Annotated in this window: 36 protein-coding genes, 1 tRNA gene and 1 pseudogene (1 of these 38 only partly in view); 15 read left to right on the plus strand and 23 right to left on the minus strand. The window is 59.4% G+C overall.

Annotated elements, in window-relative coordinates; genetic code table 11:
- Together AC1DBN_RS16930 and AC1DBN_RS16935 are read left to right on the plus strand one after the other, a co-directional pair.
- Positions 1-787: the 3' portion of a Gfo/Idh/MocA family protein gene (locus AC1DBN_RS16930; protein ID WP_231454817.1), read on the plus strand. Its footprint begins 335 nt before the window's first position; the window shows 787 of its 1,122 coding nt (coding positions 336-1,122); its start codon lies off the left edge, out of view; the stop codon is at positions 785-787.
- Positions 787-1,569, plus strand: coding sequence for a ThuA domain-containing protein (locus AC1DBN_RS16935; protein ID WP_231454818.1), 783 nt, complete (start codon positions 787-789; stop codon positions 1,567-1,569). Before AC1DBN_RS16930 ends, AC1DBN_RS16935 begins: the two co-directional genes overlap by 1 nt.
- Here AC1DBN_RS16935 and AC1DBN_RS16940 read toward each other — a convergent pair.
- Positions 1,545-1,868, minus strand: coding sequence for a lyase family protein (locus AC1DBN_RS16940; RefSeq protein WP_231454819.1), 324 nt, complete (start codon positions 1,866-1,868; stop codon positions 1,545-1,547). The genes AC1DBN_RS16935 and AC1DBN_RS16940 overlap by 25 nt on opposite strands.
- 1,351 nt (positions 1,869-3,219) lie before the next feature.
- Here AC1DBN_RS16940 and mobF point away from each other — a divergent pair.
- The gene (gene mobF / locus AC1DBN_RS16945) at positions 3,220-6,777 is read left to right on the plus strand and encodes a MobF family relaxase (RefSeq protein ID WP_477723728.1); all 3,558 of its coding nucleotides are present in this window, start codon (positions 3,220-3,222) and stop codon (positions 6,775-6,777) included.
- A gap of 650 nt (positions 6,778-7,427) precedes the next feature.
- Positions 7,428-7,712: a hypothetical protein gene (locus AC1DBN_RS16950; protein WP_156368475.1), complete on the plus strand. Its 285-nt coding sequence runs from the start codon at positions 7,428-7,430 to the stop codon at positions 7,710-7,712.
- 154 nt (positions 7,713-7,866) lie between these two features.
- Here AC1DBN_RS16950 and AC1DBN_RS16955 read toward each other — a convergent pair whose 3' ends face one another.
- The 8 genes from AC1DBN_RS16955 to AC1DBN_RS16990 all read right to left on the minus strand — a co-directional run bounded on the left by AC1DBN_RS16955 (position 7,867) and on the right by AC1DBN_RS16990 (position 16,549).
- Positions 7,867-8,361: a single-stranded DNA-binding protein gene (locus tag AC1DBN_RS16955; protein ID WP_477723729.1), complete on the minus strand. Its 495-nt coding sequence runs from the start codon at positions 8,359-8,361 to the stop codon at positions 7,867-7,869.
- A 56-nt stretch (positions 8,362-8,417) separates the two neighbouring features.
- On the minus strand, positions 8,418-9,563 hold the full coding sequence (locus tag AC1DBN_RS16960) for an ArdC-like ssDNA-binding domain-containing protein (RefSeq protein ID WP_477723730.1): 1,146 nt from the start codon (positions 9,561-9,563) through the stop codon (positions 8,418-8,420).
- An 83-nt stretch (positions 9,564-9,646) separates the two neighbouring features.
- Positions 9,647-10,159, minus strand: a complete 513-nt coding sequence (locus AC1DBN_RS16965; protein WP_477723731.1) for a hypothetical protein — start codon at positions 10,157-10,159, stop codon at positions 9,647-9,649.
- Entirely contained in the window at positions 10,146-11,693 is a 1,548-nt protein-coding gene (locus AC1DBN_RS16970; protein ID WP_477723732.1) for a type IV secretory system conjugative DNA transfer family protein, read from the minus strand. The genes AC1DBN_RS16965 and AC1DBN_RS16970 overlap by 14 nt, the downstream gene beginning before the upstream one ends.
- Positions 11,694-11,965: 272 nt before the next feature.
- Positions 11,966-13,180, minus strand: coding sequence for an ATP-binding protein (locus AC1DBN_RS16975; protein WP_477723733.1), 1,215 nt, complete (start codon positions 13,178-13,180; stop codon positions 11,966-11,968).
- 218 nt (positions 13,181-13,398) lie between these two features.
- Positions 13,399-14,892 (minus strand): SCO6880 family protein, encoded by a 1,494-nt coding sequence (locus AC1DBN_RS16980; protein ID WP_477723758.1) that lies wholly within the window; start codon positions 14,890-14,892, stop codon positions 13,399-13,401.
- The gene (locus AC1DBN_RS16985) at positions 14,885-16,258 is read right to left on the minus strand and encodes a type IV secretion system protein (protein ID WP_477723734.1); all 1,374 of its coding nucleotides are present in this window, start codon (positions 16,256-16,258) and stop codon (positions 14,885-14,887) included. Before AC1DBN_RS16985 ends, AC1DBN_RS16980 begins: the two co-directional genes overlap by 8 nt.
- 3 nt (positions 16,259-16,261) lie before the next feature.
- Positions 16,262-16,549: a hypothetical protein gene (locus AC1DBN_RS16990; RefSeq protein ID WP_056393728.1), complete on the minus strand. Its 288-nt coding sequence runs from the start codon at positions 16,547-16,549 to the stop codon at positions 16,262-16,264.
- 756 nt (positions 16,550-17,305) lie between these two features.
- Here AC1DBN_RS16990 and AC1DBN_RS16995 point away from each other — a divergent pair.
- A complete protein-coding gene (locus AC1DBN_RS16995) occupies positions 17,306-17,488 on the plus strand; it encodes a hypothetical protein (RefSeq protein ID WP_477723735.1) in 183 nt (60 codons plus the stop codon).
- A 124-nt stretch (positions 17,489-17,612) separates the two neighbouring features.
- On the opposite strand, the gene AC1DBN_RS17000 is transcribed toward AC1DBN_RS16995, so the two are convergent.
- Both AC1DBN_RS17000 and AC1DBN_RS17005 read right to left on the minus strand, forming a co-directional pair.
- Positions 17,613-17,804, minus strand: a complete 192-nt coding sequence (locus AC1DBN_RS17000; RefSeq protein ID WP_477723736.1) for a hypothetical protein — start codon at positions 17,802-17,804, stop codon at positions 17,613-17,615.
- A gap of 37 nt (positions 17,805-17,841) precedes the next feature.
- The gene (locus AC1DBN_RS17005) at positions 17,842-18,597 is read right to left on the minus strand and encodes a GAF domain-containing protein (protein ID WP_477723737.1); all 756 of its coding nucleotides are present in this window, start codon (positions 18,595-18,597) and stop codon (positions 17,842-17,844) included.
- 192 nt (positions 18,598-18,789) lie between these two features.
- On the opposite strand from AC1DBN_RS17005, the gene AC1DBN_RS17010 reads away from it, so the two are divergent.
- Positions 18,790-18,999: a hypothetical protein gene (locus tag AC1DBN_RS17010; RefSeq protein WP_477723738.1), complete on the plus strand. Its 210-nt coding sequence runs from the start codon at positions 18,790-18,792 to the stop codon at positions 18,997-18,999.
- 958 nt (positions 19,000-19,957) lie between these two features.
- Here AC1DBN_RS17010 and AC1DBN_RS17015 read toward each other — a convergent pair.
- The 3 genes from AC1DBN_RS17015 to AC1DBN_RS17025 form a co-directional block, all read right to left on the minus strand.
- Positions 19,958-21,079 (minus strand): C40 family peptidase, encoded by a 1,122-nt coding sequence (locus tag AC1DBN_RS17015; protein ID WP_477723739.1) that lies wholly within the window; start codon positions 21,077-21,079, stop codon positions 19,958-19,960.
- Positions 21,079-21,552, minus strand: a complete 474-nt coding sequence (locus tag AC1DBN_RS17020; protein WP_477723740.1) for a hypothetical protein — start codon at positions 21,550-21,552, stop codon at positions 21,079-21,081. Before AC1DBN_RS17020 ends, AC1DBN_RS17015 begins: the two co-directional genes overlap by 1 nt.
- A 266-nt stretch (positions 21,553-21,818) precedes the next feature.
- Positions 21,819-22,712, minus strand: coding sequence for a hypothetical protein (locus AC1DBN_RS17025; RefSeq protein WP_477723741.1), 894 nt, complete (start codon positions 22,710-22,712; stop codon positions 21,819-21,821).
- A 186-nt stretch (positions 22,713-22,898) separates the two neighbouring features.
- On the opposite strand from AC1DBN_RS17025, the gene AC1DBN_RS17030 reads away from it, so the two are divergent.
- A complete protein-coding gene (locus AC1DBN_RS17030; protein ID WP_477723742.1) occupies positions 22,899-23,222 on the plus strand; it encodes an ArsR/SmtB family transcription factor in 324 nt (107 codons plus the stop codon).
- Positions 23,223-23,254: 32 nt separating this feature from the next.
- On the opposite strand, the gene AC1DBN_RS17035 is transcribed toward AC1DBN_RS17030, so the two are convergent.
- Positions 23,255-23,740, minus strand: a complete 486-nt coding sequence (locus tag AC1DBN_RS17035; RefSeq protein ID WP_477723743.1) for a hypothetical protein — start codon at positions 23,738-23,740, stop codon at positions 23,255-23,257.
- 207 nt (positions 23,741-23,947) lie between these two features.
- Between AC1DBN_RS17035 and AC1DBN_RS17040 the strand changes: the two genes are divergently transcribed.
- The gene (locus tag AC1DBN_RS17040) at positions 23,948-24,241 is read left to right on the plus strand and encodes an ArsR/SmtB family transcription factor (RefSeq protein ID WP_477723759.1); all 294 of its coding nucleotides are present in this window, start codon (positions 23,948-23,950) and stop codon (positions 24,239-24,241) included.
- Here AC1DBN_RS17040 and AC1DBN_RS17045 read toward each other — a convergent pair.
- The 4 genes from AC1DBN_RS17045 to AC1DBN_RS17060 are packed head-to-tail and all read right to left on the minus strand — an operon-like array spanning position 24,160 to position 27,277.
- Entirely contained in the window at positions 24,160-25,275 is a 1,116-nt protein-coding gene (locus AC1DBN_RS17045) for an alpha/beta hydrolase family protein (protein WP_477723744.1), read from the minus strand. The genes AC1DBN_RS17040 and AC1DBN_RS17045 overlap by 82 nt on opposite strands.
- Before the next feature lie 46 nt (positions 25,276-25,321).
- Positions 25,322-25,765, minus strand: coding sequence for a hypothetical protein (locus AC1DBN_RS17050; protein WP_477723745.1), 444 nt, complete (start codon positions 25,763-25,765; stop codon positions 25,322-25,324).
- On the minus strand, positions 25,755-26,792 hold the full coding sequence (locus tag AC1DBN_RS17055) for a hypothetical protein (RefSeq protein WP_477723746.1): 1,038 nt from the start codon (positions 26,790-26,792) through the stop codon (positions 25,755-25,757). Before AC1DBN_RS17055 ends, AC1DBN_RS17050 begins: the two co-directional genes overlap by 11 nt.
- Positions 26,789-27,277, minus strand: a complete 489-nt coding sequence (locus tag AC1DBN_RS17060) for a hypothetical protein (RefSeq protein ID WP_477723747.1) — start codon at positions 27,275-27,277, stop codon at positions 26,789-26,791. The genes AC1DBN_RS17055 and AC1DBN_RS17060 overlap by 4 nt, the downstream gene beginning before the upstream one ends.
- A gap of 195 nt (positions 27,278-27,472) precedes the next feature.
- On the opposite strand from AC1DBN_RS17060, the gene AC1DBN_RS17065 reads away from it, so the two are divergent.
- The 4 genes from AC1DBN_RS17065 (at position 27,473) to AC1DBN_RS17080 (ending at position 34,782) form a co-directional block, all read left to right on the plus strand.
- A tRNA-Thr gene (locus tag AC1DBN_RS17065) sits at positions 27,473-27,549 on the plus strand.
- A 405-nt stretch (positions 27,550-27,954) separates the two neighbouring features.
- On the plus strand, positions 27,955-28,662 hold the full coding sequence (locus AC1DBN_RS17070; protein WP_477723748.1) for a hypothetical protein: 708 nt from the start codon (positions 27,955-27,957) through the stop codon (positions 28,660-28,662).
- Positions 28,663-28,730: 68 nt separating this feature from the next.
- A complete protein-coding gene (locus AC1DBN_RS17075) occupies positions 28,731-31,757 on the plus strand; it encodes an N-6 DNA methylase (RefSeq protein ID WP_477723749.1) in 3,027 nt (1,008 codons plus the stop codon).
- A 436-nt stretch (positions 31,758-32,193) separates the two neighbouring features.
- Complete coding sequence (locus tag AC1DBN_RS17080) at positions 32,194-34,782, plus strand: DEAD/DEAH box helicase (protein WP_477723750.1); 2,589 nt, start codon at positions 32,194-32,196, stop codon at positions 34,780-34,782.
- A gap of 11 nt (positions 34,783-34,793) precedes the next feature.
- Here the strand turns inward: AC1DBN_RS17080 and AC1DBN_RS17085 are convergent, their stop codons facing one another.
- Positions 34,794-35,717 (minus strand): tyrosine-type recombinase/integrase, encoded by a 924-nt coding sequence (locus AC1DBN_RS17085; protein WP_477723751.1) that lies wholly within the window; start codon positions 35,715-35,717, stop codon positions 34,794-34,796.
- A 513-nt stretch (positions 35,718-36,230) separates the two neighbouring features.
- On the opposite strand from AC1DBN_RS17085, the gene AC1DBN_RS17090 reads away from it, so the two are divergent.
- Positions 36,231-37,118, plus strand: coding sequence for a pentapeptide repeat-containing protein (locus AC1DBN_RS17090; RefSeq protein ID WP_477723752.1), 888 nt, complete (start codon positions 36,231-36,233; stop codon positions 37,116-37,118).
- Between the two features lie 44 nt (positions 37,119-37,162).
- Here AC1DBN_RS17090 and AC1DBN_RS17095 read toward each other — a convergent pair whose 3' ends face one another.
- Both AC1DBN_RS17095 and AC1DBN_RS17100 read right to left on the minus strand, forming a co-directional pair.
- Positions 37,163-37,639 carry a hypothetical protein gene (locus AC1DBN_RS17095; protein WP_477723753.1) on the minus strand — a complete coding sequence of 159 codons (477 nt, stop codon included), beginning with the start codon at positions 37,637-37,639 and terminating at the stop codon, positions 37,163-37,165.
- A gap of 473 nt (positions 37,640-38,112) precedes the next feature.
- Entirely contained in the window at positions 38,113-38,439 is a 327-nt protein-coding gene (locus AC1DBN_RS17100; protein WP_477723754.1) for a helix-turn-helix domain-containing protein, read from the minus strand.
- A 235-nt stretch (positions 38,440-38,674) separates the two neighbouring features.
- Here AC1DBN_RS17100 and AC1DBN_RS17105 point away from each other — a divergent pair, with 235 nt between their 5' ends.
- Positions 38,675-39,397 carry an AAA family ATPase gene (locus tag AC1DBN_RS17105; RefSeq protein ID WP_477723755.1) on the plus strand — a complete coding sequence of 241 codons (723 nt, stop codon included), beginning with the start codon at positions 38,675-38,677 and terminating at the stop codon, positions 39,395-39,397.
- A gap of 495 nt (positions 39,398-39,892) precedes the next feature.
- Positions 39,893-40,345 (plus strand): hypothetical protein, encoded by a 453-nt coding sequence (locus AC1DBN_RS17110; RefSeq protein ID WP_477723756.1) that lies wholly within the window; start codon positions 39,893-39,895, stop codon positions 40,343-40,345.
- Positions 40,346-40,392: 47 nt separating this feature from the next.
- Here AC1DBN_RS17110 and AC1DBN_RS17115 read toward each other — a convergent pair.
- Positions 40,393-40,520: pseudogene (locus AC1DBN_RS17115) on the minus strand (IS30 family transposase); the annotation flags it as partial.

A 40,520-nucleotide genomic window follows, 5' to 3' on the forward strand; every position in this document is an offset into this window, starting at 1 on the left:
CGAGAAGCCCATCGCGGCCACACTCAGCGACGCAGAGCAGATGGTGGAGACGGCTGCAGCCTCCGACCGGCTACTGATGGTCAGCCAGAATTACCGCTTCTACCCCGCGGCGCAGACAGTTTCCCGGCTCGTCCGGGAAAAGGCACTTGGTGACATCGGCTCAGTGACCGTGAAGTTCCGGAAGTACGCCAACAGCGCTCCGATCGGCACTAACCGCCACTACGGACTGGCCGACCCACTCCTCATGGACATGTCCATTCACCACTTTGACCTCATGCGGTACATCACCAGCCAGGAGCCTGTGCACATCGACTGCCACGCCTGGAATCCCTCGTGGAGCAAGTTCATGGACCCCGCTGCTGCCATGGCCACCCTAGTCTTCGACGGCGGAGCCGTCGTCAACTATCAGGGAAGCTGGGTGAGTACCGAACAGGAGACTCTCTGGGCCGGGGAGTGGCTGATCGAATGTTCCGGAGGCACGATCGAATGGACAGGCCGGGCGGACACCGGTACGGCCTCGGATGCAGTCATCGTGCGCCCCTTGAACGGGCCTGTCGAGGTCCTCACCCTTCCGAGGATGGACACGTTCGACCGCGTCGGATCGCTTTCGGAGTTTCGATCGGCCATCCGCGAAGGGCGTCCTCCCATGACGAGTGGGCAGGCAAACCTCCCCACTCTCGCAATGACTCTCGGCGCAATCGAATCATCCAAAACAAACATGCCACAGGACATCCGTTCGCTCCTTCGTGCCACGGACTCTACAGCAGCAACCAAAGGAAAAATCTGATGCCAAAAGTCACAGTCTGGAACGAATTTCGCCACGAGAAAGACAACCCCGAAGTAGCCGCGATTTATCCGGACGGCATTCACACCACGATTGCAGCCGCGCTGCGTGGGCAGGGAATCGATGCTGCGACCGCAACCCTCGACGAACCGGAGCACGGACTTAGCCCCGAAGTTCTGAAGTTCACCGATGTACTCGTCTGGTGGGGTCACGGTGCACACGATGAGGTCGACGACATTGTGGTGGATCGTATCCAGCAGCGCGTCCTCGACGGCATGGGACTGATTGTGCTGCACTCCGGGCACGGATCGAAAATTTTTCGACGCCTGATGGGCACCAGCTGCAATCTCAAATGGAGGGAAAGCACGGACAGCGAGGTCCTCTGGAACGTCGCACCCGGACACCCGATCACTGAAGGCGTGGAAGAGAGCCTCATCCTGGACAAGGAAGAAATGTACGGCGAATTCTTCGACATACCCACCCCGGACGCCTTGGTCTTCGTCAGCTGGTTTACAGGCGGGGAGGTATTCCGCAGCGGGGCCTGCTACCAGCGCGGCGCCGGAAAGATCTTCTACTTCCGCCCGGGCCATGAAACGTACCCCACCTATCACCACAAGGGCATCCAGCGCGTCATTGCCAATGCCGCGCGCTGGGCTACCCGCAACCACGAGGTGGCACATCAATTCGGGAACCCCGCGCCGCTGATGCTTCCAACGTCTGAACAACAACACGCCACCCCGAGGCAACGACAGAACAACGACTACGAGACCGCCGACATCAGGTGATCCGCAGCGCCTGTTAGGTGCGCGGTGACTGTCGGGTTCGCACCTACTAGGACTTCTCCGAACTGCCGATGTGTCCTGATCGCTTCTTGAGCAGATTCGTAGACGACGTCATGCGCGTGCTGCCGGCCAATGGCGTGACCGAGTGAAAGCATGACGGCTTCGGAGGAAACGAGCCCGTGGGTGATTTCCAGGTTGGTCCGCATGCGATCCTCGTCAATCTCCAGATCGTTGAGGATTAGCGTCAGCCGTGCCAGCAGGTCCCCTGTGAGAATGATGGCCCGGCTCAGGGCGTCGTCCATCATCGCGGTGTGCGTCAGCGGGCTGGATCTCGGTCAACGCCTCATTGAAGCCGGCCCGCTCCCCGATGGCATCATTTGCCACAGCGACAGCATCGCCTGACAACATCGGCGGAGCAGCCCTCTGGGAGCCACCCCACTAACCAGCGTCGACACCAAAGGCGAAGCCTTGGGACGCCGCGCGGCACGTATGCTGCTCGAGCGGATCCATGAACCCGGCTCACCCGCTTCGATCGACAAAACAAATACCGGAACTGGCCATCAGACAATCCTGCGGCTGCCAGTAAAACAGCCTGCTGCTGCTTGGCGCTCCGGCCCCGGCTGCCGCGCCATTCAGCGTCGCAAAATCGGCCCCGCTTAGCGTCGATGTACACGTGCACCGTCCGATTGAGTTACACCCCAACCTGACGTCAGGCAGCTCCTCCAATCACGTGAAAATAGGGTGTGAAAGCCAGTTTCTGCACATGTCCAGCGGCGAGTCTTAGATTCAAACCTGACTGCCGTCCTTGTTGTTGAGCTTGTTCCGGCGGGTGCCTGGCAATTGTGCAACAGCTTGTTGCGCAATTGTCCAGAGGCCGTCTGGACAATTAGGAATCCGCGCTGCACGAGTTCCGCCTGTCTGAGCCTTGCGTGTCCTCGAGTCTGCGAATAGGGCCACAAGCTGTGGCACTATTCGTCGTTCTGCCCATCCCCACACGCCCCGTCGATTACCGATGCCACAGTTGTCGTTGGCTTCCCCACCCGACCATCACGATCAACTCCTCACACCTCTGGCATCCAAGGGCTGAGCGTGTCGGCGCGGTCACGGCGAGTCATGTAGCCAAGTGGCGCACCGGGGATGAACGGACGTGATCAACAAGCGATGTGAAGACTGCCTTGGTGCATTCCAACCGTCCCGCACAAGCCAGCGGTTCTGCTCGGCAAAGTGCGCCAACAGGCAACGGAGCCGGCGACGCCGTGGTATCAGGCGCTCAACCAGCACACCTGGTGTGAACTTGAGTGCACCGCATCTAAAGGCCCAGCTGGAAGCGACAAAGCGTCAGCTGGAGTCAGAAAAGAACACTTGCGAGCGCCAGCGCCAGATAATTCAGTCCAAGCTCCGGTCACAGGCCGCGCAAATTGACCGGCTTGAGGGCGAGAACTCGGAGCAGCGCCAGAGCATTAATCTTCTGCAGTCAGAAGTCGCGCGGTTAAAACGAGCTCAACAAATCAATGTCCAGGACCTCGCGCACGCTGCGGCATGGCTCGTCTCGATGTCCCGAGCTAAGGGGATCGCTCTAGACGTGCGCACCCTGGAAATCCTGAGACGGCGGGGATGGGATCCGACGCTGCGCCAGGCCGGAGCACCACGGTCATGACCATGTCCATCGCGCGGCTCTCGGCACCGTCCGGTCTCCGCTACCTGTTCAAGACAACGATGATGGATGACCTCTCCACCACTCCCCGCGACGCCACCACGTACTACATGAGGGCAGGTACCCCCGAAGGCCGGTGGATCGGCAGCGGACTCAATGGCATCAACAAAGAAGCTGGGGACGTCGTCACAGAAACCGATGCACGGGCCGTCTTCGATTTGGCGACTCACCCCAATAACGGCACTCCCCTGGGCCGCCCACACAACCGACCCATCGCCGTCGAGAACAAGAACGGTCCGCCCGCCACGCGTCACGCCGTAGTCGGCTTCGACCTAACCTTCAGCGTGCCAAAGTCCGTGTCCGTCCTCTGGGCGCTTAGCCCCCGCAGCACGCAAGAGCGGATCCTGCGCACCCACCATGACGCCGTGGAAGCAACCCTTGCCTGGCTCGAGGAGAACGTCCTCCACACACGTGCCGGACGCAATGGTGTCGCCCACCTCGGCACGCGGGGCGCCGTCGCTGCCTCCTTCGATCACTGGGAATCACGCACCGGCGACCCACAGCTCCACACCCATCTGGTGATCGCCAACCGCGTTCAGCGCATCACCGACGGCGCCTGGGCCACCTTGGACTCCCGCACCCTGTACAAAGCCGCCGTTTCCGCCAGTGAACACTACAACGGACTCCTCTTCGACGCCCTCCATCAGGAACTTGGAACCGACACCGACATCCGCATTCCCATCACGACCACTCACAACCCCAGCCAACAGCTGACCGGTGTCGACGACGAACTCATCCGAGAATTCTCCAACCGCTCGCGACTCATCAACGTGGAGACAGACCGACTCGTGGCCGAATGGATCGAGCAACACCGCCATCCCCCGACAGCCACAACAGTCATCAAGCTCCGCCAGCAGGCCACATTGGCTACCCGCGCACCAAAGACCGAACTCCCCACACCGTTACACCGACTCTCCGAACAGTGGCGGACACGCGCCGTCGAGAAGGGATTCCGGCCGTCCGAGGTCCTCGCCGCCACCATCAACCGCTCCCAGCTTTCGCCGTTCACTTCCACTGATTTCGCTGCCGATTGGATCAACGCCGTCGCTACCCTCACCAGGGAAAGGGTCGCCGCGAAGCGCTCAACCTGGAATCGCTGGAATCTCCTGGCCGAAGCCGAACGGGTCTGCGCCCAGATTCGCTGCCGCACCTCTTCTGACCGGGCGGCCCTGATGGATGCCGTTGCTACCGCCGCTGAACGACAGTCCGTCGCCCTCAACGAATACCGCTACACCGTCCGTCCAGACGCAGCACTGGACCTAAGACTTGGGCAGCAAAGCTGCTTCGACTTCCAGGGATCGCGCCTGTACACCGATGCCACTACGCTCGCCTCTGAGGACGTCATTATGGCGGCAAGGAACGACGACGGCGGCCCAGCGGTCCGCGCGGACGTCACCATGGATGCGCTGGACAACGCTCATCGCTCCGAGAAATCGGCGCTGCACACCGACCAGCGTGCCGCCGTCGCCGACGTCGTCCTGAGCGGTAACCGCCTCGACGCCATCGTCGGCCCTGCAGGGACGGGAAAGACAACGACGCTCGGCGTGGTCAAAACAGTATGGGAAGCCGAGTACGGTGCCGGAAGTGTCATTGGGTTGGCGCCGGCAGCAGCGAGTGCCGACGTGTTGGGCCGCGAACTGGGGATGGCAACAGAGAACGTGTCGAAGTGGCTTCATGAGTCGGTGGGTCCAGGTGCAGGCATGAGAGCTGAACGTTTCCTCGGCGTCCAAGCTCGCCTGGCCGATACCCCTATCGGCGAGCGCCGGAGCATCGCATACGCGCAGGAAGCCACCCGCCTCGCTGCCACCCAGCACCGGTGGTCATTCCAATACAACCAACTCGTTGTCGTCGACGAGGCTTCCATGGTCTCCACCTTTCAGCTCGCTGCCCTCGTACGGCAGGCCCAGGATGCCGGGGCGAAGATTTTGCTGGTGGGTGACCCCGGCCAACTGGATGCGATCGACGCCGGCGGTGTCCTCGGCTGGCTGGACCGGCAAGGAAGGGCTTCTCGCCTCAGCACCATCTGGAGGTTCCACGAAGAGTGGGAACGGACATCCTCCCTCAAGCTGCGGACGGGAGACTACTCGGCGATCGCTGACTACGAGCAGCATCAGCGGACCCGGCACGGCACCTACCTGAACATGCTCGACAAGGCCTACCTTGCGTGGCAGGCCGACAGCCGGGCAGGCAAATCATCCATCCTCATCGCCGCGGACAATGAGACCGTCAGCATGCTCAACGAACGCGCCCAAGCTGACTTGGTGGCCCAAGGAACGGTGGACGCCGAGCTGACAGTTCAGCTTGCCGATGGCTTACGAGCCGGTTCAGGCGACACGATTATCGCCCGCGGAAACAACCGCCGGCTCATCGACAGCGACGAGGACTTTGTCCGGAACGGAACGCTCTACGACGTCGAAGGCGTCCACCGTGACGGCTCTGTTCTCGCTGTGCGGCGGGAGACAGGCGCACGGGTCGAGCTTCCGCGCACGTATCTCGAGTCGCACGTCGAGTTGGGGTATGCGACCACCGCTCACCGTTCCCAGGGTGTCACGGTCGACACCGGGCACACGGTAGTGACTCAAGGCCGGCTTACCCGCGAATTGCTGTACGTCAGCATGACGCGGGGACGGTCCGGCAACTTCGCATACGTGAGTGAAGGCGACGACGTTGACCATCCTGTCGTAGATCCCTCACTTCAGTTGTCGTGGCGGAGCATTCTGGCGGAGGTCCTAGCAGCCGAAGGTGCTGAGCGGACCGCGCATGAAGTGCGGGAGGCCGAGCGAGTGAAGTCCGACAGCCTTGAGCGGCTCTACTCCGAGTACGACTACTTGGCGCAGCTCGCTGCCAGTCACGATCTTCGGCAATGCCTAGAGAAGCAACCGATTGACGTGTTTCCCGACTATGATCAGTCGCCCTCGTGGGGCGCTGCTGTGGCGGCTTGGCGAAAAGCCACAGCGGTCAGCCGTCAGAGTGCCGAAGCCGTGTTAGTCCGAACTCTTCGTACCATCGCCACAGCGAATGATCCCGTTGCTGTCCTCAGCATGCGGTTGCGTCAGTTTTCAGGAGGAATGCCGACCTCGGTAAAGGAACCTTTGGAAGAGGTGCTTGAAATCTCCCGCCCGGATTTGGCGGCGTTGGTCGAACAGGTCCGCCACCGGATCCGGCAGCGGACGGAAAATGTGATGATGGCCGCCTTAACGGAAGAACCCGCATGGAAGCACTGCCTGGACTCGCTGGTCGGCAGCGGTGCGGTGTCGGGCGAGCTGAGTGGTGAGATTGCCGTCTATCGGGATCGATGGGGAGTACTGCAGCCCGACCTTCCCTTGGGACCGAAACCAGCCGACTACGATTGGGAACAGCAGACTCATTGGGCAAGGCTCCAGCTAGCGATTGAGGGAACCCGAGGACTTATAGGTACAGCGAAGCCAGCTTCAACCGTCGTGGATGTTCCACTCGGCGGCCGCGCCCTACTTACTACCGCCGGCTGGCAGCTCTAAGCTGATCTAAGAGGCAATGTCATGGCTGGGAACCCCGCAGTGAAACCCGTAGTTGCGACAGCCGGGCTGGTAGCGACCAGTTCGGCTGCCCTCATCTTTCTTGTCCTGGCAATCGTTTACATTCCCGCAGCAGAACTACCTCTTGCGCCAAAGATGGTAGCCGCTGCACTCCCCTTGGCCGCGACTCTATTCGCGGGCTTCCTGTGGTGGAGCCGAGCCAAACGACGCCGCACGTGGGAGGCCACCGCAGCGGAACAGTGGCGGTCCTTCAATAATGCGAAGCGGGCCGGAGGTACCACCACCGAAGTAACCCTGCTTAGTGTCGACGCTGTCCAACCCACTGGTTCCTGGGTCACCGTAGCGTGGAATCGCTTCAATCACGTTCAGCCCGCCTGGCTGGAATCGCTTCAGGAACCAATCTGGCCTGGATCTGTCCTGCTCATCTCCCCCGACCCGGCGCAAGTAATGCCTGGTGCGCCCTGGCCCGACGCTTATCTTATTCGCGCTGTTGATTGTCTGGCTTGGGCGCCTGCTGAAGGGCGCCCCTCAGTACAGCAGCCGTCGTCAACTTTCAGGGTGCGCCATCCGTAGGTTCCCTCGAAACAACGCCCCTAGGCAGCTATTCGAACATATGTTCTATACTTGTTTTCGTGATTAAGTCCGGCTCTCCCGAAGATTTGGAGCGAATGATGGCTCGGATGGATGCCGAGGCCACTCGCCCCATAGATGACCCGGCTCCGATCCGCGACTTTCCCAAATACGGCCGGCCTTTGATCTATGTCGGAGGGATTTACGGCAAAGCTGTGGGCTGGACCCACAAATACGGACTCATCGAATGGCTGGATTCCTCCGGCAAGTACCATATGGGCTGGGCGCACTCCTCAAGCATCAAGCGTGTGCAGCCGGAAGAGTGGAAGGGCAGCAGTCGGCTGTAGCGTCCAGCGACCAAGCCGCAGAGCAAACAGTCCGTCGAGCTGACACATAAAGCACTGGCCTGGTCCTCCACTGGGAGGACCCGGCCAGCTTCCGTTCGGTAGATGATGTTCGGTGATGACGGCTATCCGTAGGTTCGACGCCGGATTCGACGGTTCAGAGGCTGATGTCAGTCCGCGCCGCCCTGCCGGAAGTGGCCAAGGCCACCGGCCATTTGGCCGTGACTGTGTAGGGGGTTGCCTCAGTAACGGCCTGCAAACCGGCGGAAGCAGTCGCCTCAGGTTCGCCGGCTCGCGGCGAACGCTGGTAAGTGGCTGTCCCGAAACGGAGGTCAGGGCCAATCGTCTCAGCGACGATGCGCCGGGCTTCCCTCCGCTCTCCATCCTTGTCGAAAGAACGGAACTCGAGTTCACCGGACACCGTCACGGGGTCCCCCTTCTTCAGGGAGTTTGAGGCATTTTCGGCGAGCGCGCGGAACGCTGAGACGTTGTGGAAGACAGGCTCGCCGTCCTGCCACGATCCGTCTGCTCCTTGCATACGTTGGTTCACAGCTACCCGCAGTTTGGCGTGCGCCACACCGGACTCACCGTAGGTGAGCTCCGGGTCCGCGACGAGGTTGCCAACGATGTTGACCGGAATCTTGGTACTCATCTTTTCTGTCCTTTCATTCGCAGACGGGGCTTTCCCGTCCAACGCTTCTGAGTGCCTTACGGGCCCGCGATCTCCAGGCCGCGCGACGGCCGGGGTTGGTTCATGCCCGCGTAGGAATCCTGGCCTTTGACCAGCGGAGCGGCTTCAACCCCTGGAGCCTTCCCACCGGGCCCCGGAGGATCAGTTACTTCGAGAATCTCCTTGCTCGCTGCAGTGACACGGCCAAGCACAGACTTCGCAATGTCCACACGCGAGGAAGCCGGCTTCCCGGAGGAGGCGCCAGATGCAGAGTGCTCCGCCTCAATCACGGCGTCAGCCCAGCCGGACAAGTAGCTGGCCGACTGGGGACCGCGGTCAATTCCATGAGCCTTCAGCACGGTGTAGGCAACTGACTCGGCCTCGACTTCGGCCAGTCCACGGTGGTCCACGCTGCTCCCATAGAGCTTGCCCACTTTGTCATCCGGCCCATGAAGCAGCACGTGCCCGAGCTCATGTGCCAGCACAGCGCTGCGCTCTACGGCATTCAGCCAGCCGCCTACCTGAACCCTGCGTTGGGCAAAGTCGGTAAAGCCACTGGTAAGCCCGTACTGCGCATCGGTCACGTCCACCGAGAAGCCGTGCACCCGAGCAACTCCAGCCAATGAATTCCACAGTTGTGGAGCCACAGTGGAGGAAACCCCTGTCGGCCTCGGGACCAGCAGAGGCGCACCCTCCGTCTGGGAAACATCGAAGACTGCCTGGCCGCGCCAACCGGTAATGAAGGTCTTCTTTCCTTCATCGATGGCACCATAGGGACACTTGTCACCCACAGGGACGCGCTGTCGCGTACCGTTGGGCAACAGCAGCTGTTGAACCCGGGCCGTCCTGGGCGCAATAACCCACAGAGCATGCTCGCCGCGGAGGACCGTGCGGCCGTGCCGCTCCCACTCCTTGTACCCGGCCACCAGCGTGGGCTCGTCAGTACCGCGCTGTGCCATCTGCATCATCAGCAGGGCGACGTTTCCCCCTGAGTAGCGCCACAGGGTGGCGGAGGCATCGAGGAGAACCTGCCAGCGCGAGGGAGACTCTACTGCCTCTTCAAGAATCGAATGCAGGCCGTCCATCAACAGAGCGACGCGCTCCTCCGGAGGCATGTGTCGCGCTTCCAGCGCGGAAGTCAGGACAGGCGAGGTACTTGCGGGGACCTCAGGTGAAGCGGCCACGACAGCCACCCTTCTTCTTCTTGGACCGCAGCGTTACTGCGCAGGCATCTGTACATGGCCCCAGCTACCGTGAGCGACATGATTCAGAAGTCGGGAACCAGCTGATGTGCGGCTTTGCACCATTCGAGGAAGGCAGGGTCGTCGTTTGCGAGGACACGTGGGGCAGGTTCCTTGTGCGTCTGCAGCCCGACGCATCCTGCCGTTCTGGTATGAATTCTCAGGCGTTCGACGGCGTGAGGGAGCCTTTCGTGAAAGGCCAGCGGTCCGAAGCCCGGGTCATCGGGCGTGTAAGAGGCGAGCTCCGCGCGCTGCAGTGCGTATAACTCAGCCACAATCTCAGGGTGCCGCCACCAACAATCCGGCACGATCGACGTCGTGAACTGATAGGTGGCCACGAGCCATTGAACCCAGGCAAAGAGTGATTGCCACACATCCTGGGCCTGCTCCGCAGTCATGTCCCGCCAGCGCCGGGTCATACTTTTCGGGGTGGCGGGGGATGTGAACGCGGACCGAAACAGCTGTGCGGTGATCTCGTCGTCACCGAAGTGTCCCGCAGACGGAACATCGAACTCGTCAGTGTTGTCATGGCTGCGCATCAGGCATCTCCTCAGTCTTCTGCTGGCGTAGCCTGTGGCCCTCCGCCAACAGGGCCTCCATCTCGGCTTTCAGGCGACGCAGCTCCCCCGCGTCCTTGCGCTTGTGCCACTCCAGCAGATCGAGCAAGATAGGCCGGGTTCGTCGGCCAAGCATCAGAGCGGTGCCAGCGGGGAGACGTCGGATCTCGTCGAGCGCGATCACTGGGGTTTCACGTATCTGCTCTCCGTCCTGGCGGCCCTGGGACGACCAGGATCGTGTGGTGAGCGTGAGGCTGCGCTCACCGAGCAATCCGGCGAGTGAACGGAGATCCCGTTCGTCCGATCCGCCGCCGAAGATCACCTTGATAATGGCCGAGTCCCAGATCGTCGCCGCCTCATCGATTGACCATCCGGAACGCGCCTGGGACAGTGACTGCAAGACCACGAGGGTTGAGATGCCGATACCTCCGCCGTCGGACAGTGCCACCGGAAGTCCCGGCCATGGGGCCAAGTTGGCAATTTCATCGAGGATCAGGGAAAGTGGGGGCTCCAACCGTCCACCGGCAGAAACGAAGGCCATCTCACGTGCTGCGTTGTCGATGTCGTCGATCAGGGCAGACAGGTACGGTCCCGCAGCGGCCGCTCCTGCTCGGGTACCGATCAGGTAGAGGGTGCCGCGCTCGCGGATGAACATCTTGGGATCGAACTCTTCAGACTCGTCCTGCGGGTTCAAAGCAGCGAGAACTTTCGGCGATGACAGAGGTGCGACGGCGGCCGAGACACCGATCCATGAGTTGGACGTATTGCGCGGGTCGTCTTCGAGGATGCCCATCAGGTCCGCCTGCCACCCCATCGCCGCCCCTGGCCGGCCGAGAACGTCGAGCGCCTCCCGAGCCAACACCGGGCTGGAAGACCACCGCCGGAATGCATCCACTCCCTCGCCGCCCAGAGCAGCAGCGTGGAGCAGGCACTGGAGAACCATCAGCGAGCGCTTCTGCCAGGCGGCGTTCTCGCCTTTCATCTCCGTATCCGCAGTGATGACCAGCGCTCGCCGGGTGGCAACGTCCGGGTCCTGGCACCCGCGGACGGGCGACCAGCGCAGTGACGACGGAATGCCCGACATTCCTTGCGGGTCAAAGACCGTCACAGGACGGCCGCCGGATGCTCGCGCTTTCATCGTCACCACCAGGTTGTCTGCGCGCGTTGACGTAGTAACCACTGCCCCGGGCGCGTCAAGGATGGCGTTAATGACCACGTAGAGGCCCTTGCCGGATCTCGGCGCGCCCTGGATCACCATCGATTCTTCGGTTGAGACATGAACGGTGATCCCCCGGGAACGGCCCAACGTCCAAGAGACATCCTGCACAGACGGGTTCACCAGCCCCGGGCGCGTGAACTTGCCCCGCTTCCGCACAGCCCTTGCCCCGAAGTCGTGGAGGATCTCGGCCCGCCGCGCGACGCCGTCGCGGTTCAGGATGTCCTGCCGCAGCCAACCGCCAGACTGCCTCCAACTACGCCAAGCGACCAGCGCGCCGACGGCGAGCGCGCTGGCCACAACTACGGTAGGCGCCAGAACCCACCAAACACTCTCAGTACCAACTGCACAACCCGGCCGGCGGGCAACGATCAAGTCCATCCTGTCGACCAGGAGTCCGACGGCGGCCGCAGGGTTGAACGGCGACGGCGGCGTATTGCCACATCGCCACGAGACCACCAGGTGTGCTGCCGCCTGAATCACTGCACAGAGAACTACGTAGGCTGCGGCCCCGACGAGGGCCGCCGTCACCAGAGGATTTTCGGCTACAGCCCGCGAGCTGCCCGGCCTTCTCACAGCATCCTGTCGTCAGTGCCGAAGACCGCTAGTTCGTCAGTGGTCACCCTGTTGGCCACGATGAAGGAACGGTTGCCTACTTTCCAGAGCCCGACACCTTTCGGCAGGTTCTCTACATGCTCACACTCGGCCTCGGTCAGTCCCAGAGCTTCCTTCGTCAGCCGCATGGCGTCGTGCTTTTGCCGGTAGATGATCCTGGTGTCAGCCTCCGTCAGCAGGCCAAGGGCTTTCTGCCGGTGCCCGCTGGTGCTGTCCCCGATCTCGTTGAGGTCGGCGACCTTGTGCATGATCAGCAGGTTGGCGATTCCATAGGTTCTGGCCAGCCGCCACTGCTCGCTCATCTTCGCCAACATGTACGGATCGGCGAGCATCCGCCACCCCTCGTCGTACACGACGAGGCGCTTCCCGCCCTCGGGATTTGTAATGGCGGCTTCCAGCCACGTGGCGCCGCAGGCTGCGGCCAGAGAAAGCGCCTGCTCTGATGAACCAATCAGGGCAGAAGTGTCCATCACCATCATCGGCGCGTCCGCGTCGAATGCGACAGTGGATGGCGCGTCGAACATGCCTTCGAGGTCCCCTGAAACGGTTCGTCGCAGTGAATGGCTAACGGCGGTTCCGCCCTCCGTGCCCACTAGAGCCACCATCTCCTTGGATGGCTTGAGCAGGTGATCGAGCACCATGGGCAGTGTTGGGTTAGAGTTCTCCGCCATGGATTCCATGAGCGCTATGTCTAAGGCCGTGTGCTCCACAGGGCGGAGGGGCATGCCTTGCCGCATGAGTGAAACGAGGGCGACCAGAAGATAGCGACGGCGTTGTCGCACCACAGCTTGCCATTGCGCCTCGGTCAGGGCGCTGGAGCGGGGTCCCGCATCGAGCGGATTGACCCTTGCAGGACGGCCGGGACCGACCGAGATTACCTTTCCGCCAACAGCTTTGGCGACGGAGACCCACTCGCCTTTTGGATCGGATGCGACGGCGGCCTTTCGTCCCAGGGTTATCGAGCGCGTCACCAGCGACTTGCCGCACATCGATTTACCGGTGCCAACTGTTCCGATTACGACGATAGAGGGACCGCTGATAATCCCCTTGTCGTAAAGGATCCAGGGATCGTAGGAAAAGGCCCCGGAGCCGAAGACGTCGGTGCCGATGTAGGTGCCTTCGTGCCCGAGGCCTGACTCAGTGAGGAAAGGGTAGGCGGCAGCGAAGGTCATCGTTGAAGCCCTGTGCGGGGCAGGGCGCATACGGTGCGGACCACGCAGGGAGTTCGGATCATTACTCCCCCAGTCACCTGCCAAAGGGACCCCCGAAAGTCCTGATGGGCCTTCCCCGGCCAGCGCCTTAGCCCACGGTCCTGCGAATGGCGCGGGCCGCCGTCGTGCTTTCCGCTTCTTGCCCGAAGGAATGTACTCGACACTCTCCACAGTTTGCTTCACCGCAATCCCCTTCCCAGCGGAAGGCCGCCGGCCACGAACCCTGCCCATTGCTGCCCGTAGAGGAGCCGAAGTTCAACGAAGGCACCAGCGGCAGCGGACTCAAGTTCCTGGCGGTGCCGCGCCAGGTCTTCCAGCGACGTGGCCGTGATGGTTATGTACGCAGCAGGCCGCACATCGCCGTGCCCGGCGACAATCTCTTCTTCGCGCTGGCTCACTTCTTCCTCCTCGGCCTTTTGTTCACGGGTGAGTGGCCGGTCGAAACGCGCGTTGATCCGGCGGCGGGTTTCGTGGGCCTCTTGGGCCGAGCGGATGTCCCGCAAAGCTTCAGCCGTAGGCACTGCCCGCAGCACTTCGGTGAAGGTGTGGCGGAACTCGCCGACGTAGATCAGGGGGTGCAGGAAGCCAGGAAAGACCTTCTGCCGCGGCCACTCGGCAACCCAGAAGGTCTGGTGGAATCCGGAGTCGGTGTGCAGGTAGGTCCAGTGTTCCTCGACGGCCATCGGCCCCGGACCTTGAAGGTATTCCTGATCCCGGTTTGCGGCCCGGTCCAAGGGTGCGGCCTGCGCCTTGGGCTTGGCAGCCGGCGGAGCAGCGGGATCGAAGGCGCCGCGAATGATCCCAATCAGTTCAGGTTCTCCGATCCACTCCTCCACCTTGACGTTGTGGGTGCCCAGCGAGGTCTTTAGGGCTTCGACTTCAAGCCGGAGGACGTTCTCCAGACCAACCAGTCCCCCGCCTGACTCTTTGATGCGTCGACGAGTTCTACTGGTGTCCAGGACGAATGACACCAGGAGTTCGTGGCTCATGGTGGAGCCTGCCGCACCCAGCAAGTCCTCATAGGCGCGTTGTCCCCAAGTGGCTGTGCTGTCCGGTTCCGCCCCTATGGCGTTGTGCCGGTAATAGTCCCAGAGCGTCGACGATGGGTAGGGAACGGTGTAATCCTGGATGGCAATCCGCGACACTCCCGCGCGCTGAGCCAGTCCTGCTTGAACCCGTGACCATGCCTGCACAGCCCAGGCTTTATCGTCCGCGTCCAGGAGCGCAAAGGACCGAGTACTGCACCGCAGAACTGCGGTCGCTTCCTTTGCGTGGCTGTCGATGAGGAAGCAGGCACCGCGCGCTGTTGATCGAAGCTCCAGATTGCCTAAGCCGCCTGGCAGAGCAAGCCGACCAGTGAGTCGTGGCGATTCCGGCTTAGCGAGGAACTTTGTTTGCCCCACGACCACCCGGTAGAAGAACAAAGTGATCTGCTTCGCCCAGACCGGGAAAGGGATGCGTGAATACTGAAGGAGCCCGAGCAGGATCAAACTAAGCCACATAGGGCCGGAAGCGAAGAGACCGGCCGGGCCGCGGCTCGCTGAAGCCACAATGGCGACGGCAACTCCACCCGCCACGATCAGGAGTTGATACCACTTGAGCCCGAGGAAGAAGCCGCGGCGTTCGTATCTCGGAAACTTGACGGGTTCTAGGACGCGCGAATTTTCAGACATTAGGCGTGCCTCCCTTTGGAGGATCAATCCTTGGTGGACGTGGTTTCGACTGCTGGACCCGCGCCGTCCCACCTGCGCCCGTGGGCGGCTGCGCTCGCTGTTCGGTCGCTGCCTGCGTGGGTTGCTGCGAAGCTGCCCGTGTTGCTTTCGTTGGTTCAGACGGGCCCGAATGAAAGAACCCTTGGGGTGCCGCATTTTGGGTCTCCTCGGTGGAGCCAACGGAGGTTCTCATGCCAAGGGCTCGTCGATCCCCGTCGGGGCCCGTGGACGATGTCTTCTGTGCGACAGAAGGAGCTAGGGCCGCCTGCGTGGGGAAAACGCTTCTGCTTGAGCTGACAGGGCGGATCATGTTGGAGCGGCTAACCAGGTTCGCGAGCACCAGACGGCCGCCGACCTGACGACTGATCTGGCGCGCGGCCACGCTGCTGCTTCTAGACAGCATGTGACCGCCGCCCGCAGTTTGGGCCCCAGCGGCGAGCTCGCCGCCTGCGAAGCTCACCAGACGCATTGCCATGAGGGGTGCGCCACAGGCCAGAGCCATTCCTACGGTTCCCGCGGCGAGGCCCGCAAAGGACTTCGATTCGGCGAAGAGTTTAACCGCGACGGCCAGAACCGTTGCGGCCAACGGCTTCGCAATAACCAGGGCGATGACTACCTCGCACCAATGGCGAGCCCAGGACTTTGTCTTGTCCCAGGGCAACAACATGAGGGCAACCGGAGCGACGGCGGCCAGCACCACGAGCGCAAAGGAGCGGAAGATCATCGAGCACATCAGGATGAAGGCAAGTATCCAGACGATAATGACCGCCATTACCGTCACGACCACCGCACCCACTGGGCCCCCAGTCGTCCCAGGCGCCAGCGAGACCAAATTCCATTCCCGGCCACTTCCTTTCGGTGCGCGTTCGAAACCGAACAGCCTCATGAAAACTAGGTAAGGGTCGGAGCCGATCGAGCCAAGCAGGGCGGCCGCCGCTAGATCGGTTGCTCGTGTCAGCTGCCGGACAAGAAAGACTGCCGCCCCAACCATCGGTATCGCGGCAGCTCCACCGAGCATTGCTCGCCCGATCCTTCGCGGTTGCTGGCTGATTAGCCCGGAAAGCACCTGGAGAATCATCACGACGACGAGTGGCGTCAACATGACTACCACCCACCAACTCGTAAGTCCTTCTATGGATAGCCACTGGGAGTCGTCGACATCCGACACGGTGAAGGCTCCGGTGATAAAGGCCCAGAGCCAGGACGCCATGTTTTGGAGGATGTCGGCGAAGATCGAGGAGACCGCGCCTATGGCGTTGTCGTTCGCTTGGGAGACCACACCGCAGCCCGGTGGCCACCAACCATTGAGATCGCACTCAACGGGCATGATCTAGAACCCGAGTGGGAACGCTGTCTGTGACCAGAGGATGTAGCCGTTGATGCCGCCGAGTATGGCGGCAACCGGGCCCGTCCAGAGAAGGATCACGCCGCCGCCGGAGGCAAGGCGGGAGGACTGGCTAAGTTTGCCGGCCAGCAGCATCGCGGCGCCGATAATGGCCACGATCGCGATAATGATGAACGCGCCGACAAGGATGCCGCCGCCAATCTGTTTGAGCGATTCCAGGAATGGAAAACTTGCGTTCGGGGTGATCCCCGGGTCTACCGCTGCAAAGTACATGGGTGTTCCGTCCGTCGTATTCCATGAAGTGAGCAGATGAGCTCACCTGTTCATCGACGTTGGCGGATGGAGCGACATGACTGACCGTGGAACGGGCTTTGCCGATGGCAAGACACCAGTCGTGCGTTTACTTCAGGAAAACCCTTGAGCGGGGTATGGCGAGCTAGCTCATGCCGTCGGGATAGATTGGCAGCCCTTCGGTACCGGCCCCCTTGAGTCACCGTTCAGACTGGGCCAGCTTTGATGTACGTTCGGGAAGCAATGGGTTGAAATCCCACAGTCACCGCCCACGTAGCGAGGCCCCGAAAGACTTGAGACCCAAGAGTTCCAGGGCCCTCGGCATTGACAGAGCGGCGATCTGACAAGACTTTTCGGAAAGGGCGAAGTCCGACGGCAAATGCCCCGGGCGGGCACGGGCCTCTGAAGGCCCCAGGCGTCCGCCGGATTTCGGCAGTTCGGTGAGACGCCTGCAGCGTGCGCCCGCTGGTCCTGCAGGCAGCCCGGACATCCCGCCTGCCCTGTTGGACCTTGTTCCGGAGGACCGGTCGGGGAAGTTGGAACATCAGCGGTGGGCTGCGTGGGCGGCGGTCCGTTATTCGTGGGCTGAGGAAAACCTACCTGACGGCTACGAAGATATGCCTTACTTGGATGGCGTCGTTCCCGACCAGCCATGGTCAGAGGCGTTGAATGAACTTGAAGCACCCTAATCTAGGTTCGGGGGAAAGGCCCCTGACCGTAATTATCGAAGGAGCCACCATGGCCGACGACACAAAGACCATCGAAGACCTGACCACTGACGCCAAGGCAGCACTTCTGGAAGCAATCGCAAAGGCGGCGCCTAGCGCCAACGGCCGTGGCGTTGAGGGCCTAGAAAGCCTCGCCCGGGCATTTGCCGCCGTGGCCCCGGTGGGCCCGCGTAGAGGCGAACTGACGGACTAGACCCATAGCCCGGCGCGAATCTACCCTCTGAACTTGACGCTACGAAGGCGAAGTTCAGAACAATGAAGATAAAAGATATCCCCGGTGCCCACGCAGGGGCCCGGGGACATCTTCATGTTGCTGTTCAATCGCGTGGGTTCTTCTTCCACGGCCAGTCGAATCGATCTCTTTTGGCGAGCTCTTCCGAGACGCGGTCAGCTGCTCGTTTTTCAACCTTCTGGTAGTAGCCGTCGGCATCGTCCAGGACTTCTTCGGCGAGGTTGTGCCATTTACGTGCCGTTACGAAAGAGGATCGGGCTGGGTATGCGGTGGACATATCCTTGTCCTTTCATTTTGTGGCGGTCGGTTTCTATTCAGTTAGGGTTCGCTGTCGCGATACCAGAAGCCAACAACAGCCCAACGCACCGAACGAACATTTCGTCGTTTGCGGTGAGCTCTCCCACCGTCGGTGCGTCTACTGTAAGCATGCCATAAACCCTCTGTTCACCACGTACAGGAACTGAAATAAATGTCCTGTAGTCGCGAACTCGGGACCTACTCCAACCGGGAAGGTCGCAGTCCTTGGTGTCCTTCACAAATATGGTTTCGTTGTCGCCTAGTGTCTTGAAGACGTAGTCACCCGCGTCAGAGCCCCGCGTGAACTCAGTTTTCGGCTTCGTGCCGCGGCCGGTGTAATGCGTAGCCGCGAGCCGCTCACGTTTGGCACCTTTACGCTCATGCACACGATAGTAGGTTGCCCGGACGCGACGTTGTCCTGCCATGTGCCGGGCTGCTTCGATTGCAACGCGAACCAAGGCCGATAGTTCCTTGTTTCGAGCTTCGCCTGGGGCAGACTCGCTGACGACCACGAGTTGCTGTAGCAGTGGCTCCAGTCCGTCCCCGATCTGCTCCTGATACTTCAGAAGGGCAGACTTCTCAGCCTTTTCATCCAGGTGTTTGAAGAACGGTACAGTCAGGGCGGCCAGGATTGCCGCGACCACGGACGCAACCATCCAGTACAAGTCACCCGTGGACTTGAACAGCGCTTGCAAGACGATGCCCAGCCCCGCGAGGAGGGCAACGACAGCAGGCGAGCGCCACTTTCTTATGAACTTCAGGACCGTCTCCAAGCCATACACCCCCGGGATCGTCCCGGGGATTCCCCAACAAGCTAGACGCGCCCGTGCATCTACGAGTTAGAACCGGAACGCAGGGGACAGCCAATAAAGAATACACGACGCCGAACAACGCCAACGACTCTTCGATATTCAGAAGAGCGCGAATGTCAGACCGTTCTGGTTGGCTGGAGTCGTAAGCACCGAATGGCGACTCCAACCAAAGGGAAAGGCTACGAACTTATGGTCAAGTTCAAAATCAACCACGATGTACCTGGTGCCGGCTTCTATCCCGACATCGAAGCCGCCTTCTTCAGAAAGGTCGAAGGCTACTTCTACTTCATGGATGACAACGAAATCGTTGTGGACTGCGTCGCTGAGGCTTTTGTCCGGCGGATCCACCGAGAAGAAAGCTAGGACGCCAGCTTGGGGGCCCGCGAACAGTACCTGGGCCCCCAAGTTTGTCGCCGGTCATCACGGGAATTTCGGTTCCGTGGGCAAAGCGTTGAGCTACTCAACCAGGTCATCGTGAGGGACGACGGGCTTCGCGTTCTCATAACCAGATAGCTGTTGGCGATCTGGTTCCTTAGCAAGGCTGGGCTACAACCCACTCTGGCTGCCGCCTCATCCAGGCTGTAGGCCAGCTTCCGGGTCGTGTGTGTCGAAAGGGCAGCAGCTCTCGTGCTCGAAATCTCGTCATTCAGTCGTCCGGCAAGACTGGCATTGCCCACGTTCTGCCCACACTTTGCCCACGGCTATTGGGGGGGGGTAGTAATGAATGTGAATCTAGCGGTGAGCGTTCTGGGTATCCTGTTCGCCAGTCTTCATGACCGCGTTGGCGGTGATTGCGGTGTACGTCCTCTTCGAGGCCATTATCTTCTCCGGCTGCGGATTGCCGAGCTGAAGCGGTCAGCACGAGCTGGGGACAGTTGATGCCCCAAGCTTAAACGCCTGGATTTTCCTTGCCGGCGTCCTGCTTCTGCCCGCTGGTGGTGGATGCATGGCATCGGTGGCCGGTTGTCAAAGCAGGAGTATCGGAACGATGAGGATCTCGACACACTCCTTTTCCTGGTCGGGGTTGCCGTCTTTCGAGGACTCAACAAATTTGACCTGCTCACCACCGCCGGCGACCCCGGGACGCCACGGGCCGATCAGATCCTATGACGCAGAGCAAGCGCCGGACCCCGTACCCGGAGTGGGTCTTGATGTACCGGCAGGTATCCCGGCCTCGAAGATTGCCGCCGTGACGCCCGTGGCGGAGTCAGTAATCCGTCACCAGGGAACCGGCTCCATTGAGCCTCTGGGGGAGCTGTTTGTTTGTTTGTTTGCTGATAAGCCCCGACTCCTGCAGATTCCCTGTTCTCCATTTGCTGGCTCAACGCGGAAGTAGGTCAAAGTAGGCCGTGCCGGAGTTCCAGATGATGGGATGCAAAAGTGTCCCAACCGCGGGATTCAACGCGCTGTACATCATGCCGTTACCGGCGTAGATGCCGACGTGGCCCCAGTTATCGGGTCCCTGCGGATTTTGGACCACGAGGTCTCCTTGTTGAGGAGCCTCCGTTCGGACACCCGCCCGCCACTGCTCGACCCTCGGCAGCTCGATTCCGGCCTGCCTGTAGATCCACTGCACATAGCCGGAGCAATCCCAGGCCCTAAAGGCAGTGCCGCCCCAGACGTATCGCCCGCCCAGGCCTTCCTGCGTGAATCTCAAAATGTCCTGCCTGAGCTGGCTCAAGTTGTGTGTAGATTCCGCAGACCGCGGCCCTTCCTGAGTAGGCACACAAGCGGCCGAAGCCGTGTCACCCTTAAGGGCCTCGACAATTGCCGTGGCCGCCGGTTCCCAACGAGCATAGAGCTCAGGAAACGCTGACACCTGGACGGCTTGAGCAGCATTTCCCATGTTCATGGCCTGCCATCCGGGAATGTCGAGCAGCCCTCGAGGACTGCCTCGATTTGGTCCCGACGGCCCTCCATAAAATGCCCGTGCGTTGTAGGTAGCGTCCATGAGCTGTTCAACGGTCCCCCAGCCTGCCGCCGGCCGCTGTTGGGCAGAGCCGATCGAGTCGTGGTCGCGGCCAAGACCATCATTCGGAAAGCCCAAGGAAGCCGGCACAGCTGGATTCGCGAGCATGCGCAGGCTCGACTCCTGCAGCGCCATCATGATGGCGATGATTTGCCCGGAGCGAGGGATGCCAATTTGCTTGCCAACCGCGATATAGGTGCGGGCGACGTTTTCCTGCCGAGCATTTAGCTCGTAGAGCAAATGATCCCCTTCGCGGATCTCCATCCCGGCACCGGTCGCCGTTGCCGTCGTGGTGACCTCAGTGCCTGTCGTTGTGCAGGCAACAGCAGAGCGGCCGGTCATGCTTGCGAGCACGGCAACGCTTGCAGCAAAAGCCATGATTCCAGCAAGCACCATTATTGCCGCAGCTGCGAAGATAACCCTCAGCACCGCCCGCCGTCGGACAACAATCGCCAGGGCAGCAAGAGCTGCCATCAGTAGACGATCCGCTCTGCGGTCGCATAGAACGCGACCACTGCGCAGCGGCCAGTTGGAGCAGTGGGCGCAGGCGGACAGTTGATTATCACCGTCACAGGTGCCGCATAAACACTTCTGCCGTTGCTCGTCTCGTCGACGACCTCCATAGTAACTGTGCACACATGCAAACCCTCCCACGGCGCCGGATACTCCTGGACCTTCGCCAACTCAAGATCACAGCGGAGGGACTGAGCGATACCAATTCGGCGGGCTGACTGGCTCGCCAGTTCCGTGAAGGTGCCGGCTGTCACGCCAGTCCCCTCGAACTCCCTGACAAGCGCCGACAACGGATTTGACCCGTCGGGAAGCAACTCCCACCACGAGCGCACCCGAGCGTAGACGTCCGAGTACGACGACGACCGGCTGTCCCAGGTGTAGATTCCCTTTGCTGCCGCCGCAGCCAAGGTCCGGTAGTCGCGAGTAGCCGGCATACCTTCCCCTGCAGCTTCCGCTAGGCTCGGCAAAACGGAACTGGCTGAGGGCTCGCTCCGAGCTGTTGAAGTGCCAGAAGGCGCCCGGGTGACGAGCGTGTCCTCGGACGGCAGTTGTGCGTGGTCCTGTTCAAGCTCAGTGCCCGGCCAAAGAAGAAATATGAGACTGACAATAACGAGGGCCACGAGCGCGATCGGGAGCCAAAGCCGGCGGCCAACTGCACCTAACAAAGTCATCGTCTACGGCTCCCGTAATCAGCCATGACCTAGACGGTTTGCCTGTTCTCCGTATGTTGGAGCACGCGCCAGGCGGCTCTATACAACTGCCGGGCAAAGCCGATGTTCACAGCGATGTACCTTTCAGAGACTCCGAGCTCCTGTGCCAAGGCCGCCATCTGCGCCGATCTCGGCAACCCCCGCAGCCCCGGGCGCACAATCGTCTCAGCGACTCTCCTGAGAACAACCGTTGGAAGGCAGTTCGCAGCACAACGGCAAAGACCATCGACGCTTGCCCCGGGAGCAGGATGGCAGTTGAGCGCTGCGTTGATCGTCATAGCGGTCTGCCTGACTACGGTTACCGCGTGCCAACGGCGTCTGTCACGCGGAGTCGGAGGCCCATAATGGCGGGGCCCAACCAAGCTGGACACGGCCAGCTGCCACGTTTCCTCTTTGACGTTGCGCTGAACCAGGCCAAGCATTGCCTGTGCCCAGGCCTGGTCCACATACTCTTCCGAGCTGTCCCAGTCCACTCCAGCCCCAAGAACGGCCAGCATTTCCGGCGAGGGTTCCGTCGTCGTGAAGTCCACCAGCAGTGGCATCGTCCGATGGCTGAGTTCACGTCGGACATGGGCGGCACAAATCTTGTTGCAAACTCCCTGCACCCAGGCTTCGAACGGGATCCCGGGAAGCTCCCGGTATCGTCCTTTAGCCACACCGTCCCAAACAGCAACCCGGATGTCCTGCATAACATCGTCCAAATCACAGGTTCGACCGATTCGCGCCAAGCGGGACACAACGTACCGCCGAACGCCCTCGACCGCGACCATGATCTGGTCGATGGGAATGACGCACTCCCCCGTCGTAGACGCCGCCCGCAGCGAGACGTCAACTGTTGCACCGGCGTCGCTGCTGGCCTGATACGAACTGGCTTCAATTTCCACGGCTTCACCGCTTTGAGTGTTCAGAACGAGTAGTTCGCAGAGTCACGCAATGCGCCACTCCTGGATGTGGATTTGGAGACCCCTCAACGTTCATCAGAAGCTATAGAAATTATTGTCGAAGATACTTAAAGTATCGTCAAGAGTGCCCTTCTTACTTTTTTTGCCCCCTTCGGGAAGAATGGCGCTATGCCGCGGATTACTCAGCCACACGACGCCGCTTGGTCGGCTGACGTTGAGGCTGCCGTTGCTACCTTCGGAAACAGGTCACGAAACGAGATCCTGCGGTTCCTGACCGCACGGGGACCGGCAACGCGTGGGGACATAGTCGCCGCCGTCAGCGCTGGCGAGCCGAGCGTTGCCAAACACCTCGCCGCCTTGGAGGACGCTGGGGTGGTGATTGTCGACGTCGAACCTGGGCGGCGCCACGGAAGGTCACCTCGCTACTCGGCGAACCCCGTTCGCATTAAGGAACTTCTTGACGCGCACCTGAAGTACTTGCTGGAGAAGTAGTAACTGTGGGGGCCGACGGAGGGTCGGCCCCTTTAGTCCGTCTGTTCCGGCTCCCGCCCAGGGTCCACACTTGAGGTTGCGGCTGCTTGCTCGCCTTCTGGCCGCCGGCTGATGTCCTTGTTCAGATACTCGGTGATCGCCCGAAGCGTCTCTGGTGAGACGTCCCCGAGCGTGCGGGCGGCAAACGTCTTCACCCTTGCCGCACGTAGAGATTTCACGAACTCAAGCTGCGAATCGATCCGTTCCGGCAAATCCGTCGCTTCGCCACCCGAAAGATACGCCGGGTCCACATTGAAAATCTCGCACAAAGCACCCAGAAGCGCGGGATCGCTCACCAGCCGCCCGGTACCGTCCTTCATATAGAACCAGCGGGCCCTGGAAAGCTTGATCCCTTTCTCCTGAAGCTTCTCCTGCACTTCGCGGAACGTGACGGGCTGCCCTCGCTCGGCAACAACAACGTCAAGCAAAAGGTTCAGGCGGCGGGCTAGCTCGGCCTGAGGCCTTTCTTCAGTAGCCATCGCTCACCTCCCCATCCACGCTGCTTGGCGATCGGCCGTCGCCTCTCTGGTGCCTAGTATTCCTTTGCCTAACAACCCTCGCAATAAGTCGACAAGACGGCTTCCTCAGGAGTACGTATGGGCGTATGGTTCTGCTGTAGACCCGTCTACAGAAGAACTAACAGCTTTCCTCGACACCTGGTTGTGGTCTCCATGGCGAACATTCTGATGAACCGGACACGAAGCCGCTTAGTGCGCTTCTTGATTGCCTGCGGCCCGGCTTCCTGCGGTGAGGCGGCGGCGGCCCTAGGCATGGCTCGGTCCACGGTCCGAAGACATATAGCCATGTTGTGCGAGGCTGGCATCATTACCGGAACGGCTACATTTCGTGTGGAGCCAGAACAAGTAGAAAGACAGCTTGCAGATCTCGAAACCACGTTTCAGACGGCTGGGATTGACTTCAAGAAGTGCGTTACGGACGCTTCCCACTCCTCCGTGGCCCCGTTCCATTCCAGCGAATGACCAGGCACATCGAAGCTCACCAATTGGACGAGGTCCGGCCGCAGATTCGCCAATTGCTTCGAGACAGTCACCGGCGTCGACTTGTCCTCGGTTCCGTGCAATATGAGGGTCGGCGTTTTAAGATCTTCAGCACGAGCCACCCAATTTAGCGCTGCAAGGTCCAGAGGCTGCCCGAGCCCAGTTATCCAGCGACCGGCTTTCGAAACCAAGAGGCGCAGCCCCACGCGTGTCACAAACTCCGGCAGTCCGTTGGCGTTGCCATTCGAAGTCAAAGTCCTTGCCCAGTCCAAGACTGGTGCCACGAGGACCAGGCCTACGATGCGGTCAGCGTGATCGGAGAGATTTGCTGCCCTCAGGGCCATAGACCCGCCCAAGGACCATCCGAACAACACGATCCGTTCAGCACCTTGGGCGACGGCGAACTTGATGGCTGCCTCCAGGTCAAGCCATTCGGTCTGGCCCAGTGAGTAGCGGGCATCGTTCGACGGCGGCGCGTCGCCGTCGTTGCGGTATGACACCACCAGTGATGTGAGACCGAGCTTGCTGGCCGCGGGGACCCCGCGGAGAGCACCAGCTCGTTTCCCACCCATTCCGTGCGCGTGGATGGCCCATGTTGTGCCGGCCGAATTGCTGGCCATGGATTCGAACTTCCATGCCGGCGCCAGTCCACCGGAGACGGATATTTTCACCTCTTCAAAGGGCAGTCCGAGCTGCTCCGGCCGCGAGTACGCGTAGCCACTCCAGATACCGGCCGTGGCAGAACGAAGATCACCCGCATCAACCCGCTCTACCTGTCGCGTCACCGTTCCCGCGTTGAGGTCGTCATCGACAATGGCTCCGATGCAGGCGTGGCCCTTGCCGCCGTCGAACCACAGGCTGTATCGGCCGGACACCGTCGTCAAAGGTGTCCGTGGAAGCGTTATGCTCAGCGCCCCATCGTCACCTTCAAACACTTTCCGGATGACAAGGTCTTCGCGGCGGGTAGTCGTGGGAATGACCACCCGCCGCGCAAAGTAGGCAGCACCGAAGAGCACCGTAGAAGCTGCACCTACTGCTCCGAGGGCTAAGGTCCCCAAAATTCTAGGAGTCCTCATCGTCGCTCCCAGCATGTTTATCGATAACCTCACGAAGCCGGGCAAGCGTTTCAGGCGACAGACCCTCTAATTGCCTAGCGGCAAAATTTCTTACGCGTGCCGTCCGCATTGACTTGAGCAGTGCAAGCTGGGCTTCCACCAGGTCCGGGACGTCTGCGGAATCGTCGAGAAGATACCGGCGATCTACCCCGAAGAATTCCGCGAGGTTCTGCAGCAGCTCGCGGTCCATGGCTAGGGAACTGTCGCCGCTTTTCATGTAGGCCCACCGTGAACGCGATAGAGGCGTTCCGCGGTTTGCCATTGCTTCGCTGATTTCCTTGTAAGACAGCGGGCCGGTTCCCCGGGACTCATACAGATCCAGCAGGAGGCTGATCTTCCGAGCGAGCTTGCCCTGCGGAGACTCTGAGGGAGCAGCCGGGTCATCTGCCACTTAGACCGGGTCTCCTTCCCCATCGTGTCGGGACCATTCGACCATCCTGCGTGCCATGTAGGGACGCCAGGTAGCTTTCAGTTCGGGACAGTGTCTGAATATCTGCTTCAGTCAGCAATGTAGCAGCGGTTGGGTCCATCAGCAGGGAATCTTGGATTTCAACCAGCATCCGGTGAAGTCTACGGGTGGCGTTGTTGCCCGCTTCGATGGCTTCGGCGGGCGGAGTCAAGCGTCCCTCCTGCCGCCCAGCAGTCGTTCTGTCCCACACAAGAGAGAGGTCTTCCAGTAAGCGAGCCTCAGTGCGCAGGTGGGCTCGGCGGAGGATCCGGCGGGCGACCGGAGGTAGGGCTAGCCCAGCGCAAAGAAATAGCATGGCCCCGATGAAGCTGGCGTCGTATAGGCCAGCCAGCATCTCCATAGTCGTGAGGTCCGCGAGAAGATGCGCGACATCCATTCCCAAGACAGCGAGCACTACCAACAAAGCCAAAGCGCAACCAATGCCAATGAGCGCGAAGGCAACACGGAAGTACAAAGTGGCCATCCGTCGTCGGAACCTGAAGCAGACATATCCCGTCACGCTGACCACCGCGCCAATGTAGACAAACTGGATGGCGGAGTAGAGCGCGGCGGCGGGTTGATCACCGAAGTCCAACATAAATCTCGTCGAAGTCCGCGGGGCGTTGATGAACAGGAACGTGAAGATCAAGCCCAGATCGACGGCGCCAAGAATTAGAAGACCACGACCGTCCGTGTGTCCGGGCGCATCGTAGAACTCTGCGGCACGGAGGATTGCCTGGGAAAGAAAGTAGATTCCCACAACCATCAGGATGTTCGAACAGAGGTCCAGGAAGTTGCGGCTCCCGAGTACAGAATCGCCGGCGACGTACACCGAATCAACGTTCAACGAAAGAGCCATAGCGATGGTCACAGCAGCTACAAGAATGCTGTGGTCTTTTCGGCTGCGTGCTCCGGGAAGCAGGCACAACACGAGACCCCAGATAAACAAAGCTGCGACGGCCTGGATCACCCGAAAACCTGTTCGAATGATTTCGGCTCCTGGGTGCTTTCACGGATAGCGCCGGCTAGAAGGTCTGCCAGTGTTTCTGCGGCGGCCTCCATGTCGTCTACGAAGCTGCTCCGCGCCAAGGCGCGGGATACCATCTCGCCATCGAGGTGTGGGAAAAGGGCGGCGGCGTATTCTGAGGAGATGCCCAATTCATCGTGGCGAAGGATCATATGGCCAAGCTCGTGAAGGACGAATTGCTGCCGGTGCAGCACCGAGTCCGTTACGGCGTGCAGAACGATCTCCCGTCTATCGGTGGATAGCCATAGACCACAAACGGACGTGCCGTTGAGAATGTTGGTGGCCTCGATCTCGATTATTCGACGGCGTCTCGCTGCCACAATGGCAATGAGCCCACCTAGGGTCACGTGGCTCGGTAGCCTGAGCGCTTGGAAAGCCTCCGCCGCAATTTCCGCAGGCGTTGATCCTTTTGATGTCTGCTTGTCCATACCGCCCCTCCTTGCAGCGGACAGCAAGTGTGACGGTCATCAAGGGCAGCCACAGCGGCGCGTTAGGCGCCTCGCATTCAATTGAACGCCCCAGCTCTGGACATGTCCAGAGGCGCCCACAGGTAGATTAGTCGTTCAGCTACTTCTTGGGTCGGGCCACGCGACCCGACACTGGTGAACGCCTATCGTCAGTCAGCTTTGGCGCCACTGCTGGCCCGTGGACCATTTCACTCGTAATGAAAAGGTCATCAGTTCGATTCTGATAGGAAGCTCGGGACAAACCCCCTAGAAGTCAAGGTTTCTAGGGGGTTTTTCGCTGGCTTGTTGACAAGCGGGGAATCTTATGGATTCCCCGCTTTTCCTTTGGTTTCCCGACATGTTCGTCACTTTTTCGTCACTTCCCCTGGACCACTTCGAGTGACCTGCAGCGCGCCAAGTAAGCCACTGCGATTCGTTGCTTGTGTCTCGTTGAGCGCTTGCTTTTGGCTTCGTTGCCTCACGCTGGGCTACCCAGCCACGCCTTACGGAGGACTGAAGCTGTTTTCCAGTAAGCTCAGATGTCGGCGGCGGCGTCCGGCTGGAACGGGCTTGCGCCCGGTGCCGTGAAACCCCCGCGTCTTAGATGGGCAGAAGACTGCGCTCATCTACCGCTACACCTGAAAGTGGAGTGCTTCCGCGTGTTGACCGCAAGCAATTTTGGGGAAGCTCTGAGGAGCCTCGGTTTTACGGACGAGCCCAATGGCTTGATGGCCATCACGGTGAACGGCGCTCGTATGGTCGCCGACTTTAAAAAGAAGCTGTTGATCTACCCCGAAGACAAGGGATTGAAGATCAACGAGCGACAGACCTGCAACTTTTCCGCTAATGAAAACTTCGTGGTGTTCGAATGCGTCTACAGGCTTCTTAGCAAGGGGTACGCCCCGAAGCACATAGAGCTAGAGCCCAAGTGGCAGGTGGGCCACGGCTCCAGCGGCGGCAGGGCGGACGTCCTCGTCAAGGGCAACGACGGCAAGGTCCTGCTACTCATAGAGTGCAAAACCTTTGGATCAGAGTTTGACCACGAGTGGCGAGTCACCTTGCAGGGCAAAGGGCAGTTGTTCAGCTACGCCCAGCAAGTCAGCGAGACTCAGTTCCTTTGCCTCTACGCTTCCACCTACGAGGAATCGGAAGTTCGGTACCAGAGCAACATCATCGCCCATCGCGATAACCCCAAGTACTTGGCCGAGAACCTTAGCTTGAACACTTTCTCCGGGGCGACGACGACCGATGATCGCTTCGCTGTCTGGAGGGATACCTACAAGCTCGATTTCCGCACCGTAGGCGTCTTCGAAAAAAACATTCAGCCCTACCAGATCGGCAAGAAAAGTACTCCCTTGACGACCTGAACACCATCTCCGAGAGCGACCGGAAGAAGAAGTACAACGAGTTCGCCACCATCCTTCGCCAGCACAACGTGTCTGGCCGCGAGAACGCCTTCGATAAGCTCGTAAATATCCTGCTGTGCAAGCTAGTTGATGAAGCCACAAACCCGGATGACCTGAAGTTCACCTGGAAGGGTGTGGCTTACGATACGCACTTTGACCTGCTGGACCGCCTCCAGCAGCTGTATCAAGCCGGGATGCAAAAGTTCCTGGGCGAAGACATCACCTACATCAACGAGCAAGACGTAAATCGTGCTCTTCGGTTCATACGCACGAACCCAGATGCTACCCAGCGAGCCGTCTGGGATCTCTTCATACAGCAGAAGTTCTTCACCAACAATGACTTCTCGTTTATAGACGTTCACAACCAGCAACTCTTCTACCAAAACGCCGAAGTCCTGCTCCAGATTCTCCAGATGTGGCAAGACGTGCGGCTCACCTCCGATGGCGCTACCTTCAACCAGTTTTTGGGCGACATGTTTGAGGGATTCCTAGACCAAGGAGTAAAGCAATCTGAAGGCCAGTTCTTTACGCCTATTCCGCTGACCAGGTTCATCATCCAGAGTCTTCCTATGGTTGGTTTGGTTACGGCCAGCAACGAGCCGCCAAAGGTAGTGGACTACGCGTGTGGCGCTGGTCACTTTCTCAACGAGTACGCCAATCAAGCCGCGCAGATCTTGCGAAGCGAGACGACGAGCGCCTCAGAGCTCGCCCGCTACCACGAGAACGTCTTCGGGATCGAAAAGGAATATCGCCTGTCCAAGGTGGCGAAGGTCTCCGCGTTCATGTATGGCCAGCCCGCCATCAACATTGTTTACGGCGACGCGCTTGTGCAGGATCATCCCTCATTCCCTGCCGTAGCTAACGGAACCTTTGACCTTCTGGTAGCCAACCCGCCATATAGTGTCCGAGGGTTTTTGGAAACTCTCCCGTTTGAGGACCGCAAGGCCTACGAGCTGACCAAGACCATCGATGAAAAGGCGCTCGACACTGCAAACCGCATTGAAGCCTTTTTTGTCGAGCGTGCCAAGCAACTACTACGACCAGGCGGACTTGCTGCCATCGTCCTGCCTTCTAGCATCCTGTCCAACAATGACAAGCCAACGGCACGAGCACGGGAAATTCTCCTGGAATCCTTCGACATCGTCGCGCTGGTGGAGTTGGGCAGTGGCGCATTCGGTTCCACTGGTACGACTACGGTKACTGCATTCCTAAGAAGGAAGGAAGGCCAGCCGGACACAGCCGTCCACCTTCGCGACAGAATCGCAGCTTGGTACGAGGACCCCGACGCTACCGACGTCTATCAAGACGAAGGTGTCATTGACGACTACGCTGAGCACATCAAGCAGGACCCCGCGGAATACCGCGAATTCGTGGCGGGTGGCTTACCGGCCACGTTGGAGGCATCAGAGCTTTTTCAGAACTACAAGCGTGCGTTCGAAGCGGACACGAAAGTAAAGAACCGCCTCAAGTCCCGAGCGTTTCTCAGGCTCTCAACAGAAGAAGCTCAGCGTGAAACCGAAGAGCTTTTCCGGAATTTTGCTGTCGCAATCGAGCGCGAGAAGCTGTTCTTCTTCGCCGTTGCGCGTTCGCAGCCCAACCCGGTTCTGATCATTCGCAGCCCCAGCGCTACCAAGGAAATGAAGCGTTTCTTTGGATATGGGTGGAGCAAAGCAAAGGGCAACGAGGGCATCCAGCTCATTACCGATGCACAGAATCGGCACATAACGCCGCTCTACGACGAGACATCACGGACCAACCCGTCCAAGATCAGCACGTACATCTCGGCCAACTTCGATGGCACGTTGGCGGCGCTGCCTGATGCATTGAAGAAGTTCGGCACCGTTGCTCCCTTGGAAGACTTAATTGACTTCGACGAGTCTGTATTCGATAAATCGATTTCATTGGCGCCCAAGTCTGAGCGGTTCGTCCCAGAAAGCAAGTTTCCGCTGGTTCCGTTGCGCGAACTGGCAGCCAACATCAATCGCGGAGCTTCGCCAAGGCCTATCGATGACTTCATCACGGAGGATCCTGACGGCGTCCCTTGGGTCAAAATTGGCGACGTCCCCCGAGGTGCCAAGTATGTCACCCAAACTGCGGAGAGAATCACCGCCGAAGGCGCAAAACAATCGCGAGCAGTTAAGAAAGGTGACTTCATCCTCTCAAATTCGATGAGCGCCGGACGGCCTTACATCATGGACATCAATGGATGCGTCCATGACGGATGGCTGATTCTCTCAGACCTGGACTCGTCGGTCAGCAAGGATTATCTCTACTACGTCCTTTCAGATCAGATTGTTCAACGTCAGTTTGACGACAGGTCCAAGGGACCGATTGTCAAGAACTTGAACATCGGTCGCGTAAAGAGCGTTCTGATTCCTCGCGCGGATGACGTCACCCAAAAACTGTTGGTCAAGGAAGCTAATGCTCTAGAGGATGACATATCCAAGATCCAAGACAACATCCTCAAACTCAACCAGGAGTTAATAGCAGAGGTTGCCAAGGCGGCAGCGCTGCCCTCCACTCGGCTCGATACCGTCGCCGAGAACATCCTCGTCACCGTAAATCCTCGGGAAGAGTCAGAGGCGGTTCGATATGTAGGTTTGGAAAGCATCCAAGCCCACACAGGAGAGATGAGCGACGTCGCGGGCTCCGAGATCGATGATCCTCAAAGCAGCAAGCGTCGCTTTGAAGCCAACGACGTACTGTATGGGAAGCTCCGGCCCGGCCTGAATAAGGTCGTTCAAGTCGACAGTCCCGGCATTTGTTCAACGGACATTCTTGTTTTCCGATTCACATCCGTCGAAGCGTCCACGTTCTACTCGCTGTACCTCAGGACTCCGGCCTTCAACAGCCAAGTCGTCCGCACGATCACGAACACTATGCCACGGACATCGTGGGACAAGATGAGGCGGCTTCCAGTCCCAAAGCTAAGCGAGGAACAGCTTGGCGAGTGGCTGACGAAGGTCCGGGGTCATAGGCGGGACATCGCCAAACTCGAGACAGAGTTGTCGAAGCTGATCACCAGTAAATCCGCTCTAGTGAGCAAGTTTCTGTAGCTCACGATGGCCAAATCCCATCTCCCAGCTCCGACCGAGGAAGACTCGCTGCTCCTCCGAGTCAGGCTGCGTTAGTGCGCAAAGCATGTGTGCGCTGAAAAGTGCATCTGTGCGCAGCACTAGCGTGTAGGTAGGATCCCTGACGATTGTTGAAGACCGGTTGCGGATGAGCTAATCCCTGTTGAAGATCTTCCAAGCCCCACGCGATCTCATTTATCAATGCTTGTGCGGAGACAACGCCCACATGCGTGAGAGGGATTTGGCCCGACGTGGCCGACTTACTGTCAGCCCTTTGATTGAGTTCGATATGGTGGTGTCTTCGAACAGCGGCGATTGTCTTGTTGGTGCCGCTAGTGTTTATGTGGCAGCACATGTAGAAAAACTATTAGTGAGCTCGAGTGTGCCCTAGAGTTTGCGACCGACATTGGGGGAAACGATGACCGACAACAACTCTTTTGCGTCCATGGGATTCAAGACGCGGGCTAAAATTGTCCGCAAACCCTCCAGCCCCGAAGACTTGTTTTCCGACTTGCCGCGTCGGCCCCAGGGAGTTCCCGCTTTATGGTCGCATCAGGCGGACCAGCTTCGGACGTATCACTCGCTATACAAGGAGTCGGCCAATGTCGCGCTCGAGCTACCTACAGGCTCAGGCAAGACCCTGGTCGGACTCCTGATAGCTGAATGGCGGCGTAGGGCCTTGGACCACAGAGTTGTTTATGCCTGCCCCACCGTTCAACTTGCCCGGCAAGTGAATGCTGCTGCCCTGAACGAAGGGATTCCGACAGTGCTTCTGACAGGCAAGAGCTCCAATTGGGATCCCCGTGAGAAGCTCATGTACAGCTCAGGCAAGGCCATCGCGGTCACCACTTACAACCACGTTTTCAACACCAGTCCGAAGTTCGCCGACGCTGGGACGCTCATTTTTGATGATGCCCATGCGGCGGAAAACTATGTAGCAGAGTCCTGGGCACTAAAAATCCCTGCATCCGGCAAAGCCTACGCTGCTTTATTGGATGTGCTTCGGCCTAGCCTTCCAGAAGATCTCGTGACACGACTCGCAGGGTCCGTTGCGCTTCCTGACCAGCCGGACATCGATGTACGCCTTCTTCCGGTCTCGGTGGTCGAGCACCACAAAACGGAGATAGAAACAGCGTTGCAAGCGTCATTGCCTGACGACGATAAGTGGAACTTCTCAAGGCTGAGGTCCAACCTTGCGTCGTGCCTCTTCTACGTAAACGGTCGTGGCATATATCTCCGCCCTATGATTCCCCCTACCTTCGATCACCCTGCTTTCGTTGATCCGGCCCAGCGGGTATATCTTTCGGCGACCCTGGGTCGTTCCGGAGAGCTAGAGCGCGCCTTCGGTATCGCCTCCGTCGAGCGTGTTCCTGTTCCAAAACAGTGGGACCGAACGGGCAGCGGCCGGCGGTTCTTCGTGTTCCCCGACTTCGTCAACCATCAAATATCCGCCCCGGACTATGACGGCTACTTCGGGGCAGACATCATGAAAAGAGGTAGCAAGCAGCTGGTCCTCACAACGAGTCAAAAGGATGCTGACATACTGGCAGAGTCTCTTGATCTCAAAGAAGACGGCAAGTTCGAAGTGCGGAACCCTGACGGCTTTTCTAACTTCCTAAAAGCCGAATCTGGCACTCTATTGGCGCCGAACCGGTATGACGGGATGGATCTAGCGGACAACGCCTGCCGCATGATGATGATGCTCGGTCTCCCTGCCTTCAGCCATATGCAGGATTCATTTTTTGATCAGAGGCTTAGGGCTAAGGAGGTCTTAGGGGAAAGGGTTCAAACCCGCATTGTGCAGGGTTTAGGGCGGTGTACTCGCGGACCCAAGGACTATGCGGTCGTTGTCGTCGAGGGAGAAGACCTCGTGCACTACTTGTCCCGCAAAGAAAACGTCAGTAGCCTCCCGGTCGAATTGCAAGCAGAAATTTCTTTCGGCATGACCACGAGTGATGTCTCCAGGGAGCACCTCTTGCAATTAGTCGACAGCGCCTTGAGCCAAAACGAGCTCTGGCAAACACAGGCGGAGCCTGAGATTGCCGATCTGCGGGCGTCCGCTCAGAAGTCAGAAAGCTCGGCAATAGTAAATCTTGGCGAAAATGCCGGTCGTGAGGTGCGGGCTTGGCGTGCGGCATGGGCTCAAGACTGGCAGGAGGCTGGGCGCCTCGCGGTCGATGTGTACGAACACCTAACTGATTCGGGACTCAAGTCATATCGAGCCCTCTGGGCCTACCTCGCTTATTCGTGGATTTCTTTGAGCAAGCCTGACGCTTCCTCAGAAACCTTGCGGAAGGCCACTGAGATGCTGTCTCAAGCTAACAGGGCAACCTATGGGACAACTTGGTTGAAGGAGTTGCAGACGTATGCTTCCGACAGCTTGCATCTCGACAGGGTAGATGAATCCGCTATTGACGCGATTATCGCTCACAAGGAGGGCCCAGTAGCCTCGGCCACGAAGTACGACGCAACCAGTAGCAAAATGAATGCTGCCCTAATGCAAACAGATTCCGCGGAATATGAGAGCGGCTTGCAGATACTGGGGAAACTGCTTGGCGCAACGGAATCCTACAAGCCCTCCTTCAAGGGCCGGACCGACTGTATTTGGATTTGGGATGAATGCTGGGTAACCATCGAGGCAAAGAGCGAACAACAGAGCGACGGTTTGCTGAGCATGGAGTATGTCCGTCAAGCCAATACACAACTAGACTCATTGGCGGCTGACCGAAAGGCGGAATCGGTGCCAGACGGCAGCTTTACCGTAGTCGCCTCGCCCCGTTTGGTGGTCGATCCTGATGCAGTGCCAATAGCTCGCGAATGGCTGTACCTACTGCACACGACTGAAGTGTTGCGGCTGGGGCTGGATGCTGACCGTGCATGGAAGGCCATCCGGTCAATCTCGACCTCGGACAGTGATCATCGGGCAAGAATTGCAAGGGTGTTCTGGGAACATGGCGTACTGCCCTCCCAGGTCAAGGAACGGATGACTCGTAACCCGGTCAAGTAGTGCGCATTCGACTAGGCCAACGCGCGGGCAACATCATAACCCGCAGCCTTCGTTAGGGAGTGTCTAGCACGGTCGTATCGGCGTGTGGTGCGGGGGTCAGCGTGGCCCATGCTGTCCTGGAGATCGTGCAGGGCAGTTCCTGCGTCCAGTGCCAACGTGGCGAACGTGTGCCGCAATGAGTGGGGGCTGATCCGCCCGTCAACACCAGCGGCTCGAGCCAGCCGTTGTACTGTACGGAACGCCTCAGAAGACGCCCACCGTTTGCCGCTGGCTGTCGTGAATAGCGGCGTACAACCGCCTGCCTTGCCTGCCACTAGGTCCCGCCCAGTGGTTCCGATGTAAGCATTCAACGCCTCCACTGCAGGTGCCGGCACGGCCACCTTGCTGGCCGTGCCGCCCTTGCGCCGGACGCCCAGCGTCCGGTGCCCGGTGTCGTGGCCGTAGTCTGTTGTGTTGGCATTCAGTGCTTCACTGAGCCGGATGCCGGTAAACAGCAAGAGGGACACCAGGGCGTGGGAGCGCGGGCCGTCAGCCCGTGCCGCCGCCAGCAGCGATCGTGCCTGATCTTTCGTCATGCCCTCGGTGCTGGAGTGGTCAGCATCCACCTTCGGACGCTTCACCAGCTCCACGGGGTTCCCTCCCGTGATCACGTCAGCCGATACCGCATAGCGGTAGAAGCTGGACAGTGCGGCCAGCTTGGCCGCAACAGTTGCCGGCGACAGGCCGGGCAGCGTATGCCGGTAGCCGTCGATAATTGGCCGCTTGACCGTCAGCAGGTCCATACCCCTGACGTCCAGCCAGGCACAGAAGTCGGTCATGCTCCGGCTGTAGGCGCGGAGCGTATGAGGTGAGCTCTGCGCCAGCTTCCATGCGGCAATGATGTGGCCGTGCCGTTGCTCATTCCCTGTCGGGGCACTGATCTGTTCAAGTTCCACACACACATGATAACTGACATTATCGTGTGCATTTCTCGGCTTCACTTCCCTTCTGGCCGTCACGACGTACGACGCACAGAAAGGGCGTGAACCAATTTCAATAGAACCCGTCCCTGCTGGAACTCATTGCCGGCATTATCGCCATAGTGGAAGGCGCAAGCCTCTTGGCCAACAACTCACTGGAAAACATTGCCCTTGCTTCCGTTATTTGGCTGTGGTTGCGGGCGGACAAAAGCATCTAGTCCCAGGGGTGGGGGGAGGGACCCTCAGCGACCCTTTCCCTCCCCGGTAGTGGTTAGCCCCTTTCGATGCGAACGGGTTAGAAAGCTTTTTGTCTGTCGCGTGACGGAACCCTGTGCATACAGGTCCCTCAGCTATGCTTCAGGCATGGTGCACTTGCCTAAGCATAGGTTGCCCCTGAAACGCCGATCATGGCCGGATCGGCCACTGCCCGTGAATCGGGCTGGGCATGGGCATTTACGGGCGGCGGCTTGGCAGTCGTCAGCGAAGGAGATGCATTCGCGGCAGCCCTCACGGCAGGCAAGCAATTCGGGCAAAGTACGTCGTGGGGCAGGCCCGCCCTGGTGGCTGCGTGACATTGTAATAGCTGGCCTGCTGGCGGGCCTGCTATTCGCCTCGCAAGTTTATGTGGACGACGCACGTGCTGACAGGGAGAGGGCAGCGGCCGTTATGGCGGCGACCTTGGCCGATCGCCGGGAGAACCTCCGATTTGTTCGTGATCACGCTTCACCACTTCTTGTGCCTCGTTCATTCGTCAGCATTGATCTTACTGACCAGAAGCTGCCAGGCCTGCTGCTCGAAGGGGCAGATTTTGGGGAGGGTTCCCTATCAGGCGCGGATATGTCGTATGCCTTCCTGAAAGGTGCACGCTTTCAGAACACCGATCTCGCGTCTTCAAAACTTGTTTTTGCTGGCCTTGAGGACTCGTTTATGAGTCACGCTAATCTCCATAGTGCCGACGTTAGCGATGCAAAGATGCAGCGCGCTGACCTGACGGATGCTGACCTGACCGGTGCATCGCTCAGGGACGTGGATCTCTCCGATGCAAATCTTCCCAATGCAAATATGTCAACTGCTAATCTCTCGCGTTCTATTTTGAAAAATGCGAACCTTCCCGGTGCAATTTTCTCCAAGGCGAAGCTCGTAGATGCGGACTTGAGTAATGCAAACTTGAGCCGAGTAATTTTTACCGGTGCAGATCTTTCTGGAGCAATCATTTCCGGCGCCGATTTTGAGGGGGCTGACTTGCGTCTTGTTACCTTTGAAACCGCACGTGGCCTTGGAAGTGCAAAGCTCGATAAGGCTTGCTTTGACTCCACCACTCGATGGCCACCGAGTTTTGACGTAACGTCGGTTGTCCGAGCGGCTTGCCCTGATTAGCGTCGGACCCGTGATACAAAGTCATCGATAAGGCCGAAGGCCGGCTACTGAAGCGGTGCTATCCTCAGTGAAATCAGCATGTTTTTCAACTTTGCGTAGTAGGGCGTCTTCATGAAAGCCTTCGCATCATCTACGCTCGCGAATTCTGGAATCGTCGTCGTAACGTATCCTAATCTTCCTGTTCGCCTACCCTCCATGTCTAGGACGACACAGTCGCCAAAGCTGTAGTCGCCTGTGGAATCTTCCGGACCTACAATTTTATTCGATACATAACATCCAATTCCATCCGCGGTTTGTTCAAAACCAGTTATTGCCATCGTTCCCCAGATCTTTGCACCCTCAATTAATGTGAAGGCGAAATGCGGTGCGGCATACGCTATTCCTTTTACCTTAGTTGACATTGGTAAATTAAGGGGTATTTCCTCTAAGGTAATTATGTGAGCAGCGGACATGCCACATGGACTAGCCCCTTGTGGTATGTCCGCTGCAAAGGATGCAACGCGCTGCTGGTGCTCATCCAAGACCTGCACACTAGTGCTGGATTCGCGGACAACGGTCCAATCTGCAGGGTATGCGAACGACACTTGGTTATGGGCATAGGTTTTCACGGCATCGTTCTGGGAGGAGGTGGGGAGGGGTCCCGCTTGCAGGGTGCTGCCCCCGGAAGCTGGCGCTGGAGCTGACGGGGTTTGGCTTAGAGGTGAGGGTGTGCTCGTACTGGCAGGTGACTGTGTGGTGGTTGAAGTGTCGATCGGGGCTGGAACCCTTCCCGGCCCACCGGTGCAGCCCGACAGGGCGACTGCTAAGGACAGAGTTAATCCTGGGCAAAGAATTTTGATCAGGCGCCCAGGGCTTCCTTGCCAACTCATTTGCTCAAGATAGACCCGTTGCATAACGCTGTCCATGCTGCTGACAGCATCCTTTGGTCTTGCGGCGTTGGGAGTTCGTGGGAAGACGTCTCCCTCCTTATGCGGGCAGCAGCACCAAGATCTAACTATCGCGGCGGGTCTCCTAACCTCATTGACCGGCGACCGCCACGATACGGTGCAGTTATGGGCGATGACTCTGCCTCGGACAACAACGACGTAGTGGAGACACCCAACACGGCTGCGATGTCCCAAAGCCGCTCATAGGCGACACTTTTGCGCCCCCACTCGATGCCGATGATCATGTTGCGGCTAAGCCCTGATTCCAGTGCCAAGGCTTCCTGTGAAAGGTGTTGGGCTAGTCGAAGCTCACGAATTCTTGCCCCAACTTGCTCCCTGCGGGCAGCCCAGCGGAGCGTCTGCTCTTCGGAGGACTGACGGGGACGGGTGGGCATGAATTAATGCCAACCAAAAATGACTCCCTTGTCTGCTCTACTAGTGATACATAGGGCGAGCGGTCATGGGTACTGCAAGGAAGCGAGGTCACGGTGGCGGATGTGCGGCGGCGAGGAACTGAAGATGGGCCACCTCTTTCAATCCCCGCCTAGTTAGGCATCAAATGTCGTGGCGGTCCCCTTCGCCGGGTCAGGCTGCTTGTTGTAAGAGCGCATTAGGTTGCAACAATAGGGCATGCCTCCACATTCGTTTCCGATCAGGCGCGTGGTCGAAGACCCCGGCCATCCGCTGGAGCGCCGTCGGTGGCCTGGAGCCCTGGCACCTGTCTCGCAGGTTTTAGACCACGGCCTCGATCTGACGCCGGCGACTATTCTCGTCGGCGAAAACGGGTCCGGTAAATCGACACTGGTGGAAGCCATCGCACTTGCCTACGGTTTATCGCCTGAAGGCGGATCTACGGGCGCTCGGCACAGCACGAGATCCAGCGAGTCAGTTCTCGCCGACCACTTGCAACTGGTTCGGAACGCGGGAGCCACACGGCGGGGCTATTTCCTTCGCGCAGAAACCATGCACGGCTTTTTTACCTACCTAGAGAACAACCCGAGCGCATCGGGTCCGAACATCCGGTTCCACGACATGTCACACGGAGAGTCGTTCCTTGAACTGGCGGTGGATAGGTTCCGAGGTGGCGGGCTATGGGTTCTCGACGAACCCGAGTCGGCGCTCTCGTTCGCTGGATGCCTTAGCCTCCTCGCGGTCCTGAAAGATCTCCTCGCTGAAGGCTCCTCCCAGGTCATCATGTCCACCCATTCCCCGGTCCTGGCAGCGCTCCCCGGTGCGCAGATCCTCGAGGTGGGCCCATGGGGTCTCCGTCAAAAGACTTGGTCCGATCTCGACCTGATCTCAAATTGGAAGTCGTTTCTAGACTCTCCCGAGAGATACCTGCGCCACCTGTAGGGAACGTCCGGCAAGGGATCGGCTTACGGACGAGAGTCACCGCCCTGCGGACGCCGTAGGCGACAAATCACGCCCAATGTGTTACCGCGCCGGTTAGTCTGCGGGTATGAAACCCCGCGGAATTCTCATCGCTGCTCGTCCTGGTAGTAATCGTGGTTGCCATAATTGTGGCTTGGGCAATTTTCGGTGGCCCAAGCGTCACGAGCTCCACGGCGCTCACCAGCGCCCGGTGACCGATCGGCTTGCGGGCGGGTAGGAGATAGGGTGGCCGCAAAAGGGGGCCACCGAATGCAATCTCTGAGCCATGAACCGGACAATCGGGCGGCTGTACCATTAGCGCGATCACTCGACGCCGCCGGCAGCAGAGTCACATCATTAGTCCCGCCTGGCTACGATCGGTATATTCGCATCCTCAATCCAATCGAAGCCTACGAGGGCGTCCTCCTTAGGTGGTCTGACGTCGTAAGCAGCGCAGGCCTAACGATAAGTCCATGGATGCAATGGAACGAAGTTTCAAGCCACGTCGACGCACTGCCTGCCAATAACGCACAGCCGAAGATGGGCGATCCACAGCGGACGGTCGCAGAAGCTCTGATCCGCGTGCTCGGCGTCGGGTCCGGCCGATATAACTTCGCCAGCTGGGAGGGCTATTCGGGCGAAGACGGCGCGGCCGTGATCCACTTCTCCCCGGTCAATCGCGGCATGGTGCTGTACTCGGGACGACTCCTCGATGAAGCGGGCGCCCCACTCATCCCGATAACGGCCAGCGGCCGGATTCCCATGTACTGGTGGCCGGACGACCTGAGCTGGTGCATAGGCCAGGATATATACGCCCGAAGTCTCATCATCGGTTGTGATCTCGCCACTGCCAGGAAGGTCCTGAGTGACCCAGAATTAGACGCGTACTTCATCCAGGAAACAGATAGCGTGGCGCCGGAGGACTTCTGACAACGTCGTGGTCCTCCGCCCGGTCAGGGATCGGCGGATTCCAGCGGTCATTGCAACAGGAGATTTTCGATCAGTTCGATCGGTTTCTTGAACTCTAGTCTTTTGCGTGGTCGGTCGTTGAGTTCCTGGGCGACCCAGTCGAGGTCTGCGGCGCTATGGATGCTCAGATCGGTGC

This window comes from Pseudarthrobacter sp. 10T415, from assembly GCF_056394175.1.

What these genes read in the sequence shown, in the direction of transcription:
- AC1DBN_RS17080 (WP_477723750.1), top strand. Translation starts at nt 32,194, where the DNA reads ATGACCGACAACAACTCTTTTGCGTCCATGGGATTCAAGACGCGGGCT.
- AC1DBN_RS17015 (WP_477723739.1), bottom strand. Translation starts at nt 21,079, where the DNA reads ATGGCAGCTCTTGCTGCCCTGGCGATTGTTGTCCGACGGCGGGCGGTG.
- AC1DBN_RS17090 (WP_477723752.1), top strand. Translation starts at nt 36,231, where the DNA reads ATGCATTCGCGGCAGCCCTCACGGCAGGCAAGCAATTCGGGCAAAGTA.
- AC1DBN_RS16995 (WP_477723735.1), top strand. Translation starts at nt 17,306, where the DNA reads ATGGCCGACGACACAAAGACCATCGAAGACCTGACCACTGACGCCAAG.
- AC1DBN_RS16965 (WP_477723731.1), bottom strand. Translation starts at nt 10,159, where the DNA reads ATGCGCAGCCATGACAACACTGACGAGTTCGATGTTCCGTCTGCGGGA.
- AC1DBN_RS16940 (WP_231454819.1), bottom strand. Translation starts at nt 1,868, where the DNA reads ATGGACGACGCCCTGAGCCGGGCCATCATTCTCACAGGGGACCTGCTG.
- AC1DBN_RS17020 (WP_477723740.1), bottom strand. Translation starts at nt 21,552, where the DNA reads ATGCCGGCTACTCGCGACTACCGGACCTTGGCTGCGGCGGCAGCAAAG.
- AC1DBN_RS17035 (WP_477723743.1), bottom strand. Translation starts at nt 23,740, where the DNA reads ATGGCTACTGAAGAAAGGCCTCAGGCCGAGCTAGCCCGCCGCCTGAAC.
- AC1DBN_RS17100 (WP_477723754.1), bottom strand. Translation starts at nt 38,439, where the DNA reads ATGCCCACCCGTCCCCGTCAGTCCTCCGAAGAGCAGACGCTCCGCTGG.
- AC1DBN_RS16975 (WP_477723733.1), bottom strand. Translation starts at nt 13,180, where the DNA reads ATGACCTTCGCTGCCGCCTACCCTTTCCTCACTGAGTCAGGCCTCGGG.
- AC1DBN_RS16955 (WP_477723729.1), bottom strand. Translation starts at nt 8,361, where the DNA reads ATGAGTACCAAGATTCCGGTCAACATCGTTGGCAACCTCGTCGCGGAC.
- AC1DBN_RS17060 (WP_477723747.1), bottom strand. Translation starts at nt 27,277, where the DNA reads ATGGACAAGCAGACATCAAAAGGATCAACGCCTGCGGAAATTGCGGCG.
- AC1DBN_RS17105 (WP_477723755.1), top strand. Translation starts at nt 38,675, where the DNA reads ATGCCTCCACATTCGTTTCCGATCAGGCGCGTGGTCGAAGACCCCGGC.
- mobF (WP_477723728.1), top strand. Translation starts at nt 3,220, where the DNA reads ATGACCATGTCCATCGCGCGGCTCTCGGCACCGTCCGGTCTCCGCTAC.
- AC1DBN_RS17010 (WP_477723738.1), top strand. Translation starts at nt 18,790, where the DNA reads ATGGCGACTCCAACCAAAGGGAAAGGCTACGAACTTATGGTCAAGTTC.
- AC1DBN_RS16985 (WP_477723734.1), bottom strand. Translation starts at nt 16,258, where the DNA reads ATGCCCGTTGAGTGCGATCTCAATGGTTGGTGGCCACCGGGCTGCGGT.
- AC1DBN_RS17000 (WP_477723736.1), bottom strand. Translation starts at nt 17,804, where the DNA reads ATGTCCACCGCATACCCAGCCCGATCCTCTTTCGTAACGGCACGTAAA.
- AC1DBN_RS17030 (WP_477723742.1), top strand. Translation starts at nt 22,899, where the DNA reads ATGCCGCGGATTACTCAGCCACACGACGCCGCTTGGTCGGCTGACGTT.
- AC1DBN_RS16935 (WP_231454818.1), top strand. Translation starts at nt 787, where the DNA reads ATGCCAAAAGTCACAGTCTGGAACGAATTTCGCCACGAGAAAGACAAC.
- AC1DBN_RS16980 (WP_477723758.1), bottom strand. Translation starts at nt 14,892, where the DNA reads ATGTCTGAAAATTCGCGCGTCCTAGAACCCGTCAAGTTTCCGAGATAC.
- AC1DBN_RS16990 (WP_056393728.1), bottom strand. Translation starts at nt 16,549, where the DNA reads ATGTACTTTGCAGCGGTAGACCCGGGGATCACCCCGAACGCAAGTTTT.
- AC1DBN_RS17110 (WP_477723756.1), top strand. Translation starts at nt 39,893, where the DNA reads ATGCAATGGAACGAAGTTTCAAGCCACGTCGACGCACTGCCTGCCAAT.
- AC1DBN_RS17040 (WP_477723759.1), top strand. Translation starts at nt 23,948, where the DNA reads ATGAACCGGACACGAAGCCGCTTAGTGCGCTTCTTGATTGCCTGCGGC.